We start from the raw sequence: 57,671 nt of genomic DNA on the forward strand, positions 1-57,671 counted from the left end.
GAACATAGATAGAAGTTAGAATAAAAGTTATCAAAGAATTATCCTGGCGGCGATAGTGCGGTGGAACCACCTGACACCATACCGAACTCAGAAGTGAAACGCTGTAATGCCGATGGTAGTGTGGGGCTTCCCCATGTGAGAGTAGGGCACCGCCAGGTTACTAAATACAAAGCTAAATTAAATAAAATAAAATAAAATAAAAACAGAAGAACCCCAGTTGAGCTACTGGGGTTTTTGTTTTTTGGAATTTACTCATTATTTAATCAAATAAGAGTCTGATTTTAATTTTCAATAAATAAGTGATTTTTCAACTCATATGAAGTCACGTCCTATAAATGTTTTATTAGCTGTGCTAAAATCCCGCTAAAATTCTATCCTTAAAACAAGAGAAATTATGACCGCACTTAATGTTTTAATTTATCCTGATGATCACTTAAAGGTTGTTTGTGAGCCTGTTACTGAAGTTAATGATGCAATTCGTAAAATTGTTGATGATATGTTTGATACGATGTATCAAGAGGAAGGTATTGGTTTAGCTGCACCTCAAGTAGATATTTTGCAACGTATTATTACTATTGATGTTGAAGGTGATAAAAAAAATCAGCTTGTCTTGATTAATCCTGAAATTTTGGCTTCTGAAGGCGAAACTGGAATTGAAGAGGGGTGTTTATCCATTCCAGGGTTCCGTGCGTTGGTTCCTCGTAAAGAAAAAGTGAAAGTGAGAGCGTTAGATCGTGATGGTAAAGAATTTACTTTAGATGCTGATGGTTTGCTTGCGATATGTATTCAACACGAAATTGATCATTTAAATGGAATTTTATTTGTTGATTATCTTTCTCCACTTAAACGCCAACGTATTAAAGAAAAATTGGTGAAATATAAAAAACAAATTGCGAAACAATAAGCTTCTTATTCTTAATTAAAGTGCGGTTGATTTTAACCGCACTTTTTCCTATCAATCACCATAACGTAGAACATTATGAAATCACTTAATATTATTTTTGCTGGTACGCCAGATTTTGCTGCACAGCATTTACAAGCCATTCTAAATTCTCAACATAACGTGATCGCTGTTTATACTCAACCAGATAAACCAGCTGGTCGCGGTAAAAAATTGCAAGCAAGCCCAGTCAAGCAACTTGCAGAGCAAAATAACATTCCCGTTTATCAACCTAAATCCTTACGTAAAGAAGAGGCTCAGTTTGAACTAAAAGTGTTAAATGCAGATGTAATGGTTGTTGTCGCTTATGGATTAATTTTACCGAAAGCTGTATTAGACGCCCCTCGTTTAGGTTGTTTGAATGTGCATGGTTCTATTCTTCCCCGTTGGAGAGGAGCTGCACCCATTCAGCGCTCAATTTGGGCTGGTGATGCACAAACTGGCGTAACTATTATGCAAATGGATGAGGGTTTAGATACAGGTGATATGTTACACAAAGTTTATTGTGATATTTTACCGACTGAAACTTCAACAAGTCTTTATAACAAACTGGCAGAGCTTGCTCCATCGGCATTAATCGATGTTTTAGATAATCTTGAAAACGGTAAATTTATAGCCGAAAAACAAGATGACAGTCAAAGCAATTATGCAGAAAAGCTTTCTAAAGAAGAGGCGCAATTAGATTGGTCACTTTCTGCAATGCAACTTGAGCGTAATATTCGTGCTTTTAATCCTTGGCCGATTGCTTATTTTTCAACAGAAGATAAGGATGGCAATACACAAACTTTAAAAGTATATCAAGCGGAAGTGTTTCCTCATCAAGATAAACCAGCGGGAACTATTTTAAGTGCGGACAAAAATGGCATTCAAATTGCGACTGTTGATGGCGTCTTAAATTTATTGCAATTGCAACCTGCAGGTAAAAAGCCTATGTCTGCACAAGATTTATTAAATGGCCGTGCAGAATGGTTTACTATTGGTAAGATGCTTGCATAATGAAAAAATTTTCTTCTAAAACTATCAACGTAAAAAATTCAGTAAAAATGACCGCACTTTCGACCAGAGCTATTGCAGCAAACTTAATTTTGCAAGTATTGGATGAGGGCAAATCCTTGTCGGCGTTAATTCCAGAAGTGCAATCTTCTGTTAAAGCCCAAGATTTGCCCTTGTTACAAGAAATTTGTTTTGGCGTGTGTCGCGTATTGCCTCGCTTAGAGCAAATTATCAAACGTCTTGTGGATAAACCGCTTAAAGGTAAAACTCGCATTGTTCATTGCCTGTTGCTTGTAGGGTTATACCAATTGCTTTACATGAGAGTGCCTGCTCATGCGGCAGTTGATGAAGTTGTGAACGCAACAAAATCATTAAAATCTGATAGTTTTAGAGGATTAGTGAATGCGGTTTTGCGTAGATTTTTACGTGAGCAAGATGAAATTTTGGCAATTATTGATAAAAATTGGCAAACGCTTCACCCTGAATGGTTCGTGAATAAATTAAAAAAAGCCTATCCGAATTGGCGTGAGATCATTGAGGCGAACAATCAGAAACCACCAATGTGGCTACGTGTGAATTCACAAAAAAACTCACTCGAAACTTACCGCACTTTACTTGAAGAACAAGGTGTTTCTTCGAAAACAAGCCATCATCCTAATGCGCTGTGTTTAGATATACCGATTGCTGTGCAAAAATTACCGCACTTTGAAGAAGGAGCTGTAACAGTACAAGATTTAAGTGCACAGTGGGCAGCAACGTTGCTTGAGCCAAAAAATGAGGAGTGGATCCTCGATGCTTGCGCGGCACCGGGCGGTAAGACGACCCATATTTTGGAACTGGCACCTCAAGCTAATGTGATTGCATTAGATGTAGAAGCGCATCGCTTAAAACGAGTGGAAGAAAATCTTGCACGTTTAAATCAGCAAGCGATAGTGGTGTGTGGTGATGCGAGTAAACCTAACGAATGGTTAGATGAAATCGGTAAAAGTGCGGTGAAATTTGACCGAATTTTACTTGATGCTCCTTGTTCTGCTACAGGGGTGATTCGTCGCCACCCCGATATAAAATGGTTACGCAAAGAAGCCGATATCGCTCAGCTCGTTGAATTACAGAAGAAAATTCTGAGTGCGCTTTGGGAAAAACTTAAGGAAAATGGTGTTTTGCTTTATGCGACTTGTTCTGTATTGCCAGAAGAAAATTGCGAACAAATCCAAGCATTTTTAAATGCTCACGCGGATGCAGAGTTATTGTCATTACCTTTTGGTGATGATACAAGTGCGGTGGGTTTTCAATTCATTCCGCAACCAAATGGTGGTGATGGGTTCTATTATGCGAAGTTACGTAAATGTGCTTAGAGGCTAAAATGTTTGCCAATATTGATGTAATTATTCCTTGCTATAATGCAGAACAAACGCTATCTCGTGCAGTGCAGTCCGTATTGTCTCAAACTTATTTGGGGAAAATTTGGTTGATTGATGATGGCTCTAAAGATAACACGTTAGCTTTAGCGCAAGAATGGGCAACACAATATCCGGAAAAGATAGTTGTCGAGTCTATGTCGAGAAATAGCGGGGTGGCGAAAACGCGCAATTGGGGTGCTTTGCAATCAAGTAATGAATTTATTGCTTTTTTAGACGCTGATGATGCTTATGAACAGGGCGCATTAGAAGTTGCTGCGGCGACTTTTCATTTTCAATCAGATACCTCAGTGGTACGTTTAGCATTAAAACCGATTGATTTGCCCGCGCGCTACGCTGAACATCCTAATTTTGAGTTTGCATGGCAACATATGCGAATGACCTGTGGTGGGAGCATGGTTTTTCGTCGAGCTTTTTTCTTGGCGTGTGGCGGTTTTCCACAAGATGAATTATTTCGTCAATTAGGCGGTGAAGATGGTGCACTTGGTATTGCGACAACTAAGATAGCTAAAGTTGCAACGCTATTTAATGATGTTGGGGTACTTCATTACTGCAGAGATGGAATGCATGCAGAACGGCTATTGGATGCTATTTTATTCCAAAAATCGCCACAGGAGATTACTGAAGAACAAATGGCGCAGGCTAATGGGGTGACAGATGAAATTTGTCGTCAAATTAACGCATTAAAGTGCGGTCTAAATTCATCAGAAATAGGCATTCGTCCTCTTGTATTAGAACGAACGGAGTAAGCGATGAAAATTATTATTTTGGGCGCAGGTCAGGTAGGAACAACGCTTGCCGAAAATTTGGTTAGTGAAGATAACGATATTACACTCGTTGATAACGAGTCCCCACAGTTACAAGCCTTACAAGAAAAGCATGATTTGCGTGTGGTGCAAGGCTCGCCATCATCACCCAAAGTGCTTCGTGATGCAGGTGCGGCCGATGCAGATTTAATGGTTGCCGTAACAGCCTCTGATGAAATCAATATGGTAGCCTGCCAAATGGGCTATACATTATTTAATACACCAACTCGTATTGCTCGTATTCGTAATTCAGAATATTTACGTGAAAAAGATAAGTTATTCAATGATGAGAATGTGCCTATTGATCATTTGATTTCGCCTGAAAATCTTGTGACAGATGAAATTATACGCTTAATTGCTTATCCTGGGGCATTACAAGTTGCCCATTTTGCTAATAATCGTATTAGTATGGTTGTGGTAAGAGCTTATTATGGTGGTCCTTTGGTTGGATATGCGCTTTCCACATTTCGTGAACATATGCCACATATTGATTGCCGTATTATGTCTATTTTGCGTAACGGTAAACCGATTCGCCCGCAGGGTTCTACTATTGTTGAAGCTGGTGATGAAATTACTTTTATTTGTGCAACTGAGCATATAAAAGCTGTAATGAGTGAACTTCAACGCTTAGAAAAACCTTATAAACGCGTAATGATTGTTGGGGGCGGAAATGTTGCCGCTGGCGTAGCGAAATGTTTGGAAAATATTTGTACCGTAAAATTAATTGAGCGTGATGAAGAACGGGCTAATTTGTTAGCTGAAAAACTTTCAAAAACCTTGGTTTTTTATGGTGATGCGTCTGATCAAAATTTATTGTTTGAAGAGCATATTGAAAATGTCGATGTATTCCTTTCATTGAGTAGTGATGATGAGGCGAATATTATGTCCGCTTTATTGGCAAAACGTTTGGGTGCCAAGAAAGCAATGGTGCTGATTCAACGAATTGCTTATATAAACTTGATTCAAGGTGGAAGTATTGATATTGTAGTTTCACCACAGCAAGCGACAATTTCTGCTCTGCTTGGGCATGTTCGTAAAGGGGATGTGAAAAATGTGGCTACATTACGACATGGTATTGCTGAAGCTATTGAAATTGTAGCGCATGGTGATGAAAGTGCCTCTAACGTGGTGGGAAGAAAAATCGGTGAGTTGCGTTTGCCTATGGGGACCATTATTGGTGCTTTGTTGCGTGGAAATGATGTAATTGTTGCACGACGCCAAGTTGTGATTGAAGAAGGCGATCATGTGGTGATTTATTTGAGTGATAAGAAGAATGTACCTGAAATTGAAAAATTGTTCCAGCCAAGTGCATTCTTCATTTAACGATTTATTTACTTTTAAGAGCGACTCATTATAATAGGCGCTCTTTTATTCAATCTCTAAAGGAAAATTATTATGAGTTTTATTAAAGAATTTCGCGAATTTGCAATGCGCGGTAATGTTGTAGATATGGCTGTCGGTGTGATTATCGGCGGTGCGTTTGGTAAGATCGTAAGTTCACTTGTTAGTGATATTTTTATGCCTGTGCTTGGTATTTTAACTGGTGGCATTGATTTCAAAGATATGAAATTTGTATTAGCTCAAGCACAAGGCGATGTTCCAGCTGTTACTTTAAACTACGGTGTATTTATTCAGAATGTGATTGATTTCATTATTATTGCTTTTGCAATCTTTATGATGATTAAGGCACTTAATAAAGTGAGAAAACCAGAAGAGAAAAAAGCTGGTCCTACATCAGAAGATTTGCTCACAGAAATTCGTGATTTATTAAAGAATAAATAATGAAATTGAAAAATAAAGGTTGGTAAATATGCCAACCTTTTTTTATTGTTATTTTTTAGGCTATAATCGCCCCCTAAAATTTAAGGAATTAAAAATGGAAAAATATAATAAACTCCGTATTGAATGGGATTGCCGCCGAGGAATGTTGGAGTTGGATAAAATCATTATGCCTTTTTATTTGAAGCATTTTGATGAATTAACAGATGATAAAAAAGATATATTTATTTGTTTATTAGCAAGCACAGATCTGCAGCTGTTTTCTTGGTTTTTTAATCGTGGTCAATCATCAGATTCAGAAATTCAATCTATGGTGGAATATATCCAAAACGTACAAAAAATCACAACTAATTAAAATTATTAAGATACGTATGAACTTTTTTAACACACTTGTGTCTGAGATTGCAACAAGAGCTTGCTGTCTTGAATATTAAGGCGTGTTAGATATTGGCATAGGAGAAATATGGCTGAACAGCTAACAGATCAGGCTTTGGTAGAAAGAGTGCAGCAAGGGGATAAGAAAGCCTTCAATTTGTTGGTTTCTCGTTATCAGAATAAAGTGGCGGGGCTTTTGACTCGCTATGTATCACGTAACGATATTCCTGATGTGGTGCAAGAATCCTTTATAAAGGCTTATCGCTCAATTGAATCTTTTCGTGGCGAAAGTGCTTTCTATACATGGCTTTATCGAATTGTCGTCAATACGGCAAAAAATTATTTAACGGCTCAAGGGCGTCGTCCACCTAATGAAGATATTTTAGCTGAGGATGCTGAAAATTATGATGTGGGTACGCACTTGCGGGATGTAGATACACCCGAAAATGAAATGTTATCTAGTGAACTTGAACGAATCGTGTTTAGTACGATTCACAGTTTGCCAGAAGATTTAAAAACAGCAATCACCTTGCGAGAGCTAGAAGGCTTAAGCTATGAAGAGATTGCAGAAATTATGGATTGCCCTGTTGGTACTGTTCGTTCACGTATTTTCCGCGCAAGGGAAATTATTGAGAATAAAATTCAGCCACTGATGCAACGCGAATAAAAAAGTCGGAGTTTACTATGCAAAAAGAGCAACTTTCAGCCTATATGGATGGCGAACAAGTCGAGGCTGGCTTGACAGATGCTTTATTGAAAGACGAAGAATTACAAGAATCTTGGCAGGCATTCCATGCTGTACGTGCAGTGATGCGTAAAGAAAGCGTTTTGTTTCTAGGGGCTGATTTTACCGCTAAAATGGCAGGTTTAATTGAATCTGAAGAAGTGAAGAAAGTCGATGTCATTGCCGTGTCTCAACCTGAACCAGAAGATGCACATAATTCTGCATTTATGCAAAAATTAAAAGCGTTCTTTGCGCCAATGACGCAAGTTGCTGTTGCTGCTGGTGTATGTTTAGTGGCGGTACTTGGTGTTCAATCTTTCAATAATAAAAATGAAGTGTCTAATTTACCTGAGACTCCAGTATTGCAAACCTTGCCATTTAATAATGCGGTTCAAGAGGTTAGCTATAATGCGCCGAGTAAAGATACATTGACATCAGAGCAGCTTGAACAAAAAAGTCGCCGTATTGGTGCGATGTTACAGAACTATGAATTACAACGTCGTATGAATGCAGATGCATTAAATGTAAGTAGTAATAGTCAAAAATAATATGGATTAGCCCTGTGCATTTATGTTAATTCACCACCTAATATACTATTTAGTGTGGTGAATTTTTATCCTTTAAATTTAATGTTTATGAAAAAAATAGCGTTAAAACTCACCGCACTTTCTCTTTCTTTTCTATTTAGTAACATTACTTCAGCTGAAGAGCTTTCTGCGAAGCAGTCTTTAGATAAAATGACACAAGCATTGGATAATCTCAATTATGAGCTTGCCTTTGTTCAAACAACTCCATCAAATATGGATTCCTTTCGCTATCGTCATATTAAGAAAGATAATAAAACTTATGCGCAATTAGTGACGCTTGATGGTCGTCAACAAGAAATTATTCAACGTGATAATTTAGTCAGCTATTTTCAGCCAAATACTCAAGCCTTTACGCTTAATAGTGGCAATATCGTCGATGCAATGCCTGCTGTTGTTCGCGCTGATTTTGATAAACTTTCTTCAGTTTATGATTTTATAAAAATAGGTAAAGATCGAGTGGCTGGGCGTTTTGCTGATACTATTCGTATTGTCCCTAAAGATGATTTCCGATATCAGTATTTAGTGTTTGTCGATGAAGAAAATGGTTTATTGTTACGCGGCGATATGCTTGATAGCGAAGGTAAATTACTTGATCAGTTTAGAGTTGTAACGCTTTATATCGACGATAGATTAAGAGGGTTGACGGAGTATATTAACAAAGTCTCAATGCCTCCTTTGTTGAAAGAAAGTAAAAATGAACAAAACTCAGATATAACTTGGTCTGCAGGTTGGTTGCCACAAGGTTTTTCTTTAATTCGATATACTCAAGAAACATTAGAAAATGAAGTGATAGATAGTGCGCTATATAGCGACGGTTTGTTTACTTTTACACTATTTGTTTCTAACGCAGGCTCTAATGTTTTGCCAGAAAATACTTGGAAGCAAGGGGCATATACGATTTATAGTGAAGTGAATGGCGGAAAAGAAATTACTTTTATCGGGCAATTGCCCATAGCTGCAGCTAAGCGAATTGTACAAGAAGTTAAATTTCGATAACAAGTGCGGTGATTTTTCACCGCACTTTTATTTTTAAAGATTAGTGTAATTTTAATCTTGGTTTTAAATAACGATTAAGTTTATCAACCAGAATAATCAATCCAATTTTAATGCAACCATGTAAAGCATGTTGATGCATTCTATATAAGGATACATAGGCAAATTGTGCAAATTTACCTTGAACGGTAAGTGGATTTTTTCCAAATTTATTCGAAATACTGCCTAATGCAGTAAAGCTCGAAAGAGAAACCAAGGTGCCTTTATCGTTATATTTAAATGCTTTTAATGGTTTTTGCTCAAAAAGTGCAAAGATATTTTTTGCACAAGCTTTTGCCATTTGATGTGCGGCTTGAGCCCTTGGCGGGACTAATTTACCGTTTGGTTGCATTAATGCTGCACAGTCGCCAATGGCGAAAATGCTGTCATCCGCAGTGGTTTGGAGAGTATCTTTTACCACTAATTGATTGATACGGTTAAGCTCTAATCCATCAAATTGTTGTGTCACTGTTGAAGTGCGAACGCCTGCGGCCCAAACAATCAGATCTGCTTTAATTTCTTCTCCATCTTTGGTGATAAGGGTATTTGGTTGAGCTTCCGTGATCATCGTGTTTAATTTCACGTTCGCGCCCATTTCTTGCAATTCGTCTAATACCGCAGCAGATAAATCTTCGGGTAATGCTGGCAGTAAGCGAGGCCCTGCTTCAACGAGTGTGACTTGTAAACAAGAGTTATCAATCTTGCCATAGCCGTAAGAAGATAAATCTTCCGTGGCATGATAAAGCTCAGCTGTTAATTCCACACCAGTTGCTCCACCACCGACAATGGCGATGTTCACTTTATTTTCATACACTAATTTTTGTTTAAATTCTTCTTCACCAATATCATCTAAAGCACGGTTTTCAGAGAATTTAAGGAATAATTCCAACATCTTTTGCTGAAAGCGCAACGCTTGATCTGAGCTGTCTAGGAAAATACAGTTATCTGCTACACCTTTTGTGTTGAAATCATTTGATTTGCTACCGATCGCAACTACTAAGTAATCATAAGGAATTCGGCGAGCAATGACGAGCATATCGCCTTCTTGCCCATAAACAGGGGCGAGTTCAACATATTTTTGTTCACGATTAATACGAGTAATTGAACCCTGTTCAAAACTGAAATGGTGATTTTTACCATGTGCGCGATAGCTAAGAGAATCCATGCCATCATCCATCACACCCGTAGCTATTTCATGTAATAATGGTTTCCACAAATGGGTCGTATTACGATCCACAAGCGTCACTTTAGCCTGCTCTTTTCGACCTAATTTGTCTCCTAAAAATGTCGCTAATTCAATGCCGCCAGCCCCTCCGCCAACGATCACGACGTTTTTCATAATGTACTCCTAAAAGCAAAATTGTTAAAAATGTTAAACTACTGTAATGATAGCATAACAAATAAACAAGAAGAAAAAATTTAATGGAAATGACCGCGCTTCATTGATGGCAGCGATCGTAAAGCGGTTGTAATTGTTGGATGGTTTGAGTGATAAATAAAACGGGATCGATTTGGCTTAGTTGATCTTTTTCAATACTTTTCCCAATACACCAAAAATCTTCATCTGAGCGCAAGAGAAGATCTTTTTCAGAAATGCCCTTCACTTGGCGGAAATCATCATATTCGCTTTCATCTTCTCGCCAAATATCAAAATCCGCAAATTGTTTGAAATCAAATTGATCAAGCCAATGATTATATTGTTGCACATTAATTTGTGAGCGATCGGCACGATAGCAATGCCAATCCAAGCACACTCTTAATCGACGGCGATTTAAGAGCACGGAAAAAATGGCTGCAGAATTTTGGTTAAACTCGTATTTAAAATAAGCGAAGAAATGGGCGCGTACCTGCCAGCCATTAGTCCAGCTTTCAATATGCGGTTTTGCAAAAGGTGTGCCAAGCTGTTTTGCGACTTCTTGGATAATCGCTTTCCAGTTATCCCAATGTAATTTGTAATCAGCTTTAATTGCCGGAATATCCTCCGGACAGAATTTTTTCATTTGGGCGAATTGATAGAAAGGAATATTGAACAGTTCGCAAGATTCAGCCGTAAGAGAGAGCATAGCGTTTCCTTAAAAATCACTGTAATTTTTGACCGCACTTTGCGTGAAGATCTGTCTGTCTTCCCAACGCAACAGGGTCATTCGATTATTCCATACACAACCGGTATCCAAGGCATAGATACCTGGTGGAGTAGGTTCATCCACTAAACTTGCCCAATGCCCAAAGACAATGGGAATTTGTTTATAAAGTGGATTATCTAAATTAAACCAAGGCGTGAGATCTACAGGTGCATCTTTTAAAGAGGATTTACAGGCAAAATCAAAGCGATGATCTAAATAGCAAAAACGCATGCGAGTGAAAGCATTAATAATGTAACGATGACGCGCTAAGCCCTGTAAATCTGGCGACCAGCGATCAGGCTGTTCAGAATACATATTTTCAATGAGATAATGAAAATCGCCGTGCTGTAAAATATGTTCAACTTCAGCTGCACAAGATTTCGCAGTTTTCAAATCCCAATCAGGCGAAATACCTGCGTGTACCATCAGGAAGTTTAATTCTTCATTATGTACAAGCAATGGCTGATGACGTAACCAGTAAATGAGATCATCAAAATCCGGTGCATTAAAAATGGCATCAACACGATCACGCGGTTTGACTTTTTTAATACCCAATGCAGTCGCAATTAAGTGTAAATCGTGATTACCTAGTACGGTTTGCGCCGCATTACCAAGTGATTTTACGAAACGAAGGCATTCAAGTGATTTATCACCACGTGCCACCAGATCCCCCACAAGATAAAGTTTATCTTGCGCAGGATTGAAATCTACACGCTCTAATAAAAGCTGTAATTCGTCATAACAGCCTTGCAGATCACCAACGAAATAGGTTGCCATTTTTGACCGCTCTTTTTACTCTTCTGAATCTAAGATTTCATCTTTATTGATATCGACTGGAGGATTATCCGCCAACCAGTCCGCTAAACGTGCATAATCTGCGATAGCCAAATTTTCTGCGCGTGCATTTAAATCAATACCAAGTGCGGTCAGATTTTCAGGTGAAAATAGCGTTGAAAGCGCATTGCGTAATGTTTTTCGACGTTGATTGAACGCCTGGGAGCAAACACGGTTCAACCAATATAAATCTTTTACAGGGTGCGGCAATTCTTTATGAGGAATTAAACGCACAACGGCTGAATCCACTTTTGGTGCAGGTTTAAATGCAGAAGGTGGCACTTCAAGTACTGGCATCACTTGGCAGAAGTATTGAGCCATAATGGTTAAGCGACCATAAGCTTTGCTATTTGGTCCTGCGCATAAGCGTTTAACCACTTCTTTTTGCAGCATGAAGTGCATATCTTGAATCACATCATGATACTTAAACAAGTGGAACATCAATGGCGTAGAAATGTTGTATGGCAAGTTACCAAACACACGTAATTTCTGACCTTTTTCTGCCAAATTTTCTTTTGCATAAAGCTCACCAAAATCAAATTGCATCGCATCCGTTTCAATCACGGTGAGCTTTTGATGTAAAAATGGATGATGACGTAAACGTTCTGCTAAGTCTCGGTCAAGCTCTACTACAGTCAGATGATCGACAAGTTCACCAACAGGCTCTGTTAATGCCCCCAGCCCTGGACCAATTTCCACTAAGAATTGATTGGGTTGAGGGTAAATTGCCGCCACGATACCTTGAATTACAGGGGTATCATGTAAAAAGTTTTGACCAAAGCGTTTACGCGCCGTATGGCCTAAGTGTTTTTTTGAATTCATATATTATCTTCTTTTATAAGAGTGCGGTTATTATAGGGCTTGTTTTGGCTTTGTAAATCATTGTTAACTTATGCTAAATTGAGTTTTTTATGAACAATATTATTTTTTCTTTCGTAGAAAGTTAAAAACGGCTATAATCCGCCCGTTTTTCTTAACTTTTCCGCCTAAAGTGCGGATAAAAAATCGATTATTTTTAGAGGATACAATGGCGAAAGAAGATTGCATTGAAATGCAAGGCACAATTTTAGAGACTTTACCGAATACTATGTTCCGCGTGGAGTTAGAAAACGGTCACGTGGTTACTGCACATATTTCTGGAAAAATGCGTAAAAACTATATCCGTATTTTGACCGGGGATAAAGTGACTGTAGAAATGACTCCTTATGATTTAAGTAAAGGTCGTATTATTTTCCGCAGTCGTTAATCACAGAAGATCTGAGATAGGCCGATATTGTTACAATATCGGCCTTCTTTTTTGTTCAAAAAGAACTCAAACTGGTTGCGGAGCGTAAAAAAATCGGTATAATCCGCAATCCTTAGTCACATTGAATTTTTCGTTCCTTGCCTTTGCAGATTGGTGGCTGATCTACGTCAAAGGCTGATTAACCCGTAAGGAGCAGTAATGCGTCACTACGAAATCGTGTTTATGGTTCATCCGGACCAAAGCGAGCAAGTACCAGGTATGATCGAACGTTACACCGGTTCTGTAAAAGAAGCTGGTGGTCAAGTTCATCGCCTAGAAGATTGGGGTCGTCGCCAATTAGCGTACCCAATTAATAAATTACACAAAGCACACTATGTGCTTATGAATGTAGAAGCGCCTCAACAAGTCATCGACGAGCTAGAAACGACTTTCCGTTATAACGATGCTGTATTACGCAGTCTTGTTATCCATACTAAGCACGCCGTAACAGAAGCGTCCCCAATGAAAGCGGCTAAAGAAGAACGTAAACCTTTAGCTGAAGTTGAAAACAACGATTTTGAGGATGCTGAAGAGTAATTTGAAAATTGATAATCGTTTTTCGGTTATGGGAGTCGTTTCTCAGTTACCAAAACGATTAAAGAGCCCTAGTGGAATTGAGCATTGTAAGTTTTTGTTAGAACATCGTTCTGAACAGATTGAAGGTGGTTTCACACGTCAAGCTTGGTTAAAGATGCCAGTTCAAATTAGTGGTAATCAATTGATAGAAAAAACTCAAAGCATTACGGTCGGTAGTAAAATTTTGGTGGTGGGATTTATTACATCACATAAAACCCAAAGTGGGTTATGCCAATTAGTTTTACATGCCGAGCAAATCGAATTTATAGATTAGGAGACTAGCCAAATGGCACGTTATTTCCGTCGTCGTAAGTTCTGCCGTTTCACAGCGGAAAATGTTGTTGAAATCGATTACAAAGATATCGCTACATTAAAGAACTATATTTCAGAAAGCGGCAAAATTGTACCTAGCCGTATTACCGGTACTCGTGCGAAGTACCAACGTCAATTAGCACGTGCAATCAAACGCGCTCGCTATTTAGCGTTACTTCCATACACTGACAATCATCAGTAATTAAGGAGATACGGTAATGCAAGTAATTCTTTTAGATAAAATTGTTCACTTAGGTCAAGTGGGCGATCAAGTAAATGTTAAATCAGGTTTTGCGCGTAACTTCTTAATCCCACAAGGTAAAGCAGTTATGGCAACTAAAGCTAACATTGAACACTTTGAAGCACGTCGTGCAGAATTAGAAGCGGCGGCAGCAGCAAATCTTGCAGCAGCTCAAGCTCGTGCAGCAGAAGTTACTGCATTAGGTTCTGTGACTATCGCATCTAAAGCAGGTGATGAAGGTCGTTTATTCGGCGCAATCACTACTCGTGATGTGGCAGAAGCAGTAACTGCAGCAGGCGTTAAAATTGCGAAAAGTGAAGTTCGTTTACCAAACGGTCCAATCCGTACTCTTGGTGACCACGATGTTCGTTTCCAACTTCACGGTGAAGTATTTGCAACATTAGATGTAATCGTTGTTGCAGAATAATTTGTCAGATAGGCAAATAAAACCCGGTCTTAGATCGGGTTTTTTTATTATTAGTTTAATGTAATAAAAAAGGAGCATAGCTCCTTTTTATTTGTAACTTTTAGTCGTCAAGGAAACTTCTTAATGTTTCTGAGCGGCTCGGATGGCGTAATTTACGTAACGCTTTTGCTTCAATTTGACGAATACGTTCGCGTGTAACGTCGAATTGTTTACCCACTTCTTCAAGCGTATGATCGGTATTCATATCGATACCAAAACGCATACGTAATACTTTTGCTTCTCGTGGTGTTAGGCCTTCAAGAACTTCGTGAGTCGCAACTCTTAAGCTTTGTGCTGTTGCAGAATCTAAAGGAAGTTCTAAGGTTGAATCTTCAATAAAATCACCTAAATGTGAGTCATCGTCATCACCGATAGGCGTTTCCATAGAAATTGGCTCTTTTGCAATTTTCAATACCTTACGGATTTTATCTTCCGGCATACCCATGCGTTCAGCTAATTCTTCTGGCGTTGCTTCACGTCCCATTTCTTGTAGTAACTGGCGAGAAATGCGGTTAAGTTTATTGATTGTTTCAATCATATGTACCGGAATACGGATTGTACGAGCTTGATCTGCAATAGATCGTGTAATTGCTTGGCGAATCCACCAAGTCGCATATGTAGAGAATTTATAACCACGGCGATACTCAAATTTATCTACCGCTTTCATTAAGCCAATATTCCCTTCTTGAATTAAGTCTAGGAATTGTAAACCGCGATTCGTGTATTTTTTCGCGATGGAAATTACTAAACGCAAGTTAGCTTCTACCATTTCTTTTTTGGCACGACGAGCTTTTTGTTCACCTCGGGAGACTGCATCACAAATATCGCGCATTTGGGTAATGGTAAGTTTCGTATTTTCTTCAATGTTAGCTAAGTTGTTTAATGCCTCAAGAATACGTTCTTCATATTTTGGTAAGCGTTTTGCCCATGATTTGCTTGATTTTAAGGCTTTTTGTACCCATTCAGTATTGCTGCCATTAGTTGTAATGAGTTTTTCAAAATCATCTTTTGGCATTCCAGCAATATCAACTAATATTTTTTGTAATTGGCGTTCTTCATAGCGCACACGTTTCATCATTTCTTTCATTGATAAAACGAGTAAATCGAATTGTTTTGGTACTAAGCGGAATTGTTTAAAAATTTCACCAAGCAGTACGATTTGATCCTGGGCTCGTTTTCCTGAGCGACCATGTTTTTCAATAACAGCAAGCGTTTTGGTATGCTGGTCTTTTAACTGTTGGAATTTTTCTCTCGCGACCTCTGGATCGATGCTATTATCAGATTCGCTTGAATCTGATGTAGATTCTGATTCGCTTTCGTCTTCATCTTCATTATCTTCAACGTCCGCACTTTCTGATTCTTCTCCGTCTTCAGAAAAGTTTTCATCAATGACATTATGTTCTTCTATTTCGGCATTTGGATCGACAAAACCTGTAATTAAGTCAGCTAAACGGAAGTTTCCTTTTTCCACATCATCATAATTTTTTAGCAACCCATTTAAAGCTTCAGGATAGGCTGCAATGGATGTTTGAACTTCATCAATTCCTTCTTCAATACGTTTTGCAATGCTGATTTCATCTTCACGAGTAAGAAGATCAACGGTTCCCATTTCACGCATATACATACGGACAGGATCGGTTGTTCGACCGATTTCAGATTCTACATTTGAAAGAATTTGGGTTGCCTCTTCCACCGCATCTTCATCCGGAATGGTGTCATTCAACATCATCTCATCGCTTTCAGGGGCTTCGTCCAAAACCGGAATCCCTGCATCATTTTGCAGCGTTTGTAGCAACTTATCGTAATATTCAGGGTCGATGACATCTTCTGGTAATAAATCATTAATTTCTGCATAGGTTAAATAACCTTGAGTGCGACCTAATTCCATCAGTTGTTCAATTTGTTCTGAATATTGTTCAGCTGTAGATTGTTGATTTTTTTCCATTTTTATATCCGTTTTGCTTGATGTGATAGTAGCAATATAATTCTTGTTACAAACTTAGAATTTTATCATTGTTATTGCGGATTAACTAACTGTTTTTTCTGCTGTTCTTTACCCGCTAAAAGGTGAACGAGCACTGTTTTTTCCTCGTTAGTAAGTCCTTCAGCTCGTTCTTTAGCAATAAGCATTTCAATATCCCGCTCAATGGCTTGAATATTTAAGCGGCGATAGTTTTGTGAAAATGCATTGATTATTTCTGCTTCGTCTAATAAATGATCCCAAGTTGCCAGTATTTCAAGAGGATTGCTGTAAGGCGTATCACGGAAGTGCTCTAAAATCTGCCCTGTCGTAATCCCTTCTCGTTGGCGACAAAGTGCGGTCAATTTTTCCAGAATTTCAAAACCAGCTTCTGCACGTAATGCTTGCACACCGCTTTCAGACATTCTTTTCACTAATTCAGGATTTTGAAGAAGCAATGAAATGACCATTCGCATTGGTGTCTTCTTGATTTTATTATTAGCAACTTTTTGTTGTGTGTCAGTTTGTTCTAATTGTTTTGGAATAAGATTTTCTAGCTGAGTTTGATCAAAAATCCCAAGTTTCTGAGCAAGCATATTGCGTAGTGATAAGCGCAGCATTTCCCCTGGAATTTGGCGAATTAACGGTGCAGCCAGAGCAACTAATTTTCCGCGCCCTTCTTTGCTAGAAAAATCAACTTGTGGGCTTAAGTGAGCAAACATAAACTCGCTTAAAGATTGTGCACTTTCGATATATTCTTCAAATTTTTCTTTGCCATATTGGCGAATGTAAGTATCAGGATCTTCTCCCTCTGGTAAGAAAATAAATTTGAGTTGTCTGCCATCTTCTAAATAAGGCAACGCATTTTCTAATGCTCGCCAAGCCGCATCACGCCCTGCACGGTCACCATCGTAACAACAAACAACTTGCTCAGTCGAACGAAAAATAAGTTGAATTTGTTCTGATGTTGTGGACGTACCTAAAGAAGCGACCGCATAATCCACGCCAAATTGTGCTAATGCCACCACATCCATATAACCTTCAACAACAAGTAATTGTTTTGGTTCATCGTTGGCTTGTAAGGCTTCATACAAACCATAAAGCTCGTTACCTTTATGATAAGTAATGGTTTCTGGCGAATTCAGATATTTCGGTTTTTCATCTGTTAATACCCGCCCTCCAAAAGCCACTGTGCGCCCACGTTTATCGCGAATTGGAAACATAATGCGATTTCGGAATTTATCGTAAATATTGCCACGATCATTTCGAGAAAGCATGCCTAATTCAATGAGTTTTTGTTGTTCTTCGCGATTGACACCAAATTTACGCAATACCGTATCCATTGCATTCGGTACAAACCCAATTTGGAAACGCTCAATAATTTCAGCCGAAAGCCCACGTTGTTGTAAATATTCTTGCGCTTGCGTATTTAATGGCAATTGGCTTTGATAAAACTTGGCAATCTCTTGCATTAATTCATAGAGATTTCGTTTGGTTTGATAATTAGCTTGAGGTTTCCCGCTGTTATTAGCGCGTTTTTCGTAAGGAACTTCAAGCCCTGCCATCGCTGCAAGTTCTTCAATAGCCTCTACAAATTCAAGTTTGTCATAATCCATTAAAAAGGAAATGGCATTACCATGTGCGCCACAGCCGAAGCAATGATAAAACTGTTTCTTTTGACTAACCGTGAAGGATGGTGTTTTTTCGTGATGGAAAGGGCAGCAGGCTTGATAATCGCGGCCAGCTTTTTTTAGTTTTACGCGCGTGTTAATCACATCGACAATATCGGATTTTGTTAGCAAATCATCAATAAAGGGGCGTGGAATAGAACCTTTCATTGTCGAGCCTCCGTGATCGTGGTGTGAAAGTGCGGTCGTTTTTGGCGTAGATTTTTGTTTTGCTTAAAGTAACAAAACCGTGAGTCCAAAGGATTCACGGTTTGTCTTAACTCGAGTCAGAAAATACTATAAATTAGTATAAACGGGTATTGCGCGCGTTTTCGCGAGCGTTGCGTTTTGCGTGACGTTTTGCAAGTGTTGCATTTTCACGTTTACGAATTGTAGTTGGTTTTTCGTAAAATTCGCGAGCGCGTACTTCAGCTAAGATTCCCGCTTTTTCGCAAGAGCGTTTGAAACGACGTAAAGCTACGTCAAATGATTCGTTTTCACGTACTTTAATTACAGGCATAAGCCAATCACCTCAATGAGTTTAATTTAATTGCAATTTAAAATTTTATTTTCACCAAAGCACCACTGTGCAAATGGTAAATTTAATAAAGGACGCAATTCTAATCTACTTTTAGGGAAAAAGTAAAGGAAAGAATGCCAATTCACCTTAATATTTGTGGTTTCAACTGGTTAAAACCGCTTAAACAGGGTAAAATCGCGCAACATTTTAGGTAATAAATTAAGAAAATCAATGAAAATCTTAGGCATTGAAACCTCGTGTGATGAAACGGGCGTAGCAATTTATGATGAAGAAAAAGGATTAATTGCTAATCAACTTTATACTCAAATTGCCCTACATGCAGATTATGGTGGTGTGGTTCCTGAATTAGCATCGCGCGATCATATTCGTAAAACAGCTCCTCTCATTAAAGCTGCGCTAGAAGAAGCTAGGTTAACGGCAAGCGATATTGATGGCGTGGCTTATACGAGTGGTCCTGGGCTTGTCGGCGCATTGCTCGTCGGCGCTACGATTGCGCGTTCTTTAGCTTATGCGTGGAATGTCCCAGCGATTGGAGTTCATCATATGGAAGGGCATTTACTTGCGCCAATGCTTGATGAAAACTCACCGCACTTTCCTTTTGTTGCTTTGTTGGTATCGGGTGGTCATACTCAATTGGTACGTGTAGATGGTGTAGGAAAATATGAAGTGATTGGTGAATCCATTGATGACGCTGCAGGTGAAGCCTTTGATAAAACAGCAAAATTACTTGGACTAGATTATCCTGGTGGCGCGGCACTTTCTCGTTTAGCAGAAAAAGGCACGCCAAATCGTTTCACATTTCCACGTCCAATGACAGATCGTGCAGGCCTTGATTTTAGTTTTTCTGGTTTAAAAACGTTTGCTGCGAATACGATTAATCAAGCAATTAAAAACGAGGGTGAACTAAAAGAGCAAACTAAATCAGATATTGCTTATGCTTTCCAAGATGCGGTGGTGGATACCCTTGCTATTAAATGTAAGCGCGCATTAAAAGAAACTGGCTATAAACGTTTAGTGATTGCGGGGGGAGTGAGTGCAAATAAAAAACTCCGAGAAACGCTTGCGCACTTAATGCAAAATTTAGGTGGTGAAGTGTTTTATCCTCAACCTCAATTTTGTACAGATAATGGTGCCATGATTGCTTACACAGGTTTTTTACGTTTAAAACAAGGTCAGCATAGCGATCTGGCTATTGATGTTAAGCCTCGTTGGGCTATGACGGAATTACCAGCAATTTAGGAGAAAAAATGGCGAAACTCTACTTCTATTACTCCACAATGAACGCTGGAAAATCAACGACGTTGCTACAATCTTCCTATAACTATCGTGAGCGCGATATGAACACAGTAGTTTATACGGCTGCGATTGATGACCGTTTTGGTGTGGGGAAAGTCACATCGCGTATTGGCATTTCGCAAGATGCTTTTTTATTTCGCTCGGAAACCAATTTGTTTGATGAAATCAATGAGCACTTAAAAAAAGAAAAAGTGCATTGTGTGCTGGTGGATGAAGCTCAATTTCTTAGCAAGCAACAAGTTTACCAGTTGAGCGATGTCGTCGATAAACTCAAAATCCCTGTGCTTTGTTATGGCTTGCGTACAGATTTCCAAGCGGAACTTTTTGAAGGAAGTAAATATTTACTGGCTTGGGCAGATCAACTCGAAGAATTAAAAACAATTTGTTATTGTGGCCGTAAGGCTAATTTTGTTTTGCGCTTAAATGATCAAGGCGAGGTTATTAAAGAAGGCGCGCAAATTCAAATTGGCGGCAATGACTCTTACCTTTCTGTTTGCCGTTTACATTATAAAGAAAAGTGCGGTCAACTTTAAATTAGTTTTCAAACACAACACTATAAGGATAATTTTATGTTACAGAATAAAACATTTGGGAGTGCACTAATTATTGCAGGCACAACCATTGGAGCAGGTATGCTTGCTATGCCGCTTACATCAGCGGGCATGGGCTTTGGTTATACCGTGTTATTGCTCGTTGGCTTGTGGGCTTTGTTGGTTTACAGTGGATTGTTGTTTGTAGAAGTGTATCAAACAGCGGATCAGTTGGATGATGGTGTTGCCACGCTAGCTGAAAAATATTTTGGCGTTCCGGGACGAATTTTAGCAACGTTGAGTTTGTTAATTTTACTTTATGCGCTTTCAGCCGCTTATATTACGGGTGGTGGATCTTTACTTTCAGGTTTGCCAACTGCTTTTGGAATGGAGGCGATGTCGCTTAAAACCGCGATTATTATCTTTACTGTGGTATTAGGTTCTTTTGTCGTTATAGGAACGAAAGGCGTGGATGGTTTAACTCGCGTGTTATTTATTGGTAAGTTAGTCGCCTTTGCTTTTGTGCTATTTATGATGCTTCCCAAAGTATCAACAGATAATTTAATGGCATTGCCTTTGGATTATGCTTTTGTGGTTTCTGCTGCACCGATATTTTTCACCTCTTTCGGTTTCCACGTCATTATGGCGAGTGTAAATAGCTACTTAGGTGGAAGTGTAGAAAAATTTCGTCGTGCTATTTTGATTGGTACCGCGATTCCATTAGCCGCTTATCTTGTATGGCAGTTAGCAACTCATGGTGTATTAAGTCAAAGTGAATTTGTGCGTATTTTACAAGCTGACCCAACGCTAAATGGTTTAGTGAATGCAACACGTGAAATCACAGGTTCTCATTTTATGGGGGAAGTAGTGCGCGTGTTCTCATCACTGGCTTTAATTACTTCATTCTTAGGCGTAATGCTTGGTGTGTTTGAAGGCTTAGGTGATTTATTCAAACGCTATCATTTGCCAAATAATCGCGTTGTATTAACCATTGCCGCATTTTTACCGCCACTTGTATTTGCATTGTTTTATCCTGAAGGATTTATTACTGCATTAAGTTACGCTGGTTTGTTGTGTGCGTTCTATTGCTTAATTTTACCAATTGGCTTGGCATCGCGTACACGTATTGAAAATCCAACATTGCCATATCGTGTTGCTGGCGGTAATTTTGCTTTGGTGTTTGCGTTATTGATTGGCGTGGTGATTATGGTCATTCCATTTTTAATTCAATGGGGATATTTACCGGCCGTAGCGGGGTAATGTGAAGAAAAGTAACTCAATGTGGTTCTTTTTATAGATAAAAGTGCGGTGAAAAATTTCAGTTTTTTGATAATAAAAATAAGCTCAAAATTAACCGCACTATTTTAGAAGATAATAAGTCATATTTCAGTTGCTTTAAAAATTACAATTTATCTGAATGATGAATCATCACAAAGCGTTCCCAAAGCTGTTCTTCGGTTTCTTGATGTTCAGGATCGGGCTTAATACAGTTAGTGATTGGGCAAACTTTTTGACAGGTTGGGGTATCGTAATGGCCGACACATTCTGTGCAAAGTACAGGATCGATCACATAAATCTCATCGCCAATGGAAATGGCTTCGTTCGGGCATTCTGGTAAGCACATATCGCAGTTGGTACATTTGCTAGTGATGAGTAATGCCATTGTGATCCTTAATAGAAAGTTGAAAGCCGCGAATTATAGCCGACAAAAACTTGATTGACAAAAACTAAACAAAATTTATGAAAAAATTCACTTCCACCCTTTCTCTTATTGTCCTCGTTGTATTAGCAATTTGGCAATATTTTACCGATTCAACCAAAACTAAAAATCAATTACCTTCTCCTACAATCGAACAGGCTAAGCAAACAAAAGCATCTGAGCCTAAATTTGAGACAAATCGGACGGATATTGAGAAAAGTGCGGTGAAAAATCCGAATGTTTTTGCCAATTATGATGTGATTATGCGTGATGATCCTATCGGGCAAAATGCAAAGGCGCCTGTCGATTATTATATGTTGGCATTATCTTGGTCACCTGGATTTTGTGATATTCAGCGTGAAAAATATGGTAATCAGCTGCCTTCCTCTTCTCAATATCAATGCGGAAATAACCGCGCTTTAGGTTGGGTCGTTCATGGGCTGTGGCCTCAAAATGCGAATGCACTTTCAGTGACGGATCATCCACGTTTTTGCAAGGGCGATTTACCCGCATTGCCAAAAGATTTATTAGCACAATATTTGGCTATTTCACCCGGTGAACAATTATTACAAGGAGAATGGGAAAAACACGGCAGCTGCGCGTTTGATTCTGCCCAGCAATATTTTGCTAAGGAGCAGGAATTATTTAGCTCATTAAAATTACCGAATCAAAATTTAAGCCGTAATGAACTTTTTCGTTGGATGAAACAACATAATCCACAATTAAAAAATGCTTATTTAGGTGCAAGCCGAAACGAATTATTCATTTGTTATGATAAAAAATGGCAGGTAATGAATTGCCAAAGCAAATAAGAATTTCTTTGATCTAAATCGTTACAACCTAGCGCGAAGTAGGTATAATACGAAAAGTTTTCAATTTTAATTTTAACTTAACAAGAGGATAGATTATGTCAGTAATCAAAATGACCGATTTAGATTTAGCCGGTAAACGTGTATTTATCCGTGCGGATCTTAATGTGCCAGTAAAAGATGGCAAAGTGACCTCAGATGCGCGTATTCGTGCGACCATTCCTACTTTAAAATTAGCCTTAGAAAAAGGCGCAAAAGTGATGGTAACTTCTCACTTAGGTCGTCCAACTGAAGGTGAATTCAAACCAGAAGATTCTTTACAACCAGTTGTTGATTACTTAAAAGATGCAGGTTTTAATGTTCGTTTAGAACAAGACTATTTAAACGGCGTAGATGTTAAAGAAGGCGAAATTGTTGTTTTAGAAAACGTACGCGTGAACAAAGGTGAAAAGAAAAACGATCCAGAATTAGGTAAAAAATATGCCGCACTTTGCGATGTATTTGTAATGGATGCTTTTGGTACCGCTCACCGTGCGCAAGCTTCAACTTATGGTGTCGCAGAATTTGCACCAATCGCTTGTGCAGGTCCATTATTAGCTGCTGAGTTAGATGCATTAGGTAAAGCATTAAAAGAGCCTGCTCGTCCAATGGTGGCTATTGTTGGTGGTTCTAAAGTTTCCACTAAATTAGAAGTATTAAATTCTCTTTCAAAAATCGCTGACCAAATTATTGTGGGCGGTGGTATTGCAAATACTTTCATTGCGGCAGCAGGCCATAATGTAGGTAAATCTTTATATGAAGCTGATTTAATTCCAGTTGCGAAAGAATTAGCAGCAAGCACAGATATTCCTGTGCCAGTTGATGTGCGTGTAGGTTTAGAATTCTCTGAAACGGCAGCAGCAACAGAAAAATCAGTGACTGAAGTGAAGGATGAGGAATCTATCTTCGATATCGGTGATAAATCTGCAGAACAATTGGCTGAAATCATCAAAAATGCAAAAACCGTTTTATGGAATGGCCCAGTTGGTGTGTTTGAGTTCCCTAACTTCCGTAAAGGGACTGAAATCATTTCTCACGCAATTGCAAATAGCGATGCATTCTCTATCGCAGGTGGCGGTGATACTTTAGCGGCTATCGATTTATTCGGTATTGCAGACAAGATCTCTTACATTTCAACGGGTGGCGGCGCGTTCTTAGAATTCGTAGAAGGCAAAGTATTACCAGCAGTAGAAATTCTTGAAAAACGTGCGAAAAACTAACCGCACTTTTCCTATGTGACATATCGATGGCGATCATTAAAAATGTCGCCATCAATAAAAAGTCAAAAAAATTCTCCAATTGTGGGTTTGTCCCGCTAAACATAAAAAGGAAACACAAGTATGGCTAAATTATTAGATATCGTGAAACCTGGTGTCGTAACAGGTGAAGATGTGCAAAAAATCTTTGCTTATGCAAAAGAGCATAACTTTGCTATCCCAGCAGTAAACTGCGTGGGTTCTGACTCAGTTAATGCCGTGTTAGAAACTGCTGCACGCGTAAAAGCGCCAGTTATTATTCAATTTTCTAACGGTGGTGCGGCGTTTTATGCGGGTAAAGGTATTAAACCTGCAAGCGGTGCTCGTCCTGATGTACTTGGTGCGATTGCTGGAGCGAAACACGTTCATACTTTAGCTAAAGAATACGGTGTTCCTGTTATTCTTCACACTGACCACGCAGCGAAAAAATTACTTCCATGGATTGATGGTTTACTTGACGCAGGTGAAAAACACTTCGCAGAAACTGGCCGTCCATTATTCTCTTCTCACATGCTTGACCTTTCTGAAGAGCCAATGGAAGAAAATATGGCAATCTGCCGTGAATACCTTGCTCGTATGGATAAAATGGGGATGACCCTTGAAATCGAAATCGGTATTACTGGTGGTGAAGAAGATGGCGTAGATAATTCTGGTGTTGATGAGTCTCGTTTATACACTCAACCATCTGACGTGCTTTATGTTTACGACCAATTAAATCCAGTAAGCCCTAACTTTACCGTTGCTGCTGCATTCGGTAACGTACACGGTGTTTACAAACCAGGTAACGTAAAATTAAAACCATCTATTTTAGGTGCATCACAAGAGTTCGTTGCGAAAGAACGTAATCTTCCTGCAAAACCAATTAATTTCGTATTCCACGGCGGTTCTGGTTCTAGCCGCGAAGAAATCCGCGAAGCAATTAGCTATGGTGCAATCAAAATGAACATTGATACCGATACTCAATGGGCATCTTGGAATGGTATTTTGAATTTCTATAAAGCAAATGAAGCTTATCTTCAAGGTCAATTAGGTAACCCAGAAGGTCCAGATGCACCAAACAAAAAATACTACGATCCACGTGTTTGGTTACGTAAAATGGAAGAATCTATGTCTAAACGCTTAGAACAATCTTTCGAAGACTTAAATTGTGTTGATGTTTTATAATCCACAAAAATAACATAAAATACGACCGCACTTTCAAGTGCGGTTTTTTTATTTTAGCGGAGAAATTATGGAAAAGATCTTAGTTATTCGTAACGATAAATTAGGCGATTTTATGCAAGCATGGCCCGCTTTTGCTATGCTGAAGTTATCGAATCCTTCTTTAAAATTAACCGCTCTTGTTCCGAGTTACACTGCGCCTTTAGCGGAAGTTTGTCCGTTTATTGATCATGTCATTATTGATAGCAAAAAAAATGATAAAACGGATTTCAAACGTCTTGTGCAGGAAATCAAAGCGCAGCAGTTTGATGGAATGATTAGTTTTTTTTCCAATACCCATAATGGAAAACTCGCTTGGAAAAGTGGGATTAAATATCGTCTCGCGCCAGCAACGAAATGGGTTCAAATTCTCTATAATCACCGCCTAATACAACGTCGTTCTCGTTCTGAAAAATCGGAAGCTGAATACAATCAAGATTTAGTCCGCGCTTTTTTGCACAAGCATAATATGCCAGTTGTTGAACCTAAACCGCCTTATTTAACCTTTGAGAAAAGTGCGGTGGAAAATCAACGTGTTTTCTTGCAAGAGAGTTTAGGACTTTCCGCAAATAAAAAATGGATCTTTGTACATAGCGGTTCTGGTGGTTCAGCTACGAATCTTTCTTTAGCGCAATATGCGGATTTAATTAAAGGCTTATTGGCTGAGTTTGATTGTAATGTTGTGCTGACTGCAGGACCTGGCGAAAGTGAAAAGGCCCATGAGTTAGCTAATCTAGTTAATGATTCACGCGTAGTTATTTACGATAAGAATAAAGGTTTAGTGGATTTTGCGCATTCTTTGGCTTGTGCGGATTTATTTATTGCGGGATCTACTGGTCCATTGCATTTGAGTAGTGCGTTTAATATTCCAACTATCGGATTTTATCCAAATAGTCGTTCTTCTCAGCCGAGACGCTGGAAACCGATTAATGATGTCGATAAGCATCTTGCATTTTGTCCACCCGCGGGAAAAGAGACTCAAATGAATCTAGGTTTAATTTCAATAAATAATGCTTTAGTAACCATTTTCCCCTTTGTGAGAAAAATGTGGGCATTGAGCAATGATGTTTAAGCAAATCTGAACTATCCATCCTATACTGGCGGCAAAAATAATTGTCCCTAAACCGACGGTGCCACCAAGGATAAACCCTAGAATACAAACAAAGATTTCAATGCTTGTTCTGACGATGCTCACTTTTAAATAAAATCTTTGACAGAAACCAACCATTAATCCATCCCTTGGACCCGCGCCTAAATGGCAGGTAAGATATAGGGCTGTGCCTAAGCCATAAAGTAATAAGCCTACCGTACCATATAATAGTTGTTCTGCTAATGAGCTTGGTGTGGCCAGTATTTTTGTTGTGAGACCAAGGAAAAAAGCAATAATAACGATATTAAGTAGAGTGCCCAATCCTAATCGAAGTTTTAGTGGAAACCAAGCTATCATTACGATACAACTGATAAAAAATGATGCCCAACCGATGCTCATATTAGTTTGTATTGCAATGCCTTGTGAAAGCACCGTCCAAGGTGTTGAACCTAAATTCGAAAGCACGATTAATCCATCGCCGATACCAAGGATTGATAAGGCAAAGATCAAAACTGACAATGTTTTGATGTCCAACGACCAAAGAGATGTCGCCGCCCAAGATGTATGGGGAATAACACGTACTTTTTTCTTCATAAAATATCCTTTTAATTCTTGCCATAATAAAAGGAAATGTAGAAAAAATGAAACAATTTAATGTTCTATTTTAGAACTGTATCTTATAGAAATACATGACTATTTGTATCAATATTAATTTCTAAAACTGTGATCTTACTCACATTTTGAAAATTGTTTAATATCTCTCCATTTCGTACAATATGCCCAATTCTTAATGGGAGAAAATTATGTTAGCAACACTTCAAGATATTCTCGATACGGTTAAAGCCAATAATCTGACTTATCATCAAAAATTAATGACATTAGGCAATATTGCTGAGCGTTTATTTGATCCTCGCGATTTGCTTGGCTATACCGATGAAGAATGGGGCTTTTTACAGAATCAGATGATTTGTGATTTATGTGAAGGTTACGCTATTTATCGTCCTCGCTATATCCTGCCTGATTACAATGTGTATATCCAAAAAGGCTGCGAATTTTTAGAGTTGCCGCCACCAAAAGATCTGGATGAAGCACTTGATGGATTATTGATTCTTTATTCCCACGTGCCATCCATTACAACTTATCCTGTTTATGTTGGTCGTCTTGATGTATTGCTCGAACCTTTCATTACTGATGAAGAAAAAGACTATATAAAAATTAAACGTTTCTTAAATCATATCGACAAAACTGTGCCTGATTCATTTTGTCATGCCAATATTGGGCCTTATGATACGAAAGCGGGTCGCTTGATTTTACGTGCAGTGATTGAGCTTGAAGCGCCAACACCGAATATGACCATTCGTTATGATAAATCCAAAACGAGCCGTGAGTTTGCTGAACTTGCAGCAAAAGCCTGTTTATTAGTTTCCAAACCATCTTTTGCGAACGATGCCTACTATATTTCTGATCTAGGTGAAGAATATGGAGTAGCAAGTTGCTATAACGCACTGCCTGAATGTGGCGGTGCCTACACATTAACACGTTTACGTCTAGGGACGATTGCTCGCGCGTGTAAAAGTGCGGATGAAATGCTGAATGAATTATTACCACGTGTGGCGAAATGTGCTCTTTCAACCATGGATAAACGCCATAAGTTTGTAGTGGAAGAAAGTAATTTCTTTAACAGTTCATTCCTCGAAAAAGAAGGCTTTATCAAACGCACTAATTTTACGGGGATGTTCGCAATTGTGGGCTTGGCAGATGCAGCAAACCACTTATTGCAATGTGAAGGCTTAAATGAAACCTTTGGTAAGAGTGCTCGCGGTGATGAAATTGCGACAGCAATTATGGATAAACTTAAAGAAATCACTGATGCTCATGAAGGGGTTTATGCTGAACGCACTGGCAATCGTTATTTATTACATGCGCAAGTTGGCGCAAGTAACCACGAAGAAGACAAACGTAACGCACCGGCTCACCGTATTCGTGTAGGCGAAGAACCAACGTTACTTGCACATTTAAAACAGTCTGCCCCGTTCCATAAGTATTTCCCATCTGGTACAGGGGATTTATTCGCATTTGATCAAACCTATGTAGATCACTGCGATGCGGTGGTGGATATTATTGACGGTGCATTCTCTTTAGGCTATCGCTACATTACCACCTATTTGAAAAATACGGATTTAATTCGCGTTACAGGTTATTTAGTGAAGAAAAGCGAAGTTGAAAAATACCGTAAAGGCGAAGTCGCATTACGCGATACAACCTGGTATGGCTCAGGTACGGATGAATGTGCCAACGTGTTTGATCGCCAATTACGCGATGAAAAAGATGTTACCGCTGAAAAATAATTGGAAAAATGACCGCACTTTCTGAGATTCTTGTGCCGTTGCATCGGATTATTCCTTTTTCAAATGTAGAGGGACAAGGCAATCGTTCGAGTATTTTTCTGCAAGGTTGCAAGTTAAATTGCTTGTATTGCCATAATCCAGAAACTATTCCTCGTTATACGGAAAATGCGAAATTGGTTAGTTTGCAGTATTTGTATGAACAGGTTATGGAGGCGGTTCCATTTATTCGAGGTGTCACAATTTCAGGCGGTGAACCGACTATCCATCATAAAAAACTCGTCCCGCTATTTGAGGCTTTACGTTCGCAAGGATTAACCTGTTATTTGGATAGTAGTGGCTTTTTTGAGTTTGATCGTATTCGTTCGTTAATTGATGTCACTGATAAATTTTTATTTGATCTGAAAGGAGAGGGCGCTGGTTTACAAACGCTTTGTTTTGACCGACAAAATCAAACAGGAATTGTGCCACAGCAAGTGATACCACAACGTTTACACATAAAAAACGATAAACTGGAGCGAAATTTACAAAATTTGGCTGCCTTGTTACCGTTAAATAAAGTGGAAGAAGTGCGGTTAGTTTTTTTAAAGCATTTTTTTGATGCTGAACATTTAGTGGGAAAAGTTGCGCTACTTTTACGAAATTATCCTGATGTGGCATTAAAAATTATCCGTGTGCATAGTAAAGGTGCGCGCGATGAAACTGGGTTATCAACGCACATTCCAAGTGCGGAAGAAACTAATGCATTGGCTGCTTATGCGCGTCAATGTGGAATTAACAAGGTTTTGACTATTTTGTAGTCGCTTACAAGAAAGTGCGGTGAAAATTCGCCGACTTTTTGTGAGAAAACAAGTAGAATAAGCCGATTTTTTTATTAACTTAACCAATCTAGGGGAATCAAATGAGTGTGTTAAGCAGCATTTTGGGAATGGTCGTATTAATCGCTATTGCCGTGTTACTTTCCAATAATCGTAAAGCGATTAGTATCAGAACCGTGCTCGGGGCGTTAGCAATCCAAGTTGGATTTGCCGCCCTTATTTTATATGTGCCAGCAGGTAAACAAGCACTTGGTGCAACTGCTGATGCCGTATCAAATGTTATTGCTTACGGTAACGAAGGTATTAACTTTGTATTTGGTGGTTTAGCTGATCCAAGCAAACCTTCAGGTTTCATTTTTGCAGTGAAAGTATTACCAATTATTGTGTTCTTCTCTGGCTTAATCTCAGTGCTTTATTATCTTGGCATTATGCAAGTGGTAATTAAAGTATTAGGTGGTGCATTACAAAAAGCATTGGGTACGTCAAAAGCAGAATCCATGTCAGCTGCTGCGAACATCTTCGTAGGTCAAACTGAAGCACCATTGGTGGTTCGCCCTTACATTAAAAATATGACCCAATCTGAATTATTTGCCATCATGGTGGGTGGTACGGCGTCTATCGCGGGTTCAGTAATGGCGGGGTATGCTGGAATGGGCGTGCCATTGACATACTTAATCGCTGCGTCATTTATGGCGGCTCCAGCAGGTTTGTTATTTGCGAAATTAATGTTCCCACAAACAGAACAATTCTCTGATAAACAACCAGAAGACAATGATTCAGAAAAACCAACTAACGTACTTGAAGCAATGGCGGGCGGTGCGAGTGCAGGTATGCAACTTGCGTTAAACGTAGGTGCAATGTTAATCGCATTCGTTGGTTTAATTGCATTAATTAACGGTATTTTAAGTGGCGTTGGTGGCTGGTTTGGCTATGGCGACGTAACTTTACAATCTATCTTTGGTTTAGTTTTCAAACCATTAGCATATTTAATCGGTGTAACTGACGGCACTGAGGCCGGTATCGCAGGACAAATGATCGGGATGAAATTAGCCGTTAACGAATTCGTAGGTTATCTTGAATTTGCAAAATACTTACAACCAGATTCTGCGATTGTATTAACTGAAAAAACTAAAGCAATTATTACTTTCGCACTTTGTGGTTTTGCTAACTTCAGCTCAATTGCAATCTTAATCGGTGGTTTAGGTGGAATGGCGCCAAACCGTCGTAGTGATGTGGCACGTTTAGGCTTGAAAGCGGTAATCGCAGGTACTTTAGCAAACTTAATGAGTGCAACGATTGCTGGCTTGTTCATCGGACTTGGTGCTGCAGCGCTTTAATTCTCGGATAAGTGCGGTGAAAAATGACCGCACTTTTTATTTTTACATTTGAAAAAAGGAAGGAAAATTATGACTCCACATATTAACGCGCCTGAAGGTGCATTTGCTGATGTTGTTTTAATGCCAGGCGATCCACTTCGTGCAAAATACATTGCAGAAACGTTTTTGCAAGATGCAGTAGAAGTAACAAATGTTCGTAATATGCTTGGTTTTACTGGGACTTATAAAGGTCGTAAGATTTCTATTATGGGCCACGGTATGGGGATTCCATCTTGCTCTATTTACGCGAAAGAATTAATCACTGAATACGGTGTGAAAAAAATTATCCGTGTAGGTTCTTGTGGCGCTGTTCGTATGGACGTAAAAGTACGTGATGTGATTATCGGTTTAGGTGCATGTACTGATTCAAAAGTAAACCGTATTCGTTTCAAAGATAACGACTTTGCAGCTATTGCTGACTTCGATATGGCACAAGCCGCTGTTCAAGCTGCAAAAGCAAAAGGCAAGGCTGTTCGTGTCGGTAACTTATTCTCGGCAGATTTATTCTATACGCCTGATGTTGAAATGTTCGATGTAATGGAAAAATACGGCATCTTAGGCGTGGAAATGGAAGCTGCCGGAATTTATGGTGTGGCTGCAGAATATGGTGCGAAAGCCTTAACGATTTGTACTGTGTCTGACCATATTCGTACACATGAACAAACCACAGCAGAAGAACGTCAATTAACATTCAATGATATGATTGAAATTGCGTTGGATTCAGTATTAATTGGTGATGCACAATAATTTCTTATAGTGGATTTAAGAAGTGCTTGAAAAACAACCGCACTTTTTATATAATCCGCACCCATTATGAGCCGTTCGCGGCTCATATTTTTGTGTGGTGCAATGAATGTTGTACTGAAAATTATCGGGGAGCTATTTAATAGCGTTATTACCCAATTAGAGGAAAACTAAAATGGCAAAAAAAGTCCAAGCCTACGTTAAGTTGCAAGTTGCAGCTGGTATGGCAAACCCATCACCACCAGTTGGTCCTGCATTAGGTCAACAAGGTGTGAACATCATGGAATTCTGTAAAGCATTTAACGCTCGTACTGAGAGCTTAGAAAAAGGTTTACCAATTCCGGTTGTTATCACTGTATATGCAGACCGTTCATTTACTTTCGTAACTAAAACTCCACCAGCAGCAGTATTATTGAAAAAAGCTGCAGGTATCAAATCTGGTTCTGGTAAACCGAACAAAGATAAAGTGGGTAAAGTAACTTTAGATCAAGTTCGTCAAATCGCTGAAACTAAAGCAGCAGATATGACTGGCGCGACTATCGAAACCAAAATGAAATCAATTGCTGGTACTGCTCGCTCTATGGGCTTAGTGGTGGAGGAATAATACGATGGCTAAATTGACTAAAAAAATGAAAGCAATCAAAGCTGGCGTAGATTCTACTAAAGCATACGAAATCAACGAAGCGATCGCAGTATTAAAACAATTCGCAACAGCTAAATTCGTTGAAAGTGTTGACGTTGCAGTAAACTTAGGTATCGATCCTCGTAAATCTGACCAAAACGTTCGTGGTGCAACTGTATTACCACACGGTACTGGTCGTGAAGTACGCGTAGCTGTGTTCACTCAAGGTGCTAACGCAGATGCAGCTAAAGCAGCTGGTGCTGATTTAGTAGGTATGGAAGATTTAGCAGAGCAAATCAAAAAAGGCGAAATGAACTTTGATGTTGTTATCGCTTCTCCTGATGCAATGCGTGTTGTTGGTCAATTAGGTCAAGTATTAGGCCCACGTGGTTTAATGCCAAACCCTAAAGTTGGTACCGTAACACCAAACGTTGCTGAAGCAGTTAAAAATGCTAAATCTGGTCAGATCCGTTATCGTAATGATAAAAACGGTATCATCCACACCACTATCGGTAAAGCAAACTTCTCTGAAGTTCAATTAAAAGAAAACCTTCAAGCATTATTGGCTGCTTTAAACAAAGCAAAACCAACTACTGCTAAAGGTATCTTCATCAAGAAAGTAAGCATCTCTACTACTATGGGTGCAGGTGTTGCTGTTGATCAAGCTTCTTTATAATTTAAAGAATTGATAGATTTTAAACCGCACTTTTTGAAAGTGCGGTTTTTTATTTCATAAAATTTCTCCATAAGTTTTAAACTTGACGAGAAAGCTGCATTCATTTAAAATTTACCGCCTTAAAATTAGCAAAGATTTAGATTGATTTTTAATCAATTTTGACCTTTTATTGTTTAATTTAACCGTGTTTTTGATAGAAAGCACATCCATGCAATGGCAGATTCACCGTTATTTGTCGTTGTTTTGCTCAAGTTGTCGTCCTATGTAATTTGAGTTGTCACCCCACTACAGAAGTAAGGTTCAGAGTGCGGTCATTTTAACGGTCATTCACGTCACAGTTAGTTTGTGGCTAGGTCACTGAACAGTTAGCAGAGGAAAACCAATGGGTTACTCCTATTCTGAAAAAAAACGAATTCGTAAAGATTTCGGTAAACGTCCGCAAGTTTTAAATGTTCCTTATTTATTAACCATTCAGTTGGATTCTTTTGATAAATTTATTCAAAAAGATCCTGAAGGTCAGCAAGGTTTAGAAGCGGCATTCCGTTCTGTATTCCCTATTGTAAGCAATAATGGCTATACAGAATTACAATATGTAGATTATCGTTTAGAAGAACCTGAATTTGATGTACGTGAGTGCCAAATTCGTGGCTCAACTTATGCAGCGGGCTTACGTGTAAAATTACGTTTAGTGAGCTACGATAAAGAATCTTCTTCACGCGCAGTCAAAGATATTAAAGAAAATGAAGTTTATATGGGTGAAATCCCATTAATGACTGATAACGGTACCTTCGTAATTAATGGTACTGAGCGTGTTATCGTTTCACAATTACACCGTAGTCCAGGCGTATTCTTCGATTCTGACAAAGGTAAAACCCATTCTTCAGGTAAAGTGCTTTATAACGCACGCATCATTCCTTACCGTGGTTCTTGGTTAGATTTTGAATTCGATCCAAAAGATAACTTATTTGCACGTATTGACCGTCGTCGTAAATTACCGGCAACAATTATTCTTCGTGCATTAGGCTATACCACTGAAGAAATCTTAAACTTATTCTTCGATAAAATTACCTTTGAAATCGCTGGCGATAAATTATTAATGACTTTAGTGCCAGAACGTTTACGTGGTGAAACAGCTTCTTTTGATATTGAAGCAAATGGCAAAGTTTATGTTGAACGTGGTCGTCGTATTACCGCACGCCATATTAAAGCATTAGAAAAAGATAAAATTTCACAAGTCGTTGTGCCTTCTGAATATATTTTAGGTAAAGTTGCGTCGAAAGATTATGTTGATTTAGAGTCTGGTGAAATTATTTGCCCTGCAAACGGCGAGATTTCTTTAGAGACTCTTGCAAAATTAGCGCAAGCAGGTTACACCACGATCGAAACTTTATTTACTAATGATTTAGATTATGGTCCATATATTTCTGAAACGCTACGTGTAGACCCAACTTATGACAAAACCAGTGCACTTTACGAGATTTATCGTATGATGCGTCCAGGTGAACCACCAACACCGGAATCTTCAGAGGCGTTATTCAACAATCTATTCTTCTCTGCAGAGCGTTATGATTTATCTGCCGTGGGTCGTATGAAATTCAACCGCTCTTTAGCGATCGCAGAAGGTGAAGGTTCAGGCATTTTAAGCAATGAAGATATTATTGCGGTAATGCGTAAATTGATCGATATCCGTAATGGTCGTGGCGAAGTGGATGATATTGACCACTTAGGTAACCGTCGTATCCGTAGCGTAGGTGAAATGGCAGAAAACCAATTCCGTATCGGTTTAGTGCGTGTAGAAAGAGCGGTGAAAGAACGCTTATCTTTAGGTGATTTAGATGCAATCACACCACAAGACTTAATTAATCCAAAACCAATCTCTGCAGCGGTGAAAGAATTCTTTGGTTCTTCACAACTTTCGCAATTTATGGACCAAAACAACCCATTATCAGAAGTGACACACAAACGTCGTATTTCTGCATTAGGTCCGGGCGGTTTAACGCGTGAACGTGCTGGCTTTGAGGTACGTGACGTACATAACACTCACTATGGTCGTTTATGTCCAATTGAAACCCCTGAAGGTCCAAACATCGGTTTGATTAACTCCCTTTCTGCGTTCGCCCGTACTAACGATTACGGTTTCTTAGAAACCCCATATCGTAAAGTAGTGGATGGTCAAGTTACCGAAGAAATTGAATATTTATCTGCTATCGATGAAGCAAACTACATCATTGCGCAGGCAAACTCAAACCTTGACGAAAACAATCGCTTTAGAGATGCGTTTGTAACGGCGCGTGGTGAACGTGGTGAATCTGGTTTATATAAACCTGAAGATATTCACTATATGGACGTTTCGACACAACAAGTGGTATCTGTTGCGGCTGCATTAATTCCATTCCTTGAGCACGACGATGCGAACCGTGCTTTGATGGGTGCGAACATGCAACGTCAAGCAGTTCCAACATTACGTGCTGACAAACCATTAGTTGGTACAGGTATGGAAAAACCAATCGCACTTGACTCAGGTGTTGCGGTTGTTGCAAAACGCGGTGGTACAGTTCAGTACGTCGATGCTTCTCGTATCGTGATTAAAGTAAATGAAGATGAAACCATTGCAGGTGAAGCAGGTATTGATATTTATAACTTAATCAAATATACCCGTTCTAACCAAAATACTTGTATTAACCAAATTCCTTGTGTGAATTTAGGCGATCCAATCAATCGTGGTGAAGTATTAGCAGACGGTCCTTCGACTGATTTAGGTGAGCTTGCATTAGGTCAAAATATTCGCGTGGCGTTCATGCCTTGGAACGGTTATAACTTCGAAGACTCAATGTTAGTTTCTGAACGTGTTGTTCAACAAGACCGTTTCACTACTATCCATATTCAAGAATTATCTTGTGTTGCCCGTGATACCAAGTTAGGTGCAGAAGAAATTACGGCTGATATTCCAAACGTAGGTGAGTCAGCGTTAAGCAAACTTGATGAATCTGGTATTGTTTATGTTGGTGCAGAGGTTAAAGGTGGTGACATCTTAGTAGGTAAAGTAACGCCTAAAGGTGAAACTCAATTAACCCCGGAAGAAAAACTTTTACGCGCAATCTTTGGTGAAAAAGCATCTGACGTGAAAGATTCTTCATTGCGCGTACCAAATAGCGTAACGGGTACGGTAATTGATGTTCAAGTCTTCACCCGCGATGGCGTGGAAAAAGACAAACGCGCACTAGAAATTGAAGAAATGCAATTAAAACAAGCGAAAAAAGACCTTTCTGATGAATTGGAAATCTTGGAAGCCGGCTTATTCGCACGTGTTCGTAATCTTCTTATCTCTTGTGGTGTTGATGTTGCTCAATTAGATAAATTAGAGCGTACTAAATGGTTAGAACAAACCATTGCAGATGAAGAAAAACAAAATCAATTAGAACAGCTTGCAGAGCAATACGAAGAACTTCGTAAAGAGTTTGAACATAAACTTGAAGTGAAACGTAAGAAAATTATCAAAGGTGATGATCTTGCACCGGGCGTGTTAAAAGTGGTTAAAGTTTACCTCGCGGTGAAACGTCAAATCCAACCGGGTGATAAAATGGCGGGTCGTCATGGTAACAAAGGTGTTATCTCGAAAATTAACCCAGTTGAAGATATGCCATACGATGAGAATGGCCAACCAGTTGAGATCGTATTAAACCCATTGGGCGTACCATCTCGTATGAACATTGGTCAGATCCTTGAAACCCACTTAGGTTTAGCAGCGAAAGGTGTTGGTGATCAAATCAATGCAATGCTCAAACAAAAACAAGAAGTGGAAAAATTACGTGGTTATATCCAAAAAGCGTATGACTTAGGTAATGGCTCACAAAAAGTGGATTTAAGTACCTTCACAGATGAAGAAGTATTGCGTTTAGCTGAAAATCTACGTAAAGGTTTACCAGTTGCGACACCAGTATTTGATGGTGCAGCTGAAGCTGAAATCAAAGAGCTATTAAAACTTGGTGGATTACCAACTTCAGGTCAAATAACTTTATATGATGGCCGTACAGGTGAGAAATTCGAGCGTCCAGTAACCGTAGGTTATATGTACATGCTCAAATTGAACCACTTAGTTGATGACAAAATGCATGCTCGTTCAACGGGTTCTTATAGCCTTGTTACACAACAACCATTGGGTGGTAAAGCTCAATTCGGTGGTCAACGTTTCGGTGAGATGGAGGTATGGGCACTTGAAGCATACGGTGCAGCTTACACCTTACAAGAAATGTTAACGGTGAAATCGGATGATGTGAATGGTCGTACGAAGATGTATAAAAACATCGTAAGTGGTAACCAACACATGGACCCAGGCACACCGGAATCTTTCAATGTAATTATGAAAGAAATCCGCTCACTTGGTTTAAATATCGAGTTAGACGAAGAGTAATCAGTAGGGGAGTGAAGAATTTATGATTCACTCGCCTTACGAAAGAAAAATCGCCGAAGTGCGGTGGAAAAACATCGAAATTTTCAACCGCACTTTAAACCTTTAACTCCGACAGGAGAACATTTGTGAAAGACTTAGTTAAGTTTTTAAAAGCACAATCAAAAACCAGTGAAGATTTTGATGTGATTAAAATTGGGTTAGCTTCCCCAGATATGATCCGTTCTTGGTCATTTGGTGAAGTGAAGAAACCTGAAACCATTAACTACCGTACGTTCAAACCTGAACGTGATGGTCTTTTCTGTGCGCGTATCTTCGGGCCTGTAAAAGATTACGAATGTTTATGTGGTAAATATAAACGTTTAAAACACCGTGGTGTGATTTGTGAAAAATGTGGTGTTGAAGTTACCCAAACTAAAGTTCGTCGTGAACGTATGGGCCACATTGAACTTGCATCGCCAGTTGCACATATTTGGTTCTTAAAATCATTGCCGTCTCGTATTGGTTTACTTTTAGATATGCCATTGCGCGATATTGAACGTGTACTTTACTTTGAAATGTACATTGTGACCGAACCGGGTATGACTGATTTAGAGCGCGGTCAATTATTAACTGAAGAACAATACCTTGATGCTGAAGATCGTTGGCAAGATGAATTTGAGGCGAAAATGGGTGCTGAAGCGATTCAAGATCTCTTAAAAGGTATGGATCTTGAAGTTGAATGTGAAAAATTACGTGAAGAATTACAAGAAACTAACTCTGAAACTAAACGTAAAAAAATCACTAAACGCTTAAAATTATTAGAAGCATTTGTTCAATCTGGTAATAAACCAGAGTGGATGGTAATGACTGTATTACCAGTTCTTCCACCAGATTTACGTCCATTAGTGCCGCTTGATGGTGGTCGTTTTGCGACTTCAGATCTGAACGATTTATATCGTCGCGTGATCAACCGTAACAACCGTTTAAAACGTTTATTAGATTTAATTGCGCCAGATATTATTGTGCGCAACGAAAAACGTATGTTACAAGAATCTGTTGATGCATTATTAGATAATGGTCGTCGTGGTCGTGCAATTACGGGTTCTAACCGTCGTCCATTAAAATCATTAGCGGATATGATCAAAGGTAAACAAGGTCGTTTCCGTCAAAACTTATTAGGTAAACGTGTTGACTATTCAGGTCGTTCTGTAATCACTGTAGGTCCATACTTGCACTTACACCAATGTGGTTTACCTAAGAAAATGGCATTGGAATTATTCCGTCCGTTTATCTACGCTAAATTAGAAAGCCGTGGTTATGCAACGACAATCAAAGCGGCTAAGAAAATGGTTGAGCGTGAAGATGCGATCGTTTGGGATATTCTTGCAGAAGTTATTCGTGAACACCCAATTCTATTGAACCGTGCGCCAACACTTCACCGTTTGGGTATCCAAGCGTTTGAACCGATCTTAATCGAAGGTAAAGCGATTCAGTTGCACCCACTCGTTTGTGCGGCGTTCAACGCGGACTTCGATGGTGACCAAATGGCGGTACATGTTCCATTAACGCTTGAAGCTCAATTAGAAGCTCGTGCATTGATGATGTCAACCAACAACGTGCTTTCACCAGCAAACGGTGATCCTATTATCGTTCCATCACAAGACGTGGTATTAGGTCTTTACTATATGACCCGCGAAAAAGTGAACGGTAAAGGCGAAGGCATGTTATTGCAAGATCCTCGCGAAGCTGAAAAAGCATATCGTACAGGTGAAGCAGAATTACATTCTCGCGTGAAAGTACGTATTACTGAATATGTGAAGAATGAAGCTGGCGAATTTGATGCGAAAACCACGCTTACTGATACAACTATCGGTCGTGCGATTTTATGGATGATTGCACCACAAGGTATGCCTTATTCATTGTTCAACCAAACATTAGGTAAAAAAGCCATTTCTAAACTGATTAACGAAGCTTATCGTCGTTTAGGTTTAAAAGAAGCGGTAATGTTTGCTGACCAAATTATGTATACCGGTTTTGCTTATGCGGCACGTTCAGGTTCATCAGTTGGTATTGATGATATGGAAATTCCAGCGAAGAAATACGAAATTATTTCTGCTGCGGAAGAAGAAGTGGCAGAGATCCAAGAACAATTCCAATCAGGTCTTGTGACTGCAGGCGAACGCTATAATAAAGTAATCGATATTTGGGCAGCGGCAAATGAGCGCGTAGCGAAAGCGATGATGGAAAACTTATCTCAGGAAGAAGTCATCAATCGCGAAGGTAATCCTGAAAAACAAGCATCCTTTAACAGTATTTTTATGATGGCTGATTCTGGTGCTCGTGGTTCTGCAGCGCAGATTCGTCAGTTAGCTGGTATGCGTGGTTTGATGGCTCGTCCAGATGGTTCGATCATTGAAACCCCAATTACAGCAAACTTCCGTGAAGGTTTGAACGTATTACAGTACTTTATTTCAACCCACGGTGCGCGTAAAGGTTTGGCGGATACCGCATTAAAAACAGCGAACTCAGGTTATTTAACTCGTCGTTTAGTTGACGTAGCACAAGACTTAGTGATCGTAGAAGATGACTGTGGTACGCACGAAGGCTTAGTCATGACCCCATTAATCGAAGGTGGTGATGAAAAAGTTCCACTTCGTGAATTAGTGTTAGGTCGTGTAGCTGCAGAAGATATTTTAAAACCAGGTACAGAAGAAGTATTAATTCCTCGTAACACGTTATTAGATGAAAAACTCTGTGATGTGTTGGATGCAAACTCTGTAGACAGCGTAAAAGTACGTTCTGTTGTAACTTGTGATACTGATTTTGGTGTATGTGCGAAATGTTATGGTCGTGACTTAGCTCGTGGTCACCTCATCAACCAAGGTGAAGCAGTAGGTGTTATCGCTGCTCAATCTATCGGTGAGCCGGGTACACAGTTAACCATGCGTACGTTCCATATCGGTGGTGCGGCGTCTGCGGCAGCAAAAGAATCGAGTGTACAAGTTAAAAACACTGGTACATTACACTTAATGAATGCAAAATTCGTTACTAATGATGAAGGTAAATTAGTATTAACTTCTCGTAATACTGAATTAACTATTACCGATGCATTTGGTCGTACTAAAGAACACTATAAAGTGCCTTACGGTGCGGTGTTAAGCAAAGGTGACGGTCAAGATGTAACGGCTGGAGAAACTATCGCAAATTGGGATCCACATACAATGCCAGTTGTCTCTGAAGTATCTGGTTTTGTGAAATTCGTTGATATTATTGATGGCTTAACTGTAACGCGTCAAACCGATGAATTAACAGGTTTATCATCAATCGTGGTTCAAGATGTGGGTGAACGTGCTACTGCTGGTAAAGATTTACGTCCAACCATTAAATTGGTTGATGCAAATGGTAACGATATTTTCTTACCTGAAACTGATGTTCTTGCACAGTACTTCTTACCGGGTAAAGCAATCGTAAGTTTAGACGATGGCGCAGCAGTAAAAGTGGGTGAACCATTAGCACGTATTCCGCAAGAGTCTGTGGGTACTAAAGATATTACCGGTGGTCTACCGCGCGTTGCAGATTTATTTGAAGCACGTAAACCAAAAGAACCAGCTATCTTGGCTGAAATTTCTGGTATCGTGTCTTTCGGTAAAGAAACCAAAGGTAAACGCCGTTTATTAATTACTCCTGCGGAAGGCGAGACTTACGAAGAAATGATTCCAAAATGGCGTCAGCTCAACGTATTTGAAGGTGAAATGGTACAACGTGGAGACGTAATTTCTGATGGTGCTGAAACACCACATGATATTTTACGTTTACGTGGCGTGCGTGCAGTAACTGAATACATCGTGAACGAAGTACAAGATGTTTACCGCTTACAAGGGGTAAAAATCAACGATAAACATATCGAAGTTATCGTTCGTCAAATGTTACGTAAGGCAGTAATTACCAAAGCTTACGACTCAGAATTCCTAGAAGGGGAACAAGTCGAAGTTGCTCGCGTGAAAATCATCAACCGTCAACGTGAAGCAGAAGGTAAACCACCGGTTGAGTTTGAACGCGAATTATTGGGTATCACTAAAGCGTCTCTTGCGACTGAATCCTTCATCTCAGCAGCGTCGTTCCAAGAAACTACTCGTGTTCTTACCGAAGCAGCAGTGGCAGGTAAACGTGATGAATTACGTGGCTTGAAAGAGAACGTAATTGTAGGTCGTTTAATCCCAGCGGGTACAGGTTTTGCGTATCATCAAAGCCGAGTTAAAAATCGTCAAAAAGCGGCTGATTTAGCAACGTTAGCAGCGGAAGATGTAGCTTCTGCTTTCGCAAGTGATGCTGATATCGCTGATGAATTTGAAATGATCGCAGATGATGCTACACAAAATCTTGCTGCATTATTAAATTCAGAAATGGAAGATTAATTTTCCAAATGAGATGAAAAAAGCCCCGAAAGGGGCTTTTTTATTATAGCTACTCAAAGTTTGGTTATAAAAGTTATATGCTATTTGTATGACGGGAAATAGTTTAAGTGAATGATAAATAGAAAAATCCTCACTATATAATGAATAAATCTGATAAGCAAAATTCAATATATAGGAGGATTGTTATTGAATCACATCTTAAAGAAGAATGTGAGAAAGACCTAAACCGATTAATAAGCAGAAAAGCATGCTTAATAAACCAGGAATCATAAAGCTATGGTTTAAAATATATTTACCAATTTTGGTTGTGCCCGTAGTATCAAAGTCAATGGATGCAATGATTGGACCGTAATTAGGAATAAAGAAGTAACCATTTACTGCCACAAATACACCGATTAATACTGGCGCTGGGATACCTAATGCGATACCAAGTGGGAACAATGTTGCTACTGTTGCGCCTTGGCTGTTTACTAATACTGAAAGTACAAATAGTGCGAAAGCGAATGCCCATGGTGCAGTTTCAACTAAGCCTTTCACCATTTCTTTTACTTCTGTCATGTGCGCTTGCATTAACGTGTCGCCTAACCATGCAATACCGAAGATTGCGATTACTGCACGCATACCTGCGTGGAATACAGAACCTTTAGTGATTTCAGTGCCATCTGGTTTACAAGTTAAGATAATTAACGCACCAATCGCTAACATAATGATTTCGATAGTGTGTGCCATCCCCATTGGTTTACCATCAAATACTGGACGTAAAGATGGAACCGCACCCATGATTACAACAAGTAATGAACCAAATAAGAATAAAGAAACAGAAATTTTAGCTGTTTTGCCCACTTCTACTTCTTTGACTGAAGTGGTAGAAGCAAAAGTATCTGCATATTTTGGATCATTTAAACGACGTTGATATTCCGGATCATCTTTTAATTCTTTACCCATTTTGTTTACAAATAAACAAGCAATAAAAATACCTAAGATGGTTGAAGGAATAGTTACCATCAATACATCGCCAAGATGGATGCCTTGAGGTTCAAGGTAAGCCACGACCGCTACAACAGCTGCCGCAATAGGGCTTGCTACGATAGCAAATTGTGATGCGATTACCGCCATTGACATTGGACGTTCTGGACGGATACCGTTTTGACGGCTCACTTCAGCGATAACTGGTAATACAGAATATGCTACATGGCCAGTACCCGCTAAGAAAGTGAATAACCAAGTTACTGCTGGAGCGATAAACGTAATGTGTTTAGGATTACGACGTAAGATTTTGGTTGCGATTTTGATCATGTAGTCTAAACCGCCGGCTGCTTGCATTGCTGCCGCCGCTGCCACTACAGCCATAATCATAAACATAACATCAATAGGTAAACCTGCTGGTTTTAGACCAAAGCCAAAAGAAAGAATAGCAAGGCCTAAACCACCAAATACACCTAAACCGATACCACCTACACGTGCACCCACAAAGATACACAATAATACGATGGCAAATTGTAGTAAGAACATTGCAGACATACTGCCCCCTAAGTTAATTAAAAAAACATCTTTGTTTTATTTGTTAAAACAGCGACTAATATAGCAACAAATAGGTATCGATTCCATAACATGGATCAATAAATTGTAGTCAAAAGTACAGTTATTTCTAACCGCACTTTTGTTTCTTACAATTGCTCTTAGAAGTCTTCGAAATATTGTTGAATTACTTTTGGATCTTTAGTTTGAGTTAAAGCTAATTGCAAGAGTACGCGGGCTTTTTGTGGATTTAAAGTACCTGATGCTACAAAGCCATATTTACTATCATCAACTTCAGCGTCACGAGTTGTATAGCCAGTTGGTACACGAGAAGAACGGACTACAATGACCCCATCTTTTGCGGCTTTTTCTAAGCGCTCTAAGTGTGCAGCATTAACATTTCCATTGCCAACTCCAGCAGATACAATCCCTTGATAGCCAGCATTGAGTAATGAGTTTAATGGTTCAACTGGTGCATTTGAATAAGCATAAATAATCCCCACTTTTGGTAGGCTATTTAATTTTTCTACATTAAACGGAGTGTTGATGGTGTGTTTGCTTTCTGGGGAACGTTCATAGTCCACTTTGCTGTTATGAATATAGCCTAGAGAACCATAATTTGGTGAATGAAAAGTTTGCACTGCGGTAGTACTGGTTTTTGTGACATCACGAGCACCTAGTACTTCATTGTTCATTGCGACTAAAACGCCACGACCACTCGATTTTTTGTCTGCTGCAACGACAACTGCATTGTAAAGATTTAATGGGCCATCAGCACTTTTTTCTGTTGCTGGACGCATTGCTCCTACGAGAACAACCGGTTTTTCACATTTTACGGTTAAATCTAAGAAATAAGCTGTCTCTTCCATGGTATCTGTACCATGGGTAATGACAAATCCATCAGTACTTTTACATTGACTATTGATGGCTTTTGCAAGTTTTAGCCAGACTTCGTCATTCATGTCTTGTGAACCTATTTTTACAATTTGCTCACCTTTAATGTTGGCAATATTTTTCATTTCTGGTACTGCTTCAATTAAAGTATCAATACTTAATTGTCCAGCTTTATATGCAGAATTTACCGAACTTTGTCCGCTTCCTGCAATGGTACCACCCGTTGCTAAGATTGTAATATTTGGCAAGTTTGCTGCATTTGCTATTGAAATACCTAGACCAAATAAAGTACATAAGGCTAATTTAGTTAATTTCATAGATTTCTCCTAATGAATAAAAATTACTTTCTAATCATCTAACTAAATTGAGCTATTCTGAATAATGAAAATGTAAATTTATGATCCCGATCACATAATTTTTTGTTGATTGTATAACCTTTATACAAGTACGGAATTTAAGCATAATTTTTTTGAAAGATAACCCAAGTGCGGTTATACTTGAGCCCTATTTTGACGTACTTGATTAGTAGAGAAAACAATGCAAGAATTTATCCCAATGGCAACAGAGTTTGCTCAAAAACATTCTCTTTTAGCGGTTTCTTGGTTTGCGATTTTCGTGATGGTAATTTATACCTTCTATAAAGGCGCAACGAGTAAATTTAAAGTCATCACTCACAATGAGGTTATTCGTTTAATCAATGCGGATGAGGCTATTGTGGTGGATTTACGTAGTATTGAAGAATTTCAACGTGGTCATATCATTGATAGCATTAATTTACTTCCAAGCGAAATTAAAAATCAAAACATCGGTAAAATTGAACAACACAAAGAGAAAGCAATTGTGTTGGTAGATATTAACGGTGTTTCCACACCAGCTTCAGCTGCACTTTTAGCGAAACAAGGTTTTAATCGTGTGTTTGTGTTAAAAGAAGGCATTTCTGCATGGGTAGCGGCAAATTTACCTTTAGTTAAAAAACATAAATAATAAGGAATAGAAAATGTCAGAACAAAAACAAGACGTTGCAGTAACAGAAGAACAACAACCCGTTCTTCAAATTCAACGTATTTATGTGAAAGATGTGTCTTTTGAAGCACCAAATCTTCCACATATTTTCCAACAAGAATGGAAACCAAAACTTGGTTTTGATTTAAGCACCGAAACAACCCAAGTTGGTGATGACTTATATGAAGTGGTATTAAACATTTCTGTTGAAACTACACTTGAAGATAGTGGTGATGTCGCATTTATTTGTGAAGTAAAACAAGCGGGCGTATTCACTATTAGCGGTTTAGAAGATGTTCAAATGGCGCATTGTTTAACTTCTCAATGCCCGAATATGCTTTTCCCTTATGCGCGTGAATTAGTGTCTAACTTAGTCAATCGCGGCACGTTCCCTGCGTTGAATTTATCTCCAGTAAACTTTGATGCATTGTTTGTTGAATATATGAATCGTCAACAAGCAGAAAATGCAGAAGAAAAATCTGAAGAAGGTCAAACTAAGCACTAATTAAGTGGTAAAACAAAAGGCAAGCTAGGAATCCTAACTTGCCTTTTTTGTTGTTAAAGTGCGGTCAATTAATAGCTTGAATTGATTAACACTTCTTCACCGTAGCCACCTAAAGTCGGCATTGGTTGATAAGTTGAGTTTGCTGCACGCATTAAACGAATACCGCGAATACCCGCTTCTTTAGCTGCTAACACATCATCATCGCTGTCGCCATAGTGAATACTAACTTTATGCGCAATAATGCCCGGGGTTTTGTTGTATTTAGTTGTGCGTTCACGTCCGCCCATAAATTCAACAGGGTGCATATTTTTAATATCAAACGCTTTTTGTAATACAGGTGTTACGCCATCCACGTTCCCTGCAGTACGACCTGTAATAAAGTAAATTTGGTCTCCACGTTCTTGATGCATTTTGATCAAATCAGCAGCGATTTGTTTTGGAATGGAATATTTATCACAACCCGCGTTAACTTCATTCCAGAAATCTTGGTTTTTCAAATAGTCTTGTTTACCTGGAGAATATTTTTGTTGACCATAATAGAAACAAGAGCTGGTGAAAAGTACGGTATCATCAATATCAAAGCTGACATTAATTGGGCCTTTGCCTTCTAATTCTTTTTTAATTTGATCTACTGAAATCCAGTGAATTGGTTGCTCTTGCAACATTTCACGCGCATTTGTACCAGATTGTGTATAAGGTTCAGTTTTGCCAGCCATGGCGGGAATCGCAGCGGCAGTTAACAATGCCACTAAAGATAATTTCATTAAATTTTTCATAGAGAATCCTTCTAGGTTGGGTTTAAAATCTGCGTCATAATACGCTTTTTATTGCGTCAATCAATTAGAAGCAATCGTTTTCGATGTTAAAATATGATCATGATCACATTTTTTAATTTCTTTTGATGAATAAATATACAATATATATTTTAACTTGAATTCTGATAATTCATCACCATATAACGAAAAACTTTTATTTAATAAAGGATAGAACAATGACAACGATTGTATGTGTTCGTAAAAATGGCAAAGTGGCAATTGGTGGAGATGGACAAGCAACACTTGGTAACTGTGTGGAAAAAGGAAGTGTACGTAAAGTGCGCCGTTTATATAAAGATAAAGTAGTGACCGGTTTTGCTGGTTCTACTGCTGATGCTTTTATTTTACGAGACTTATTTGAGAAAAAATTAGAATTGCATCAAGGACACTTAGTTAAATCTGCGGTGGAGTTGGCAAAAGAATGGCGTACAGAGCGCTCATTACGCAAACTAGAGGCCATGATGATTGTAGCAAATGACAGCGATTTTTTACTTGTATCGGGTTCTGGTGATGTAATTGAGCCCGAGTTTGATGTGTTGGCTATCGGTTCTGGTGGTAACTACGCAAAAGCTGCTGCACTTGCCTTGCTTAGAACTCAAAATGATTTAACCGCAAAAGAAATCGTCGCGGAAGCGCTAAAAATAGCGGGTGATATCGATATTTACAGTAACCATAACCACGTTATTGAAGAAGTATAAACTTACTCATGTAGGTGTGAAAATCGAATTTCATATACAAATATGAAATGGTGATCCATGTTAATAAAAGCATTTCTCCTACATTTTCATTATATAAAGGATAATTTATGTCAATGACTCCTCGTGAAATCGTTTCTGAATTAGATGCACATATTATTGGACAAAATGAGGCTAAGCGTGCAGTGGCGATAGCATTGCGTAACCGCTGGCGCCGCATGCAGTTAACTGAAGAACTTCGTCAAGAAGTAACGCCGAAAAATATTTTAATGATTGGTCCAACAGGCGTAGGTAAAACAGAAATTGCACGTCGCCTAGCGAAACTTGCTAATGCACCATTTATCAAAGTAGAAGCGACCAAATTTACTGAAGTGGGGTATGTCGGTAAAGAAGTAGATTCTATTATCCGAGATCTTACGGATGTTTCCCTGAAGTTGGTTCGCCAACAAGCGGTAGAAAAAAATCGTATGCGTGCACAAGATGCTGCAGAAAATCGTATTTTAGATGTGTTACTTCCTCCTGCAAAAGATCAGTGGGGAAATGTACAGGATTCTGATAATGCTAGTACGCGTCAAATCTTCCGTAAAAAACTACGTGAAGGGCAGTTAGATGATAAAGAAATTGAAATTGATGTATCTGCTGGAGTATCAATGGGGGTAGAAATTATGGCGCCTCCAGGTATGGAAGAGATGACAAGTCAATTGCAGTCGCTTTTTCAAAATTTAGGTAGCGAGAAGACTAAAAAACGCAAAATGAAGATTAGAGAGGCGTTGAAAGTTTTAATAGATGATGAAGCGGCAAAGCTCATCAATCCAGAAGAGCTTAAGCAACAAGCCATTGATGCGGTAGAACAAAACGGTATCGTATTTATTGATGAAATTGATAAGATTTGTAAAAAAGGTGAGCATTCAGGTGGTGATGTTTCGCGTGAGGGCGTACAACGTGATTTATTACCGATTATCGAAGGTTCAACCGTGAATACTAAACATGGTATGGTAAAAACGGATCATATTTTATTTATTTGTTCTGGTGCATTTCAAATAGCACGTCCATCTGATTTATTGCCAGAATTACAAGGTCGTTTGCCAATCCGAGTGGAATTAAAATCTCTGACGAAAGACGATTTTGAGCGTATTTTAACTGAACCAAATGCATCACTTACATTGCAATATCGTGAGTTAATAAAAACAGAAGGTGTGGAAGTTGAGTTTACTCAAGATGGCATTAGTAAAATTGCAGAATCAGCGTTTAGAGTGAATGAAAAAACGGAGAATATTGGTGCTCGTCGTTTACATACTGTATTAGAGCGTTTAATGGACGGAATTTCTTTTGACGCAAGTGAACGCGCGGGGGAGAAAATTGTGATAGATGAAAAATATGTTTCTGAAGCGTTAAATGACGTTGTTGAAAATGAAGATTTGAGTCGTTTTATTCTTTAAGTATTTTCTTTTCTGATACAAGAAGTGCGGTGAATTTTCACCGCACTTTTTTGTTTTCTAAATTGAGAAATTAATTGGTTTTTAATTTGCTCCAATATTTTTCATAAATATCGACAGCTTCACCAACATCACCTTGCATAATTCCTTTTTCTACTTCTGATGCTGGTGGAAATAGTTTAGGATCGTTGGCAACTTCTGGGCTGAGTAATGCTTTGACTCCTTCATTTGGCATAGAAAAGCCCATGCGTTCTACCACAACTTTGGCATTTTCTGGACGAAGTAAGAAGTCAATGAACTTATGCGCGCCTTCAACATTTTTTGCTGTAGTTGGAATCGCATAGTTATCCATCCAGAAAATAGCCCCTTCTTTTGGATACACAAATTGGAGAGATGGATTTTCTTTATGTGCTAAATAAGCAGAACCATTCCAAATCATACCAATTGCAGCTTCACCTTGTACGTAAGGGACTTCTGGCGAGTCAGAGTTAAAGGTTGCTACATTTGGTAAAAGTTTTTCTAAACGCTCATAAGCTGTTTTGATGTCTTCTTCATTGGTGGTATTTGGCGATTTACCATCAAGCAATAATGCTACGTGGAACACTTCACGTGCATCACTGGTCATAAGAACTTTACCTTTAAATTCAGGTTTCCATAAATCCGCCCAGCTGGTGATGGTTTTAGGATCAATCTCATCCGCATTAACTTCAATACCAGTAAGTCCGTAAACGTAAGGTAATGAATATTTATTTTCTGGGTCGAATTCTTTATTTAATAAATGTTTAGGGATTTGATGAATATTGGTCAATTTACTTTGATCAATCGGTTGAAGCATCTTTTCCTTAATCATTTTATTTACGTAGTAACTTGATGGAAACACCAAATCATAGCCAGAGCCAGTATTCTGAGTAAGTTTGAGTTTCGCGTACATTTCTTCGTTGCTTTCAAAGGTAGAATAAATCACCTCGATGCCGGTTTCTTTAGAGAACTGTGCGACTAAATCAGAAGGTACATAGTCTGTCCAGTTATAGACGTAAAGTTTGTTATTGGCAAAAGCGGATGCCGCGAAAAGTGCGGTGGTGGAAAGGAAAAGATTTTTGAGTGAGTGAGCAAAGAATTTTTTCAATTTATTGACCTCCGAGGGTTATCGTTCATCATAAAACGCACAAATTTTGCGCGCGCGCAGTATAGCATTTTTTTCGTAAAAGGTTTGACATATTTCCCTTTCGGGGTAAGATTTTGCCAGTTTTTTCCTAAGAGATTTTTTATGCTTAATTTTGCCTATCAAGAACACGTTCGCTCTTATTATTTCGACTCTCGTAACCAAGATTTTCAATTCCCGCCGCTCACTCAAATTGAACATGCTGATGTATGCGTGATCGGAGCTGGCTTTTTTGGTTTATCTGCGGCATTAGAACTGGCGGAAAAAGGAAAAAAAGTTATTGTATTAGAGGGTGCTCGAGTAGGATTTGGTGCTTCTGGTCGTAGTGGTGGGCAGGCAATTAATGGCTTTGAAGAAGGCATTGATGAATACGTTAAACAAGTTGGCGAAGATAAAGCGCATAAACTTTGGAATATGTCATTAGAGGCCATTGATATTATTGATGAGCGTATTGAAAAATATGGCATTCAATGCGACTGGAAAAAAGGCTATGCCACATTGGCATTAAATGAACGTCGAATGGATGACTTAATTGAAATTGAAAAAGAAAGTCATGAGAATTTTGGCTATCAGAATATGCAGCTTTGGGATAAAGCCAAATTAAAACAACATTTAGGCAGTGATATTTATGTGGGGGGCTTATTTGATAGTAACTCAGGGCATTTGCATCCACTTAATTATTGTTTAGGTTTAGCGAAAGCTTGTGTCGATCTGGGTGTTCAGATTTTTGAACAATCTCCCGTAGTGGATATGGTTGAGAAAAATGGTTGCGTTGAGGTTAAAACAGATAAAAGTGCGGTGATTTCTCAAGACGTTATTTTAGCCACCAATGCTTATATTGATGCTCTCCCGAAATCTATTCATCACGGAATTAATCGTAAAATATTACCTGTAGAAAGTTTTATTATCGCCACAGAGCCGTTAAGCCAAGCAGTTGCTGATTCTGTCATTAATAATGGCATGTCTGTGTGCGATAACAATTTATTATTAGACTATTATCGTTTGAGTGCTGACAACCGTCTGCTTTTTGGTAGTGATTCTAGCTCAGAAAAAGATATGGTCGCGATTATGCGGAAAAATATGTTGCGCGTATTCCCGCAGCTTGAAAATGTAAAGATCGATTATGGATGGGCAGGTCCGATTGATATGACCTTAAATTCAACGCCACATTTTGGTCGTATTTCTCCGCACATTTATTTTGCTCATGGTTATTCTGGTCACGGTGTTGCTTTGACGGGGCTTGCAGGACGAATTGTAGCCGAGGCAATTTTAGGTGATGATGAACGCTTATCTATTTTTGAAAGTCTGAAAGTCCCTTCTGTTTATGGTGGTCGAATTATCAAAGATCTTGCGACAAAGATTGGTGTGCAGTATTACAAATTTTTAGATCGTTATCGTTAATAATATTCGGAAACACATTTTTCCCGTATAATCGTAGATATTTTTTACAGCAGAACGGCATTATGAATAAAAATCAAACCTTAGTTTCTCTTGCTATTTTCACCGCACTTTACAGTCAGCAAAGTATGGCGGATTTACGTGATCAATGTTTAATGGGGGTACCACACTTTACTGGCGAAGTGGTACAGGGGGACTTAAATACCTTACCCGTCTATATTGAAGCTGATGATGCAGAGATTAATCAGCCTACACAGGCCGTATATCAAGGTAACGTAGATGTAAGACAGGGAAACCGCCATTTAATGGCTGATTCTGTTGAAGTGAAACAATTGGGGAATCATCAAGCTCCACAGCGTTTTGCCTATATACGAGGTGGATTTGATTATAAAGATAATCAACTTAATATGCTGGGGAAAAATGCTGATTTTAATTTAGATAGCCATGACGGCCATGCTACAAATGCGGATTATGAATTGGTTGGGCGACAAGGAAGAGGCAAGGCAGAACATATCAATTTACAAAATGATTACCGTGTAATGAAAAATGCCACATTTACCTCTTGTTTACGAGGTGATAATGCCTGGGCGGTAGATGCATCAGAAATCCGTCAATATGTAAAAGAAGAATATGCTGAAATGTGGCATGCACGTTTTAAAGTGCATGGCGTGCCTGTTTTTTATACCCCTTATTTACAATTACCAATTGGTGAACGCCGTCGTTCGGGATTATTGATTCCAAGTGGTGGCTCATCTAGCCGTGATGGTTTCTGGTATATGCAACCGATTTATTGGAATATTGCACCGAATTACGACATGACGGTTACGCCTAAATACATGTCGCATCGTGGTTGGCAATTAAATGGTGAATTTCGCTATTTAACCTCTATAGGGGAAGGAAAAGTTGCAGGAGAATATCTAGGCCGAGATCGTTATGATGAATATATTAGTGATAAGCGTAAACGCCATTTATTCTATTGGAATCACAGTTCAAGCTTCTTAGAAAACTGGCGTTTTAATGTAAATTATACACGAGTGAGTGATAAACGTTACTTTAACGACTTTGATTCACAATACGGTAGCAGCACAGATGGCTATGCAGATCAGTATGCGCGAATCGCTTACTATAAACCTAATTATAATTTCTCGCTTTCAGCGCGCCAGTTCCAAGTTTTTGATGAAAATCTATCTATTGGTCCTTATCGTGCGATGCCACAAATGGACTTTAATTATTACAAACATGATTTAGCTAATGGATGGTTAGATTTTAAATGGTATTCTCAAGCAGTACGTTTTGATAATGACAGTGATCTCATGCCAACGGCATGGCGTTTTCACATTGAACCAAGTTTGGCTTCATCAATGTCAAATGAATATGGTGGCTTGAAAGTAGAAACTAAACTTTATGGCACACGTTACGAGCAGAAAAAGGGTTCTAGTGTGAATGCGGAAGAGGTTCAGAAAAACATAAATCGTGTCATTCCGCAATTTAAGCTTGATTTACAAACTGTATTAGCTCGGGACACCACTTTCTTAAAAGATTACACTCAAACTTTTGAGCCACACATTCAATATTTATATCGCCCTTATCGTGATCAAAGTAATATTGGTTCAAAACAACGTACGAGTGATTATTTAGGATTTGGTTATGATTCCGCATTGGTACAGCAAGATTATTATTCGCTTTTCCGTGATCGCCGTTACAGTGGATTAGATAGAATCTCCTCTGCGAATCAAATGACATTAGGTGGAACAACTCGCTTTTATGATAAAACGGGTGATGAACGCTTTAATTTATCAGCCGGTCAAATTTATTATTTAAATGATTCACGTATTGATGATAACCCCGCAAATAAAACGCCAACATCGTCATCATCTTGGGCTTTAGAGTCTAACTGGAAAATGAGTGATCATTGGCGTTGGCGTGGCAGTTATCAATATGATACGAATACGCACGCAACATCGTTAGCGAATACATCATTGGAATATAATCCTAAAAAGGATAATTTAATCCAATTAAATTATCGTTACGCTAGTCAAAATTATATTGATCAAAATTTAGGGCGATCAGCAAATGCTTATCGTCAAGATATTCAGCAGATAGGGCTTGTTACTGCATGGGAAGTTTCAGATAACTGGTCGGTCGTGGGCAAATATTATCATGATCTCGCACTTAAAAAACCTGTTGAACAATATTTTGGTATTCAATATAACACTTGTTGTTGGGCTGCTGGAATTGGTGCAAGACGCTATGTGACAAGCCGTCAACATCAAGATGAGGATTCTGTGCTCTATGATCATGGTATAGGTTTTACCTTAGAATTACGTGGTCTAGGTACAAATAATTACCAAAATGGCATTGATGATATGCTCGAAAAAGGTAAGTTACCTTACATCCGTGCATTTAGCCTTGAATAATCCATTCTAAAACCGATAGCGATTGCTGTCGGTTTTCTCATTTTTTTTAAACGAAAGCACTTTCACCAAAAATTAGTATAAATTTCACCGCACTTTCATCTCTTTTATTGACTGATGTCAAGATTTCATTATATTGACAGCTTTCATTCTAACTTATAGGAACAATTTATGGCGCAATCTGCACCAAAGCGTGAAACCTTCTCTGGTCGTAACGCGTTTATTATGGCTGCCATTGGCTCAGCGGTGGGCCTTGGTAATATTTGGCGTTTCCCTTATACCACTTATGAAAATGGTGGGGGCGCTTTTATTATCCCTTATCTTATTGCATTATTAACTGCAGGGATTCCTCTTTTATTTTTAGATTATGCGATTGGGCACCGTCACCGTGGTGGGGCACCATTGTCTTATCGTCGTTTTAGCCCACATTTTGAAGTGTTTGGCTGGTGGCAAATGATGGTGAATGTCATCATTGGCTTATATTATGCCGTTGTGCTTGGCTGGGCTGCAAGTTACACCTATTTCTCAATTAATGGTGCTTGGGGAGATAAACCGATCGATTTTTTCATTGGTGAATTTCTGAAAATGGGCGACATCAAAAATGGGGTGAGTTTTGAGTTTGTGGGAATGGTCACAGGCCCATTAATTGCGATGTGGATTATTGCCCTTGGTGTACTTTCACTTGGTGTACAAAAAGGCATTGCAAAAGTTTCATCGGTATTAATGCCGGTGTTAGTCATTATGTTTATGGCTTTGGTTATTTATTCCTTATTTTTACCTGGTGCGGAAAAAGGCTTAGATGCTTTATTTACACCAGATTGGTCAAAACTATCGAATCCAAGTGTATGGATTGCCGCATATGGACAAATATTCTTTTCTCTCTCAATTTGTTTTGGGATTATGGTGACATATGCTTCTTATCTTAAAAAAGAATCAGATTTAACCGGAAGTGGATTAGTAGTAGGTTTTGCAAATAGTAGTTTTGAAGTGTTAGCAGGCGTAGGTGTTTTTGCGGCATTAGGCTTTATTGCAACGGCACAAGGCCAAGAAGTAAGTGAGGTAGCAAAAGGCGGAATTGGTTTAGCATTTTTCGCATTTCCAACCATTATTAACAAAGCACCATTTGGTGAAGTATTAGGTGTCTTGTTTTTTGGTTCATTGACGTTTGCAGCATTGACTTCTTTCATTTCTGTTATTGAAGTGATCATCTCTGCTATTCAAGATAAGCTGCGTGTTCGCCGTGTGAAAGTAACCTTTATCGTGGGTGTGCCAATGATGCTGGTTTCAGTGCTCTTATTTGGTACGACAACAGGATTGCCAATGTTGGATGTCTTTGACAAATTCGTGAACTATTTTGGTATTGTTGCTGTTGCATTTGTATCATTAATTGCAATTGTGGCAAATGAAAAATTAGGGTTATTGGGCGATCATTTAAATGAAACCTCTTCTTTCAAAGTTGGCTTTTTCTGGCGTTTATGTATTGTGCTGACCACAGGTATTTTAGCATTTATGTTATTTAGTGAGGGGGCCAAAGTCTTCTCTGAAGGATATGAAGGATACCCAAGCTGGTTTGTCAATATTTTTGGCTGGGGAATGGCAATCAGTTTATTAATTGTGGCGTTTATGCTTTCTCGCTTAAAATGGAAAAATGATACCCAATTAATCCTTGATGAAAAAAAAGGAGAGTAAAATGAGTTTGAGTGCAATTATTATGATGATTGTGGCTTTTGGTGTTATTTGGGGCGGCTTTATCTACGCCTTGATACGCTTACCTAAAGAAAAATAAAGATAGTATTAACCGCACTTTAATCGTGCGGTTATTTTTTTAGCTCGCTTGATAATTTAATAACATCAGTTTAACTCATATCCTATTATTGGAAGGAGCATAAAATCCATTCATGCCGTAGGGGTTTATCTAAAAAAGCGAATCTTTACATTAATTTATAAATTTCTTATTCTCATTTCCATTAATATTATGTAGAATATCTATCCGATCCAATCTTTAACTTGTCTCTACCTAGTTTGGATTATTAATGGGCAAGTTAACTTATTGGAGTGAAGTCATTAATTTTTTAGTTGTATTTATCTTTGACAGATAAGTTCCTTTCTTTTTAAGAATAATAAAAATGTCTCATCCTAATAATGTAACATGGAATGTTGCCTATCATTTATTAACCACATACATTGCATTTAGCATATCAAAGAAAATACATTCATTTCACTTATTAACAATCTTAACGAGTTCTAGGTTTAGGTTTTAATCTTTTTAAGATGGAATTTCAGAGTGGAAATTTAAACATTCTGTTATTTCTTATTTTCCTTAACAATATAAAGGTATTTATACGCTTTTCCCGAGCCTTTATTTTTTTCACTTATCTCACGCCTGAGAGCGTACATTTAAATTAATATAGGATTATCAATATGAATCATATCTATAAAGTTATTTGGAATACGATCACACAAACATGGGTTGCTGTTTCCGAACTTAGCCGCGCAAAAGGCAAAACAAAATCAAGTAAAACATTAAGTGCGGTAGTTTTAGCTGCAACTTCTGGAATCCTTATTTCTGGTCAGGCTCAATCTGCTAATGAAGTAGGGAGCGCTAAAGATAATAGTTCTGTTGTATTTGGTATCCAAAGCCATGCTTCTCACGATGCAGTCGCCGTTGGCGGAGAATCAAATGCAAGAGCTTATGAAGATGTAGCAATTGGTTATAAGGCAACTTCAGGAGCTGAGTTAAAAATTGAAAACGGCAAAGAGGTCACTCATTCGTCAAATCAATCTAGCGTCGCAGTAGGTACACACGCCCAAGCCACTCATGTTGCAACAACTGCAATTGGTGCACATGCACAAGCAATCCACAATTTTGCAACTGCCGTAGGTGCTGGAGCAATTGCTAATCACGAAAACGCATCTGCATTTGGTGAAGGAGCTAAAGCACAGGGAACGTATTCAACAGCGTTAGGAAAAGGAGCGTTAGCAACAGAGGATTATGCCGTAGCATTAGGTAAAGAAGCATCCTCAACAAATACTTATTCAACATCTATAGGTACAAAAGCGAACGCTACAGGTCAATCTTCATTAGCTATAGGTGGAGCTGCAATAGACTCTCTACCAATCAAAACTAATAAGGAAGGTAAGCAGTATTCTGACTTAGAAGATGGTGTTGGCGCAAAAGCCACAGGGCAAGATTCTGCTGCAATTGGAGCCAGCGCCAACGCTACAGCAAAGGCAGCGCTTGCTGTAGGTAAAATGGCAAATGCGTCTGCTAACTCTACTATTGCTGTTGGCGATCAAGCCCAAGCTTCTGGGGAAAAAGCAACCTCTATTGGTGCTGGCGCTATTGCAAAAAATGAGGGTACTATTGCGATAGGTAATGGAGCTAAAGTGGGTGCAACAAATGGAAATGTTGCGGCAAATAATGGCATCGCTATTGGTACAGAATCCGAGTCAAAAAATGAACAAGCTATTGCCGTTGGTAAAAAAGCAATTGCAGCAGGTAATAACTCTATTGCTTTGGGGAATGCTACTACGACAACTGGAGGTGAGGGGGTTGCCATTGGTAATACAGCAAGTGCATCTCACCACTCTGTAGCCTTCGGCTCCCAAGCTAAAGCTACGGCAGAAGGCGGATACTCCTCTGCATTTGGTAATGAATCAGAAGCTAATAAAGCGGACTCGTCAGCCCTAGGTAATACGGCAAAAGCCTTAGCAAAAAATGCAACATCGGTGGGGGCACACAGTAAAGTAACAGAAACAGCTGAAAACGGTTCTGCATTAGGTCGAAGTGCAAATGTTAGTGCAACAAATGGTACCGCACTAGGAAGCTCATCAAAGGTGGAAGCTGAAAACGGCACTGCTGTAGGTA

52 protein-coding genes and 1 rRNA gene (1 of these 53 running past the window's edge) are annotated in these 57,671 nt (G+C 38.9%); 40 read left to right on the top strand and 13 right to left on the bottom strand.

Going from position 1 to position 57,671, the window contains the following annotated elements:
- The first annotated feature begins 42 nt into the window (after positions 1-42).
- The 11 genes from rrf (at position 43) to rseB (ending at position 8,618) form a co-directional block, all read left to right on the top strand.
- Positions 43-158, top strand: a 5S ribosomal RNA gene (gene rrf / locus LIX50_RS07495).
- Between the two features lie 236 nt (positions 159-394).
- Positions 395-904, top strand: a complete 510-nt coding sequence (def, locus tag LIX50_RS07500) for a peptide deformylase (protein ID WP_046942664.1) — start codon at positions 395-397, stop codon at positions 902-904.
- A 75-nt stretch (positions 905-979) separates the two neighbouring features.
- Complete coding sequence (fmt, locus tag LIX50_RS07505; protein ID WP_048952874.1) at positions 980-1,936, top strand: methionyl-tRNA formyltransferase; 957 nt, start codon at positions 980-982, stop codon at positions 1,934-1,936.
- Positions 1,936-3,288 carry a 16S rRNA (cytosine(967)-C(5))-methyltransferase RsmB gene (gene rsmB, locus LIX50_RS07510; protein WP_048952875.1) on the top strand — a complete coding sequence of 451 codons (1,353 nt, stop codon included), beginning with the start codon at positions 1,936-1,938 and terminating at the stop codon, positions 3,286-3,288. The genes fmt and rsmB overlap by 1 nt, the downstream gene beginning before the upstream one ends.
- An 8-nt stretch (positions 3,289-3,296) precedes the next feature.
- Positions 3,297-4,100, top strand: a complete 804-nt coding sequence (locus LIX50_RS07515) for a glycosyltransferase family 2 protein (protein WP_048952909.1) — start codon at positions 3,297-3,299, stop codon at positions 4,098-4,100.
- Between the two features lie 3 nt (positions 4,101-4,103).
- Complete coding sequence (gene trkA / locus LIX50_RS07520) at positions 4,104-5,480, top strand: Trk system potassium transporter TrkA (RefSeq protein WP_048952876.1); 1,377 nt, start codon at positions 4,104-4,106, stop codon at positions 5,478-5,480.
- Positions 5,481-5,552: 72 nt separating this feature from the next.
- Positions 5,553-5,939, top strand: coding sequence for a large-conductance mechanosensitive channel protein MscL (gene mscL / locus LIX50_RS07525; protein ID WP_005630888.1), 387 nt, complete (start codon positions 5,553-5,555; stop codon positions 5,937-5,939).
- A 94-nt stretch (positions 5,940-6,033) separates the two neighbouring features.
- Positions 6,034-6,291: a succinate dehydrogenase assembly factor 2 gene (locus tag LIX50_RS07530; RefSeq protein ID WP_048952877.1), complete on the top strand. Its 258-nt coding sequence runs from the start codon at positions 6,034-6,036 to the stop codon at positions 6,289-6,291.
- Between the two features lie 108 nt (positions 6,292-6,399).
- The gene (gene rpoE / locus LIX50_RS07535) at positions 6,400-6,978 is read left to right on the top strand and encodes an RNA polymerase sigma factor RpoE (protein WP_048952878.1); all 579 of its coding nucleotides are present in this window, start codon (positions 6,400-6,402) and stop codon (positions 6,976-6,978) included.
- Positions 6,979-6,995: 17 nt separating this feature from the next.
- Positions 6,996-7,583, top strand: a complete 588-nt coding sequence (locus LIX50_RS07540; RefSeq protein WP_048952879.1) for a sigma-E factor negative regulatory protein — start codon at positions 6,996-6,998, stop codon at positions 7,581-7,583.
- An 87-nt stretch (positions 7,584-7,670) separates the two neighbouring features.
- Positions 7,671-8,618: a sigma-E factor regulatory protein RseB gene (rseB, locus tag LIX50_RS07545; RefSeq protein ID WP_048952910.1), complete on the top strand. Its 948-nt coding sequence runs from the start codon at positions 7,671-7,673 to the stop codon at positions 8,616-8,618.
- A 40-nt stretch (positions 8,619-8,658) separates the two neighbouring features.
- Here rseB and LIX50_RS07550 read toward each other — a convergent pair whose 3' ends face one another.
- From LIX50_RS07550 to rsmA, 4 genes are all read right to left on the bottom strand, one after another.
- Entirely contained in the window at positions 8,659-9,993 is a 1,335-nt protein-coding gene (locus LIX50_RS07550) for an NAD(P)/FAD-dependent oxidoreductase (RefSeq protein ID WP_048952880.1), read from the bottom strand.
- Positions 9,994-10,093: 100 nt separating this feature from the next.
- On the bottom strand, positions 10,094-10,717 hold the full coding sequence (locus LIX50_RS07555; RefSeq protein WP_048952881.1) for a glucose-6-phosphate 1-dehydrogenase family protein: 624 nt from the start codon (positions 10,715-10,717) through the stop codon (positions 10,094-10,096).
- 9 nt (positions 10,718-10,726) lie between these two features.
- A complete protein-coding gene (gene apaH, locus LIX50_RS07560; protein WP_048952882.1) occupies positions 10,727-11,554 on the bottom strand; it encodes a bis(5'-nucleosyl)-tetraphosphatase (symmetrical) ApaH in 828 nt (275 codons plus the stop codon).
- A gap of 15 nt (positions 11,555-11,569) precedes the next feature.
- Positions 11,570-12,433: a 16S rRNA (adenine(1518)-N(6)/adenine(1519)-N(6))-dimethyltransferase RsmA gene (gene rsmA, locus LIX50_RS07565; protein WP_048952883.1), complete on the bottom strand. Its 864-nt coding sequence runs from the start codon at positions 12,431-12,433 to the stop codon at positions 11,570-11,572.
- 205 nt (positions 12,434-12,638) lie between these two features.
- Between rsmA and infA the strand changes: the two genes are divergently transcribed.
- The 5 genes from infA to rplI all read left to right on the top strand — a co-directional run bounded on the left by infA (position 12,639) and on the right by rplI (position 14,452).
- Positions 12,639-12,857 carry a translation initiation factor IF-1 gene (gene infA, locus LIX50_RS07570; RefSeq protein WP_005627617.1) on the top strand — a complete coding sequence of 73 codons (219 nt, stop codon included), beginning with the start codon at positions 12,639-12,641 and terminating at the stop codon, positions 12,855-12,857.
- A gap of 198 nt (positions 12,858-13,055) precedes the next feature.
- Positions 13,056-13,433 (top strand): 30S ribosomal protein S6, encoded by a 378-nt coding sequence (gene rpsF, locus LIX50_RS07575; RefSeq protein WP_005627620.1) that lies wholly within the window; start codon positions 13,056-13,058, stop codon positions 13,431-13,433.
- Positions 13,420-13,746, top strand: a complete 327-nt coding sequence (gene priB, locus LIX50_RS07580; protein ID WP_005657967.1) for a primosomal replication protein N — start codon at positions 13,420-13,422, stop codon at positions 13,744-13,746. Before rpsF ends, priB begins: the two co-directional genes overlap by 14 nt.
- Positions 13,747-13,758: 12 nt before the next feature.
- Positions 13,759-13,986 (top strand): 30S ribosomal protein S18, encoded by a 228-nt coding sequence (rpsR, locus tag LIX50_RS07585; protein ID WP_005598105.1) that lies wholly within the window; start codon positions 13,759-13,761, stop codon positions 13,984-13,986.
- A gap of 16 nt (positions 13,987-14,002) precedes the next feature.
- The gene (gene rplI, locus LIX50_RS07590) at positions 14,003-14,452 is read left to right on the top strand and encodes a 50S ribosomal protein L9 (RefSeq protein ID WP_005627626.1); all 450 of its coding nucleotides are present in this window, start codon (positions 14,003-14,005) and stop codon (positions 14,450-14,452) included.
- Positions 14,453-14,552: 100 nt separating this feature from the next.
- Here rplI and rpoD read toward each other — a convergent pair whose 3' ends face one another.
- The 3 genes from rpoD to rpsU all read right to left on the bottom strand — a co-directional run bounded on the left by rpoD (position 14,553) and on the right by rpsU (position 18,638).
- The gene (gene rpoD / locus LIX50_RS07595) at positions 14,553-16,436 is read right to left on the bottom strand and encodes an RNA polymerase sigma factor RpoD (protein WP_048952884.1); all 1,884 of its coding nucleotides are present in this window, start codon (positions 16,434-16,436) and stop codon (positions 14,553-14,555) included.
- A gap of 71 nt (positions 16,437-16,507) precedes the next feature.
- Positions 16,508-18,289, bottom strand: coding sequence for a DNA primase (gene dnaG / locus LIX50_RS07600; protein ID WP_048952885.1), 1,782 nt, complete (start codon positions 18,287-18,289; stop codon positions 16,508-16,510).
- Between the two features lie 133 nt (positions 18,290-18,422).
- A complete protein-coding gene (rpsU, locus tag LIX50_RS07605; protein ID WP_005627632.1) occupies positions 18,423-18,638 on the bottom strand; it encodes a 30S ribosomal protein S21 in 216 nt (71 codons plus the stop codon).
- A gap of 231 nt (positions 18,639-18,869) precedes the next feature.
- Between rpsU and tsaD the strand changes: the two genes are divergently transcribed.
- Genes tsaD through LIX50_RS07620 form a run of 3 tightly spaced genes read left to right on the top strand, consistent with a single transcriptional unit; the run spans position 18,870 to position 21,745 of the window.
- Entirely contained in the window at positions 18,870-19,898 is a 1,029-nt protein-coding gene (tsaD, locus tag LIX50_RS07610; RefSeq protein WP_048952886.1) for a tRNA (adenosine(37)-N6)-threonylcarbamoyltransferase complex transferase subunit TsaD, read from the top strand.
- An 8-nt stretch (positions 19,899-19,906) separates the two neighbouring features.
- Positions 19,907-20,488, top strand: coding sequence for a thymidine kinase (locus LIX50_RS07615; protein ID WP_046942645.1), 582 nt, complete (start codon positions 19,907-19,909; stop codon positions 20,486-20,488).
- Between the two features lie 36 nt (positions 20,489-20,524).
- On the top strand, positions 20,525-21,745 hold the full coding sequence (locus tag LIX50_RS07620; RefSeq protein WP_048952887.1) for an aromatic amino acid transport family protein: 1,221 nt from the start codon (positions 20,525-20,527) through the stop codon (positions 21,743-21,745).
- A 142-nt stretch (positions 21,746-21,887) separates the two neighbouring features.
- Here the strand turns inward: LIX50_RS07620 and LIX50_RS07625 are convergent, their stop codons facing one another.
- Positions 21,888-22,148: a YfhL family 4Fe-4S dicluster ferredoxin gene (locus LIX50_RS07625; RefSeq protein ID WP_005627640.1), complete on the bottom strand. Its 261-nt coding sequence runs from the start codon at positions 22,146-22,148 to the stop codon at positions 21,888-21,890.
- A gap of 77 nt (positions 22,149-22,225) precedes the next feature.
- Between LIX50_RS07625 and LIX50_RS07630 the strand changes: the two genes are divergently transcribed.
- The 4 genes from LIX50_RS07630 to LIX50_RS07645 all read left to right on the top strand — a co-directional run bounded on the left by LIX50_RS07630 (position 22,226) and on the right by LIX50_RS07645 (position 26,560).
- The gene (locus LIX50_RS07630; RefSeq protein ID WP_140523299.1) at positions 22,226-22,996 is read left to right on the top strand and encodes a ribonuclease T2 family protein; all 771 of its coding nucleotides are present in this window, start codon (positions 22,226-22,228) and stop codon (positions 22,994-22,996) included.
- Between the two features lie 95 nt (positions 22,997-23,091).
- The gene (gene pgk / locus LIX50_RS07635) at positions 23,092-24,252 is read left to right on the top strand and encodes a phosphoglycerate kinase (protein ID WP_048952889.1); all 1,161 of its coding nucleotides are present in this window, start codon (positions 23,092-23,094) and stop codon (positions 24,250-24,252) included.
- Between the two features lie 120 nt (positions 24,253-24,372).
- The gene (gene fbaA / locus LIX50_RS07640) at positions 24,373-25,452 is read left to right on the top strand and encodes a class II fructose-bisphosphate aldolase (RefSeq protein WP_005639380.1); all 1,080 of its coding nucleotides are present in this window, start codon (positions 24,373-24,375) and stop codon (positions 25,450-25,452) included.
- Between the two features lie 67 nt (positions 25,453-25,519).
- The gene (locus tag LIX50_RS07645) at positions 25,520-26,560 is read left to right on the top strand and encodes a glycosyltransferase family 9 protein (RefSeq protein ID WP_048952890.1); all 1,041 of its coding nucleotides are present in this window, start codon (positions 25,520-25,522) and stop codon (positions 26,558-26,560) included.
- On the opposite strand, the gene LIX50_RS07650 is transcribed toward LIX50_RS07645, so the two are convergent.
- Complete coding sequence (locus tag LIX50_RS07650) at positions 26,504-27,172, bottom strand: YczE/YyaS/YitT family protein (protein WP_048952891.1); 669 nt, start codon at positions 27,170-27,172, stop codon at positions 26,504-26,506. The genes LIX50_RS07645 and LIX50_RS07650 overlap by 57 nt on opposite strands.
- A 209-nt stretch (positions 27,173-27,381) precedes the next feature.
- Between LIX50_RS07650 and LIX50_RS07655 the strand changes: the two genes are divergently transcribed.
- From LIX50_RS07655 to rpoC, 8 genes are all read left to right on the top strand, one after another.
- Positions 27,382-28,926, top strand: coding sequence for a YjjI family glycine radical enzyme (locus tag LIX50_RS07655; RefSeq protein ID WP_048952892.1), 1,545 nt, complete (start codon positions 27,382-27,384; stop codon positions 28,924-28,926).
- A gap of 8 nt (positions 28,927-28,934) precedes the next feature.
- A complete protein-coding gene (locus LIX50_RS07660) occupies positions 28,935-29,723 on the top strand; it encodes a 4Fe-4S cluster-binding domain-containing protein (RefSeq protein ID WP_048952893.1) in 789 nt (262 codons plus the stop codon).
- Between the two features lie 101 nt (positions 29,724-29,824).
- Entirely contained in the window at positions 29,825-31,078 is a 1,254-nt protein-coding gene (locus LIX50_RS07665) for a NupC/NupG family nucleoside CNT transporter (protein ID WP_005633049.1), read from the top strand.
- Between the two features lie 69 nt (positions 31,079-31,147).
- Entirely contained in the window at positions 31,148-31,864 is a 717-nt protein-coding gene (deoD, locus tag LIX50_RS07670; protein ID WP_048952894.1) for a purine-nucleoside phosphorylase, read from the top strand.
- 172 nt (positions 31,865-32,036) lie between these two features.
- Positions 32,037-32,465: a 50S ribosomal protein L11 gene (gene rplK / locus LIX50_RS07675; protein WP_005630840.1), complete on the top strand. Its 429-nt coding sequence runs from the start codon at positions 32,037-32,039 to the stop codon at positions 32,463-32,465.
- Positions 32,466-32,469: 4 nt separating this feature from the next.
- Positions 32,470-33,159, top strand: coding sequence for a 50S ribosomal protein L1 (rplA, locus tag LIX50_RS07680; protein WP_009500432.1), 690 nt, complete (start codon positions 32,470-32,472; stop codon positions 33,157-33,159).
- Positions 33,160-33,541: 382 nt separating this feature from the next.
- Positions 33,542-37,570 carry a DNA-directed RNA polymerase subunit beta gene (rpoB, locus tag LIX50_RS07685; protein WP_048952895.1) on the top strand — a complete coding sequence of 1,343 codons (4,029 nt, stop codon included), beginning with the start codon at positions 33,542-33,544 and terminating at the stop codon, positions 37,568-37,570.
- A 125-nt stretch (positions 37,571-37,695) separates the two neighbouring features.
- Positions 37,696-41,964, top strand: coding sequence for a DNA-directed RNA polymerase subunit beta' (rpoC, locus tag LIX50_RS07690; protein ID WP_048952896.1), 4,269 nt, complete (start codon positions 37,696-37,698; stop codon positions 41,962-41,964).
- Positions 41,965-42,162: 198 nt separating this feature from the next.
- On the opposite strand, the gene LIX50_RS07695 is transcribed toward rpoC, so the two are convergent.
- A complete protein-coding gene (locus LIX50_RS07695) occupies positions 42,163-43,485 on the bottom strand; it encodes an anaerobic C4-dicarboxylate transporter (protein WP_048952897.1) in 1,323 nt (440 codons plus the stop codon).
- Positions 43,486-43,643: 158 nt separating this feature from the next.
- A complete protein-coding gene (gene ansB / locus LIX50_RS07700) occupies positions 43,644-44,693 on the bottom strand; it encodes an L-asparaginase 2 (protein ID WP_048952898.1) in 1,050 nt (349 codons plus the stop codon).
- A gap of 220 nt (positions 44,694-44,913) precedes the next feature.
- Here ansB and LIX50_RS07705 point away from each other — a divergent pair, with 220 nt between their 5' ends.
- Both LIX50_RS07705 and secB read left to right on the top strand, forming a co-directional pair.
- Positions 44,914-45,360 (top strand): rhodanese-like domain-containing protein, encoded by a 447-nt coding sequence (locus tag LIX50_RS07705; RefSeq protein WP_048952899.1) that lies wholly within the window; start codon positions 44,914-44,916, stop codon positions 45,358-45,360.
- Between the two features lie 13 nt (positions 45,361-45,373).
- Positions 45,374-45,883 carry a protein-export chaperone SecB gene (gene secB, locus LIX50_RS07710; protein WP_048952900.1) on the top strand — a complete coding sequence of 170 codons (510 nt, stop codon included), beginning with the start codon at positions 45,374-45,376 and terminating at the stop codon, positions 45,881-45,883.
- 68 nt (positions 45,884-45,951) lie between these two features.
- On the opposite strand, the gene aphA is transcribed toward secB, so the two are convergent.
- Entirely contained in the window at positions 45,952-46,659 is a 708-nt protein-coding gene (aphA, locus tag LIX50_RS07715; protein WP_048952901.1) for an acid phosphatase AphA, read from the bottom strand.
- A 215-nt stretch (positions 46,660-46,874) separates the two neighbouring features.
- Between aphA and hslV the strand changes: the two genes are divergently transcribed.
- Both hslV and hslU read left to right on the top strand, forming a co-directional pair.
- Complete coding sequence (gene hslV / locus LIX50_RS07720) at positions 46,875-47,396, top strand: ATP-dependent protease subunit HslV (RefSeq protein WP_048952902.1); 522 nt, start codon at positions 46,875-46,877, stop codon at positions 47,394-47,396.
- Between the two features lie 107 nt (positions 47,397-47,503).
- Positions 47,504-48,832, top strand: coding sequence for an HslU--HslV peptidase ATPase subunit (gene hslU, locus LIX50_RS07725; protein WP_048952903.1), 1,329 nt, complete (start codon positions 47,504-47,506; stop codon positions 48,830-48,832).
- 70 nt (positions 48,833-48,902) lie between these two features.
- Here the strand turns inward: hslU and LIX50_RS07730 are convergent, their stop codons facing one another.
- Positions 48,903-49,955 carry an extracellular solute-binding protein gene (locus LIX50_RS07730; protein WP_046942905.1) on the bottom strand — a complete coding sequence of 351 codons (1,053 nt, stop codon included), beginning with the start codon at positions 49,953-49,955 and terminating at the stop codon, positions 48,903-48,905.
- A 141-nt stretch (positions 49,956-50,096) separates the two neighbouring features.
- On the opposite strand from LIX50_RS07730, the gene LIX50_RS07735 reads away from it, so the two are divergent.
- The 5 genes from LIX50_RS07735 to LIX50_RS07755 form a co-directional block, all read left to right on the top strand.
- The gene (locus LIX50_RS07735) at positions 50,097-51,392 is read left to right on the top strand and encodes an NAD(P)/FAD-dependent oxidoreductase (protein WP_048952904.1); all 1,296 of its coding nucleotides are present in this window, start codon (positions 50,097-50,099) and stop codon (positions 51,390-51,392) included.
- A gap of 62 nt (positions 51,393-51,454) precedes the next feature.
- A complete protein-coding gene (gene lptD, locus LIX50_RS07740) occupies positions 51,455-53,806 on the top strand; it encodes an LPS assembly protein LptD (RefSeq protein ID WP_048952905.1) in 2,352 nt (783 codons plus the stop codon).
- 168 nt (positions 53,807-53,974) lie between these two features.
- Positions 53,975-55,492, top strand: coding sequence for a sodium-dependent transporter (locus LIX50_RS07745; RefSeq protein WP_048952906.1), 1,518 nt, complete (start codon positions 53,975-53,977; stop codon positions 55,490-55,492).
- Between the two features lies 1 nt (position 55,493).
- Positions 55,494-55,589: a methionine/alanine import family NSS transporter small subunit gene (locus LIX50_RS07750; protein WP_080351522.1), complete on the top strand. Its 96-nt coding sequence runs from the start codon at positions 55,494-55,496 to the stop codon at positions 55,587-55,589.
- 635 nt (positions 55,590-56,224) lie between these two features.
- On the top strand, positions 56,225-57,671 hold the 5' portion of the coding sequence (locus tag LIX50_RS07755) for an ESPR-type extended signal peptide-containing protein (protein WP_226385930.1). 6,746 nt of this gene lie beyond the right edge of the window; the window shows 1,447 of its 8,193 coding nt (coding positions 1-1,447); the start codon lies at positions 56,225-56,227; its stop codon lies off the right edge, out of view.

It is taken from the genome of Haemophilus sp. Marseille-P9675 (assembly GCF_916862695.1).
GTDB lineage: Bacteria > Pseudomonadota > Gammaproteobacteria > Enterobacterales > Pasteurellaceae > Haemophilus > Haemophilus haemolyticus_K.

Excerpts from the sequence above, each read along its gene's own strand:
- pgk (WP_048952889.1), top strand. The coding sequence starts at position 23,092 with ATGTCAGTAATCAAAATGACCGATTTAGATTTAGCCGGTAAACGTGTA.
- deoD (WP_048952894.1), top strand. The coding sequence starts at position 31,148 with ATGACTCCACATATTAACGCGCCTGAAGGTGCATTTGCTGATGTTGTT.
- rplA (WP_009500432.1), top strand. The coding sequence starts at position 32,470 with ATGGCTAAATTGACTAAAAAAATGAAAGCAATCAAAGCTGGCGTAGAT.
- LIX50_RS07620 (WP_048952887.1), top strand. The coding sequence starts at position 20,525 with ATGTTACAGAATAAAACATTTGGGAGTGCACTAATTATTGCAGGCACA.
- tsaD (WP_048952886.1), top strand. The coding sequence starts at position 18,870 with ATGAAAATCTTAGGCATTGAAACCTCGTGTGATGAAACGGGCGTAGCA.
- LIX50_RS07515 (WP_048952909.1), top strand. The coding sequence starts at position 3,297 with ATGTTTGCCAATATTGATGTAATTATTCCTTGCTATAATGCAGAACAA.
- LIX50_RS07660 (WP_048952893.1), top strand. The coding sequence starts at position 28,935 with ATGACCGCACTTTCTGAGATTCTTGTGCCGTTGCATCGGATTATTCCT.
- hslV (WP_048952902.1), top strand. The coding sequence starts at position 46,875 with ATGACAACGATTGTATGTGTTCGTAAAAATGGCAAAGTGGCAATTGGT.
- ansB (WP_048952898.1), bottom strand. The coding sequence starts at position 44,693 with ATGAAATTAACTAAATTAGCCTTATGTACTTTATTTGGTCTAGGTATT.
- rsmB (WP_048952875.1), top strand. The coding sequence starts at position 1,936 with ATGAAAAAATTTTCTTCTAAAACTATCAACGTAAAAAATTCAGTAAAA.
- fbaA (WP_005639380.1), top strand. The coding sequence starts at position 24,373 with ATGGCTAAATTATTAGATATCGTGAAACCTGGTGTCGTAACAGGTGAA.
- LIX50_RS07705 (WP_048952899.1), top strand. The coding sequence starts at position 44,914 with ATGCAAGAATTTATCCCAATGGCAACAGAGTTTGCTCAAAAACATTCT.
- rpoE (WP_048952878.1), top strand. The coding sequence starts at position 6,400 with ATGGCTGAACAGCTAACAGATCAGGCTTTGGTAGAAAGAGTGCAGCAA.
- LIX50_RS07650 (WP_048952891.1), bottom strand. The coding sequence starts at position 27,172 with ATGAAGAAAAAAGTACGTGTTATTCCCCATACATCTTGGGCGGCGACA.
- rpsU (WP_005627632.1), bottom strand. The coding sequence starts at position 18,638 with ATGCCTGTAATTAAAGTACGTGAAAACGAATCATTTGACGTAGCTTTA.
- LIX50_RS07630 (WP_140523299.1), top strand. The coding sequence starts at position 22,226 with ATGAAAAAATTCACTTCCACCCTTTCTCTTATTGTCCTCGTTGTATTA.
- LIX50_RS07695 (WP_048952897.1), bottom strand. The coding sequence starts at position 43,485 with ATGTCTGCAATGTTCTTACTACAATTTGCCATCGTATTATTGTGTATC.
- LIX50_RS07550 (WP_048952880.1), bottom strand. The coding sequence starts at position 9,993 with ATGAAAAACGTCGTGATCGTTGGCGGAGGGGCTGGCGGCATTGAATTA.
- LIX50_RS07555 (WP_048952881.1), bottom strand. The coding sequence starts at position 10,717 with ATGCTCTCTCTTACGGCTGAATCTTGCGAACTGTTCAATATTCCTTTC.
- LIX50_RS07530 (WP_048952877.1), top strand. The coding sequence starts at position 6,034 with ATGGAAAAATATAATAAACTCCGTATTGAATGGGATTGCCGCCGAGGA.
- secB (WP_048952900.1), top strand. The coding sequence starts at position 45,374 with ATGTCAGAACAAAAACAAGACGTTGCAGTAACAGAAGAACAACAACCC.
- mscL (WP_005630888.1), top strand. The coding sequence starts at position 5,553 with ATGAGTTTTATTAAAGAATTTCGCGAATTTGCAATGCGCGGTAATGTT.
- LIX50_RS07750 (WP_080351522.1), top strand. The coding sequence starts at position 55,494 with ATGAGTTTGAGTGCAATTATTATGATGATTGTGGCTTTTGGTGTTATT.
- LIX50_RS07615 (WP_046942645.1), top strand. The coding sequence starts at position 19,907 with ATGGCGAAACTCTACTTCTATTACTCCACAATGAACGCTGGAAAATCA.
- LIX50_RS07665 (WP_005633049.1), top strand. The coding sequence starts at position 29,825 with ATGAGTGTGTTAAGCAGCATTTTGGGAATGGTCGTATTAATCGCTATT.
- rpoD (WP_048952884.1), bottom strand. The coding sequence starts at position 16,436 with ATGGAAAAAAATCAACAATCTACAGCTGAACAATATTCAGAACAAATT.
- priB (WP_005657967.1), top strand. The coding sequence starts at position 13,420 with ATGCTGAAGAGTAATTTGAAAATTGATAATCGTTTTTCGGTTATGGGA.
- rpsR (WP_005598105.1), top strand. The coding sequence starts at position 13,759 with ATGGCACGTTATTTCCGTCGTCGTAAGTTCTGCCGTTTCACAGCGGAA.
- dnaG (WP_048952885.1), bottom strand. The coding sequence starts at position 18,289 with ATGAAAGGTTCTATTCCACGCCCCTTTATTGATGATTTGCTAACAAAA.
- def (WP_046942664.1), top strand. The coding sequence starts at position 395 with ATGACCGCACTTAATGTTTTAATTTATCCTGATGATCACTTAAAGGTT.
- aphA (WP_048952901.1), bottom strand. The coding sequence starts at position 46,659 with ATGAAAAATTTAATGAAATTATCTTTAGTGGCATTGTTAACTGCCGCT.
- rseB (WP_048952910.1), top strand. The coding sequence starts at position 7,671 with ATGAAAAAAATAGCGTTAAAACTCACCGCACTTTCTCTTTCTTTTCTA.
- LIX50_RS07735 (WP_048952904.1), top strand. The coding sequence starts at position 50,097 with ATGCTTAATTTTGCCTATCAAGAACACGTTCGCTCTTATTATTTCGAC.
- infA (WP_005627617.1), top strand. The coding sequence starts at position 12,639 with ATGGCGAAAGAAGATTGCATTGAAATGCAAGGCACAATTTTAGAGACT.
- rplI (WP_005627626.1), top strand. The coding sequence starts at position 14,003 with ATGCAAGTAATTCTTTTAGATAAAATTGTTCACTTAGGTCAAGTGGGC.
- rsmA (WP_048952883.1), bottom strand. The coding sequence starts at position 12,433 with ATGAATTCAAAAAAACACTTAGGCCATACGGCGCGTAAACGCTTTGGT.
- lptD (WP_048952905.1), top strand. The coding sequence starts at position 51,455 with ATGAATAAAAATCAAACCTTAGTTTCTCTTGCTATTTTCACCGCACTT.
- apaH (WP_048952882.1), bottom strand. The coding sequence starts at position 11,554 with ATGGCAACCTATTTCGTTGGTGATCTGCAAGGCTGTTATGACGAATTA.
- rplK (WP_005630840.1), top strand. The coding sequence starts at position 32,037 with ATGGCAAAAAAAGTCCAAGCCTACGTTAAGTTGCAAGTTGCAGCTGGT.
- LIX50_RS07625 (WP_005627640.1), bottom strand. The coding sequence starts at position 22,148 with ATGGCATTACTCATCACTAGCAAATGTACCAACTGCGATATGTGCTTA.
- LIX50_RS07645 (WP_048952890.1), top strand. The coding sequence starts at position 25,520 with ATGGAAAAGATCTTAGTTATTCGTAACGATAAATTAGGCGATTTTATG.
- LIX50_RS07540 (WP_048952879.1), top strand. The coding sequence starts at position 6,996 with ATGCAAAAAGAGCAACTTTCAGCCTATATGGATGGCGAACAAGTCGAG.
- rpsF (WP_005627620.1), top strand. The coding sequence starts at position 13,056 with ATGCGTCACTACGAAATCGTGTTTATGGTTCATCCGGACCAAAGCGAG.
- hslU (WP_048952903.1), top strand. The coding sequence starts at position 47,504 with ATGTCAATGACTCCTCGTGAAATCGTTTCTGAATTAGATGCACATATT.
- fmt (WP_048952874.1), top strand. The coding sequence starts at position 980 with ATGAAATCACTTAATATTATTTTTGCTGGTACGCCAGATTTTGCTGCA.
- LIX50_RS07655 (WP_048952892.1), top strand. The coding sequence starts at position 27,382 with ATGTTAGCAACACTTCAAGATATTCTCGATACGGTTAAAGCCAATAAT.
- rpoB (WP_048952895.1), top strand. The coding sequence starts at position 33,542 with ATGGGTTACTCCTATTCTGAAAAAAAACGAATTCGTAAAGATTTCGGT.
- LIX50_RS07745 (WP_048952906.1), top strand. The coding sequence starts at position 53,975 with ATGGCGCAATCTGCACCAAAGCGTGAAACCTTCTCTGGTCGTAACGCG.
- trkA (WP_048952876.1), top strand. The coding sequence starts at position 4,104 with ATGAAAATTATTATTTTGGGCGCAGGTCAGGTAGGAACAACGCTTGCC.